Source organism: Parasphingopyxis lamellibrachiae (assembly GCF_003385775.1).
Lineage (GTDB): Bacteria > Pseudomonadota > Alphaproteobacteria > Sphingomonadales > Sphingomonadaceae > Parasphingopyxis > Parasphingopyxis lamellibrachiae.
The window spans coordinates 1,609,553-1,664,639 of the sequence record NZ_QRDP01000004.1 but is presented as its reverse complement, the minus strand read 5'-3'; the positions used below and the strand labels follow the sequence as shown (position 1 = coordinate 1,664,639).

The 55,087-nt window shown below is 61.1% G+C and carries 55 protein-coding genes and 1 tRNA gene (2 of these 56 cut by a window edge); 32 read left to right on the top strand and 24 right to left on the bottom strand.

Annotated features, from left to right (window positions below; genetic code table 11):
• Nucleotides 1-979: the 5' portion of an acyl-CoA dehydrogenase family protein gene (locus DFR46_RS08280; protein WP_116236017.1), read on the bottom strand. It extends 218 nt beyond the left edge of the window; 979 of the gene's 1,197 nt are visible here — the first part of the coding sequence; it begins with the start codon at nt 977-979; its stop codon lies beyond the left edge, outside the window.
• Between the two features lie 190 nt (nt 980-1,169).
• Nucleotides 1,170-1,844: a queuosine precursor transporter gene (locus DFR46_RS08275; protein ID WP_116236016.1), complete on the bottom strand. Its 675-nt coding sequence runs from the start codon at nt 1,842-1,844 to the stop codon at nt 1,170-1,172.
• A gap of 57 nt (nt 1,845-1,901) precedes the next feature.
• Between DFR46_RS08275 and DFR46_RS08270 the strand changes: the two genes are divergently transcribed.
• The 4 genes from DFR46_RS08270 to DFR46_RS08255 all read left to right on the top strand — a co-directional run bounded on the left by DFR46_RS08270 (nt 1,902) and on the right by DFR46_RS08255 (nt 5,753).
• Nucleotides 1,902-2,888 (top strand): adenosine kinase, encoded by a 987-nt coding sequence (locus DFR46_RS08270; RefSeq protein ID WP_116236015.1) that lies wholly within the window; start codon nt 1,902-1,904, stop codon nt 2,886-2,888.
• A 68-nt stretch (nt 2,889-2,956) separates the two neighbouring features.
• Nucleotides 2,957-3,526 (top strand): LOG family protein, encoded by a 570-nt coding sequence (locus tag DFR46_RS08265; protein WP_116236014.1) that lies wholly within the window; start codon nt 2,957-2,959, stop codon nt 3,524-3,526.
• Nucleotide 3,527: 1 nt separating this feature from the next.
• Nucleotides 3,528-4,769 (top strand): NupC/NupG family nucleoside CNT transporter, encoded by a 1,242-nt coding sequence (locus DFR46_RS08260; protein ID WP_116236013.1) that lies wholly within the window; start codon nt 3,528-3,530, stop codon nt 4,767-4,769.
• Between the two features lie 48 nt (nt 4,770-4,817).
• Complete coding sequence (locus DFR46_RS08255; protein WP_116236012.1) at nt 4,818-5,753, top strand: isopenicillin N synthase family dioxygenase; 936 nt, start codon at nt 4,818-4,820, stop codon at nt 5,751-5,753.
• On the opposite strand, the gene DFR46_RS08250 is transcribed toward DFR46_RS08255, so the two are convergent.
• Nucleotides 5,750-6,214, bottom strand: a complete 465-nt coding sequence (locus DFR46_RS08250) for a cytidine deaminase (RefSeq protein ID WP_162843431.1) — start codon at nt 6,212-6,214, stop codon at nt 5,750-5,752. The two genes, DFR46_RS08255 and DFR46_RS08250, sit on opposite strands and share 4 nt — an antisense overlap.
• A gap of 218 nt (nt 6,215-6,432) precedes the next feature.
• Here DFR46_RS08250 and DFR46_RS08245 point away from each other — a divergent pair, with 218 nt between their 5' ends.
• From DFR46_RS08245 to DFR46_RS08235, 3 genes are read left to right on the top strand one after another with little or no spacing between them, the layout of a single operon-like run.
• Complete coding sequence (locus DFR46_RS08245; protein ID WP_116237233.1) at nt 6,433-7,521, top strand: CaiB/BaiF CoA transferase family protein; 1,089 nt, start codon at nt 6,433-6,435, stop codon at nt 7,519-7,521.
• Nucleotides 7,518-8,285, top strand: a complete 768-nt coding sequence (locus tag DFR46_RS08240; protein WP_116236010.1) for an enoyl-CoA hydratase/isomerase family protein — start codon at nt 7,518-7,520, stop codon at nt 8,283-8,285. The genes DFR46_RS08245 and DFR46_RS08240 overlap by 4 nt, the downstream gene beginning before the upstream one ends.
• Nucleotides 8,285-9,817, top strand: coding sequence for an acetyl-CoA acetyltransferase (locus DFR46_RS08235; RefSeq protein WP_116236009.1), 1,533 nt, complete (start codon nt 8,285-8,287; stop codon nt 9,815-9,817). The genes DFR46_RS08240 and DFR46_RS08235 overlap by 1 nt, the downstream gene beginning before the upstream one ends.
• Before the next feature lie 17 nt (nt 9,818-9,834).
• Here the strand turns inward: DFR46_RS08235 and DFR46_RS08230 are convergent, their stop codons facing one another.
• Entirely contained in the window at nt 9,835-10,344 is a 510-nt protein-coding gene (locus DFR46_RS08230) for a flavin reductase family protein (RefSeq protein ID WP_245953755.1), read from the bottom strand.
• A gap of 164 nt (nt 10,345-10,508) precedes the next feature.
• On the opposite strand from DFR46_RS08230, the gene DFR46_RS08225 reads away from it, so the two are divergent.
• Nucleotides 10,509-10,967: a MaoC family dehydratase gene (locus DFR46_RS08225; protein ID WP_116236008.1), complete on the top strand. Its 459-nt coding sequence runs from the start codon at nt 10,509-10,511 to the stop codon at nt 10,965-10,967.
• Between the two features lie 13 nt (nt 10,968-10,980).
• On the opposite strand, the gene DFR46_RS08220 is transcribed toward DFR46_RS08225, so the two are convergent.
• A complete protein-coding gene (locus DFR46_RS08220; protein WP_116236007.1) occupies nt 10,981-11,436 on the bottom strand; it encodes a hypothetical protein in 456 nt (151 codons plus the stop codon).
• A 106-nt stretch (nt 11,437-11,542) separates the two neighbouring features.
• On the opposite strand from DFR46_RS08220, the gene DFR46_RS08215 reads away from it, so the two are divergent.
• The 3 genes from DFR46_RS08215 (at nt 11,543) to DFR46_RS08205 (ending at nt 14,933) form a co-directional block, all read left to right on the top strand.
• Nucleotides 11,543-11,923: a histidine triad nucleotide-binding protein gene (locus DFR46_RS08215; RefSeq protein ID WP_116237231.1), complete on the top strand. Its 381-nt coding sequence runs from the start codon at nt 11,543-11,545 to the stop codon at nt 11,921-11,923.
• Nucleotides 11,924-11,966: 43 nt separating this feature from the next.
• Nucleotides 11,967-13,403, top strand: a complete 1,437-nt coding sequence (locus DFR46_RS08210; RefSeq protein WP_116236006.1) for a sodium-dependent transporter — start codon at nt 11,967-11,969, stop codon at nt 13,401-13,403.
• 96 nt (nt 13,404-13,499) lie between these two features.
• A complete protein-coding gene (locus tag DFR46_RS08205; RefSeq protein WP_116236005.1) occupies nt 13,500-14,933 on the top strand; it encodes a sodium-dependent transporter in 1,434 nt (477 codons plus the stop codon).
• Nucleotides 14,934-14,939: 6 nt separating this feature from the next.
• Here the strand turns inward: DFR46_RS08205 and DFR46_RS08200 are convergent, their stop codons facing one another.
• Nucleotides 14,940-15,938 (bottom strand): adenosine kinase, encoded by a 999-nt coding sequence (locus tag DFR46_RS08200; protein WP_116236004.1) that lies wholly within the window; start codon nt 15,936-15,938, stop codon nt 14,940-14,942.
• 121 nt (nt 15,939-16,059) lie between these two features.
• On the opposite strand from DFR46_RS08200, the gene DFR46_RS08195 reads away from it, so the two are divergent.
• Both DFR46_RS08195 and DFR46_RS08190 read left to right on the top strand, forming a co-directional pair.
• Nucleotides 16,060-16,746, top strand: a complete 687-nt coding sequence (locus tag DFR46_RS08195) for an EI24 domain-containing protein (RefSeq protein WP_116237230.1) — start codon at nt 16,060-16,062, stop codon at nt 16,744-16,746.
• Complete coding sequence (locus DFR46_RS08190) at nt 16,733-17,089, top strand: hypothetical protein (protein ID WP_116236003.1); 357 nt, start codon at nt 16,733-16,735, stop codon at nt 17,087-17,089. The genes DFR46_RS08195 and DFR46_RS08190 overlap by 14 nt, the downstream gene beginning before the upstream one ends.
• A gap of 163 nt (nt 17,090-17,252) precedes the next feature.
• Here the strand turns inward: DFR46_RS08190 and queG are convergent, their stop codons facing one another.
• Nucleotides 17,253-18,311, bottom strand: coding sequence for a tRNA epoxyqueuosine(34) reductase QueG (gene queG, locus DFR46_RS08185; RefSeq protein ID WP_116236002.1), 1,059 nt, complete (start codon nt 18,309-18,311; stop codon nt 17,253-17,255).
• Between the two features lie 57 nt (nt 18,312-18,368).
• On the opposite strand from queG, the gene DFR46_RS08180 reads away from it, so the two are divergent.
• From DFR46_RS08180 to DFR46_RS08165, 4 genes are all read left to right on the top strand, one after another.
• Nucleotides 18,369-19,307: an ABC transporter ATP-binding protein gene (locus tag DFR46_RS08180; protein ID WP_116236001.1), complete on the top strand. Its 939-nt coding sequence runs from the start codon at nt 18,369-18,371 to the stop codon at nt 19,305-19,307.
• The gene (locus tag DFR46_RS08175; protein ID WP_116236000.1) at nt 19,304-20,539 is read left to right on the top strand and encodes an ABC transporter permease; all 1,236 of its coding nucleotides are present in this window, start codon (nt 19,304-19,306) and stop codon (nt 20,537-20,539) included. The genes DFR46_RS08180 and DFR46_RS08175 overlap by 4 nt, the downstream gene beginning before the upstream one ends.
• A 168-nt stretch (nt 20,540-20,707) precedes the next feature.
• Complete coding sequence (locus DFR46_RS08170; protein ID WP_116235999.1) at nt 20,708-22,048, top strand: cytochrome P450; 1,341 nt, start codon at nt 20,708-20,710, stop codon at nt 22,046-22,048.
• Between the two features lie 74 nt (nt 22,049-22,122).
• Complete coding sequence (locus DFR46_RS08165) at nt 22,123-23,385, top strand: cytochrome P450 (RefSeq protein WP_116235998.1); 1,263 nt, start codon at nt 22,123-22,125, stop codon at nt 23,383-23,385.
• Between the two features lie 13 nt (nt 23,386-23,398).
• Here DFR46_RS08165 and DFR46_RS08160 read toward each other — a convergent pair whose 3' ends face one another.
• On the bottom strand, nt 23,399-24,172 hold the full coding sequence (locus DFR46_RS08160; protein ID WP_116235997.1) for an isocitrate lyase/PEP mutase family protein: 774 nt from the start codon (nt 24,170-24,172) through the stop codon (nt 23,399-23,401).
• Nucleotides 24,173-24,499: 327 nt separating this feature from the next.
• Here DFR46_RS08160 and DFR46_RS08155 point away from each other — a divergent pair, with 327 nt between their 5' ends.
• Complete coding sequence (locus tag DFR46_RS08155) at nt 24,500-25,948, top strand: hypothetical protein (protein ID WP_147297643.1); 1,449 nt, start codon at nt 24,500-24,502, stop codon at nt 25,946-25,948.
• Between the two features lie 91 nt (nt 25,949-26,039).
• On the opposite strand, the gene DFR46_RS08150 is transcribed toward DFR46_RS08155, so the two are convergent.
• The gene (locus DFR46_RS08150) at nt 26,040-26,840 is read right to left on the bottom strand and encodes a LytR/AlgR family response regulator transcription factor (RefSeq protein ID WP_116235995.1); all 801 of its coding nucleotides are present in this window, start codon (nt 26,838-26,840) and stop codon (nt 26,040-26,042) included.
• Nucleotides 26,837-27,931 (bottom strand): sensor histidine kinase, encoded by a 1,095-nt coding sequence (locus DFR46_RS08145; protein WP_116235994.1) that lies wholly within the window; start codon nt 27,929-27,931, stop codon nt 26,837-26,839. The genes DFR46_RS08150 and DFR46_RS08145 overlap by 4 nt, the downstream gene beginning before the upstream one ends.
• A 170-nt stretch (nt 27,932-28,101) precedes the next feature.
• Between DFR46_RS08145 and DFR46_RS08140 the strand changes: the two genes are divergently transcribed.
• Entirely contained in the window at nt 28,102-29,160 is a 1,059-nt protein-coding gene (locus tag DFR46_RS08140; protein WP_211306396.1) for a substrate-binding domain-containing protein, read from the top strand.
• A gap of 114 nt (nt 29,161-29,274) precedes the next feature.
• Here the strand turns inward: DFR46_RS08140 and DFR46_RS08135 are convergent, their stop codons facing one another.
• Nucleotides 29,275-29,862, bottom strand: coding sequence for a TetR/AcrR family transcriptional regulator (locus tag DFR46_RS08135; protein ID WP_116235992.1), 588 nt, complete (start codon nt 29,860-29,862; stop codon nt 29,275-29,277).
• A gap of 291 nt (nt 29,863-30,153) precedes the next feature.
• On the opposite strand from DFR46_RS08135, the gene DFR46_RS08130 reads away from it, so the two are divergent.
• The 4 genes from DFR46_RS08130 to phoU all read left to right on the top strand — a co-directional run bounded on the left by DFR46_RS08130 (nt 30,154) and on the right by phoU (nt 32,809).
• Nucleotides 30,154-30,627 (top strand): hypothetical protein, encoded by a 474-nt coding sequence (locus DFR46_RS08130; protein ID WP_116235991.1) that lies wholly within the window; start codon nt 30,154-30,156, stop codon nt 30,625-30,627.
• Nucleotides 30,627-31,193 (top strand): carboxymuconolactone decarboxylase family protein, encoded by a 567-nt coding sequence (locus DFR46_RS08125; RefSeq protein WP_116235990.1) that lies wholly within the window; start codon nt 30,627-30,629, stop codon nt 31,191-31,193. The genes DFR46_RS08130 and DFR46_RS08125 overlap by 1 nt, the downstream gene beginning before the upstream one ends.
• A 76-nt stretch (nt 31,194-31,269) precedes the next feature.
• Complete coding sequence (locus DFR46_RS08120; RefSeq protein WP_116235989.1) at nt 31,270-31,680, top strand: nuclear transport factor 2 family protein; 411 nt, start codon at nt 31,270-31,272, stop codon at nt 31,678-31,680.
• 430 nt (nt 31,681-32,110) lie between these two features.
• On the top strand, nt 32,111-32,809 hold the full coding sequence (gene phoU / locus DFR46_RS08110; RefSeq protein ID WP_116235987.1) for a phosphate signaling complex protein PhoU: 699 nt from the start codon (nt 32,111-32,113) through the stop codon (nt 32,807-32,809).
• Between the two features lie 45 nt (nt 32,810-32,854).
• On the opposite strand, the gene DFR46_RS08105 is transcribed toward phoU, so the two are convergent.
• The 5 genes from DFR46_RS08105 to DFR46_RS08085 form a co-directional block, all read right to left on the bottom strand.
• Nucleotides 32,855-34,234 (bottom strand): OprO/OprP family phosphate-selective porin, encoded by a 1,380-nt coding sequence (locus tag DFR46_RS08105; RefSeq protein ID WP_116235986.1) that lies wholly within the window; start codon nt 34,232-34,234, stop codon nt 32,855-32,857.
• Nucleotides 34,235-35,128: 894 nt separating this feature from the next.
• Entirely contained in the window at nt 35,129-35,908 is a 780-nt protein-coding gene (locus DFR46_RS08100) for an HNH endonuclease (protein WP_116235985.1), read from the bottom strand.
• 204 nt (nt 35,909-36,112) lie between these two features.
• A complete protein-coding gene (locus DFR46_RS14810) occupies nt 36,113-36,490 on the bottom strand; it encodes a JAB domain-containing protein (protein ID WP_162843430.1) in 378 nt (125 codons plus the stop codon).
• A 337-nt stretch (nt 36,491-36,827) separates the two neighbouring features.
• On the bottom strand, nt 36,828-38,630 hold the full coding sequence (gene lepA / locus DFR46_RS08090; RefSeq protein ID WP_116235983.1) for a translation elongation factor 4: 1,803 nt from the start codon (nt 38,628-38,630) through the stop codon (nt 36,828-36,830).
• An 84-nt stretch (nt 38,631-38,714) separates the two neighbouring features.
• Entirely contained in the window at nt 38,715-39,317 is a 603-nt protein-coding gene (locus DFR46_RS08085) for a TetR/AcrR family transcriptional regulator (RefSeq protein WP_116235982.1), read from the bottom strand.
• A gap of 89 nt (nt 39,318-39,406) precedes the next feature.
• On the opposite strand from DFR46_RS08085, the gene DFR46_RS08080 reads away from it, so the two are divergent.
• Nucleotides 39,407-40,261, top strand: coding sequence for an alpha/beta fold hydrolase (locus tag DFR46_RS08080; RefSeq protein WP_162843429.1), 855 nt, complete (start codon nt 39,407-39,409; stop codon nt 40,259-40,261).
• 49 nt (nt 40,262-40,310) lie between these two features.
• On the opposite strand, the gene DFR46_RS08075 is transcribed toward DFR46_RS08080, so the two are convergent.
• Together DFR46_RS08075 and DFR46_RS08070 are read right to left on the bottom strand one after the other, a co-directional pair.
• Entirely contained in the window at nt 40,311-41,012 is a 702-nt protein-coding gene (locus DFR46_RS08075; RefSeq protein ID WP_245953754.1) for a COG3904 family protein, read from the bottom strand.
• Between the two features lie 3 nt (nt 41,013-41,015).
• Nucleotides 41,016-41,555, bottom strand: a complete 540-nt coding sequence (locus DFR46_RS08070; protein WP_245953752.1) for a hypothetical protein — start codon at nt 41,553-41,555, stop codon at nt 41,016-41,018.
• 299 nt (nt 41,556-41,854) lie between these two features.
• On the opposite strand from DFR46_RS08070, the gene DFR46_RS08065 reads away from it, so the two are divergent.
• From DFR46_RS08065 to DFR46_RS08050, 4 genes are all read left to right on the top strand, one after another.
• Complete coding sequence (locus DFR46_RS08065; RefSeq protein WP_116237227.1) at nt 41,855-43,165, top strand: FAD-dependent oxidoreductase; 1,311 nt, start codon at nt 41,855-41,857, stop codon at nt 43,163-43,165.
• Between the two features lie 141 nt (nt 43,166-43,306).
• Complete coding sequence (locus DFR46_RS08060; RefSeq protein ID WP_116235980.1) at nt 43,307-45,049, top strand: N-acyl-D-amino-acid deacylase family protein; 1,743 nt, start codon at nt 43,307-43,309, stop codon at nt 45,047-45,049.
• A gap of 37 nt (nt 45,050-45,086) precedes the next feature.
• Nucleotides 45,087-45,872, top strand: coding sequence for a Stf0 family sulfotransferase (locus tag DFR46_RS08055; RefSeq protein ID WP_116235979.1), 786 nt, complete (start codon nt 45,087-45,089; stop codon nt 45,870-45,872).
• Nucleotides 45,873-45,997: 125 nt separating this feature from the next.
• Nucleotides 45,998-46,074 (top strand) — tRNA-Pro (locus DFR46_RS08050).
• Between the two features lie 54 nt (nt 46,075-46,128).
• Here DFR46_RS08050 and DFR46_RS08045 read toward each other — a convergent pair.
• Nucleotides 46,129-46,953, bottom strand: coding sequence for a L,D-transpeptidase family protein (locus tag DFR46_RS08045; protein WP_162843428.1), 825 nt, complete (start codon nt 46,951-46,953; stop codon nt 46,129-46,131).
• 181 nt (nt 46,954-47,134) lie between these two features.
• On the opposite strand from DFR46_RS08045, the gene DFR46_RS08040 reads away from it, so the two are divergent.
• On the top strand, nt 47,135-49,147 hold the full coding sequence (locus tag DFR46_RS08040; RefSeq protein ID WP_116235977.1) for an amidohydrolase family protein: 2,013 nt from the start codon (nt 47,135-47,137) through the stop codon (nt 49,145-49,147).
• A gap of 63 nt (nt 49,148-49,210) precedes the next feature.
• On the opposite strand, the gene DFR46_RS08035 is transcribed toward DFR46_RS08040, so the two are convergent.
• The 5 genes from DFR46_RS08035 to DFR46_RS08020 form a co-directional block, all read right to left on the bottom strand.
• A complete protein-coding gene (locus DFR46_RS08035; protein ID WP_116235976.1) occupies nt 49,211-49,600 on the bottom strand; it encodes a PilZ domain-containing protein in 390 nt (129 codons plus the stop codon).
• 115 nt (nt 49,601-49,715) lie between these two features.
• A complete protein-coding gene (locus tag DFR46_RS08030) occupies nt 49,716-50,045 on the bottom strand; it encodes a PspC domain-containing protein (RefSeq protein ID WP_116235975.1) in 330 nt (109 codons plus the stop codon).
• Between the two features lie 23 nt (nt 50,046-50,068).
• A complete protein-coding gene (locus DFR46_RS08025) occupies nt 50,069-50,812 on the bottom strand; it encodes a PspA/IM30 family protein (RefSeq protein ID WP_116235974.1) in 744 nt (247 codons plus the stop codon).
• Entirely contained in the window at nt 50,812-50,973 is a 162-nt protein-coding gene (locus tag DFR46_RS14805; protein ID WP_162843427.1) for a hypothetical protein, read from the bottom strand. Before DFR46_RS14805 ends, DFR46_RS08025 begins: the two co-directional genes overlap by 1 nt.
• Nucleotides 50,974-51,184: 211 nt before the next feature.
• The gene (locus tag DFR46_RS08020) at nt 51,185-52,948 is read right to left on the bottom strand and encodes a DUF885 domain-containing protein (RefSeq protein WP_116235973.1); all 1,764 of its coding nucleotides are present in this window, start codon (nt 52,946-52,948) and stop codon (nt 51,185-51,187) included.
• 166 nt (nt 52,949-53,114) lie between these two features.
• Between DFR46_RS08020 and DFR46_RS08015 the strand changes: the two genes are divergently transcribed.
• The 3 genes in view from DFR46_RS08015 to DFR46_RS08005 are tightly spaced (at most 17 nt apart) and all read left to right on the top strand, a layout consistent with a single transcriptional unit that may run on beyond the window.
• Nucleotides 53,115-54,179 carry a phosphotransferase family protein gene (locus tag DFR46_RS08015; RefSeq protein WP_116235972.1) on the top strand — a complete coding sequence of 355 codons (1,065 nt, stop codon included), beginning with the start codon at nt 53,115-53,117 and terminating at the stop codon, nt 54,177-54,179.
• 17 nt (nt 54,180-54,196) lie between these two features.
• Nucleotides 54,197-54,961, top strand: a complete 765-nt coding sequence (locus DFR46_RS08010; protein WP_116235971.1) for an SDR family oxidoreductase — start codon at nt 54,197-54,199, stop codon at nt 54,959-54,961.
• A 15-nt stretch (nt 54,962-54,976) separates the two neighbouring features.
• Nucleotides 54,977-55,087 carry the 5' portion of an SDR family NAD(P)-dependent oxidoreductase gene (locus tag DFR46_RS08005; RefSeq protein ID WP_116235970.1) on the top strand. It continues 693 nt past the right edge of the window, so the window shows 111 of its 804 coding nt (coding positions 1-111); the start codon lies at nt 54,977-54,979; its stop codon lies beyond the right edge, outside the window.

Below are 55,087 nucleotides of genomic sequence, written 5' to 3'. Positions count from 1 at the left end.
GGATCTCGGTGCCCTTGATCTTGAGGATCGAGCTTTCCGGCCCCGGCCCGCGCCCGGCCTGTTCCCCGGCCAGGGTACGCAGTTCGGTTATCTCAAGCGCCGCGAGGTCGATTTCGAGCTGGCTGACTTTACGCGCAAAATCGAAATCCTCGATCAGCGGCTTGCCGTCCAGCACCTCAGACTTGGCGATATCGCGCAGCTGCTCGATGCCGCGCTTGGACCGGGCAACCCCGGCAATTCCGGAGCGCTCATGGGCGAGCAGGAATTTGGCATAGGTCCAGCCCTTATTCTCTTCGCCGATCAGGTTTTCGACCGGGACACGAACGTCGGTGAGCCAGGTTTCGTTGACTTCGTAACCGCCGTCGATGAGCTTGATCGGCCGCACTTCGATGCCCGGCGTTTTCATGTCGACAAGGATGAAGCTGATGCCTTCCTGCGGTTTGGCGGCGTCCGGATCGGTGCGGCACAGGAAGAAACCCCAATCTGCATGCTGGGCAAGCGTCGTCCAGGTTTTCTGGCCATTGATCACATAATGATCGCCGTCGCGCACGGCCGTGGTTTTCAGCGATGCGAGATCGGACCCGGCGCCGGGCTCGGAATAGCCCTGACACCACCAGACATTGCCGCTGCGGATGCCGGGAAGATGCTGTTCTTTCTGCGCTTCATTGCCAAAGGTATAGATTACCGGACCGACCATCGAGGTGCCGAAGGGCAGCGGCATGATCGCGTTGACCCGGGCATTTTCCTCGCCCCAGATGTAGCGCTGGGTCGGCGTCCAGCCGGTACCGCCATATTGTTCCGGCCAGGCGGGAACCGACCAGCCCTTTTTTCCCAATATCTTGTGCCAGGCGACAAGTTCCTCGGCCGACATATCGTCCCGCAGGCTGTCTGCCGAAGCCTGTTTGGGATAATTTTCTTCGATAAAGGCCCGCACTTCTTTGCGGAAAGCTTGTTCTTCGGGGCTGAATTCCAGATTCATCGGGCGATCTCCTCGGCGCTTTTGGAATCTTACTTACACGACCGTCAGCAACAAAAAAGGGGGATTCGGGGCTGGCATGCACGTTGGTTGCCGTTAACGTAAATCTGTTCTGGGGCGTGGCCCGCTTGCAACTATGGATCGGCCCGAGATGTGCTGGCGCGTATGCGATCCCTGCCAAGCCGGCGCGGCGCTATTCGGCCGGCATGTCCTGGGCTGGAGAACGATCCAGCCTTCTGGCCAGTTTCACCAGGCCGAAGATCAGCGGCGGCACGAGGATTGCGGAGAGCACGACCTTGGCCAGCATCTGCCCGGCAATCAGCGAACCGATCGGGAACTGGCCGTAAAAGGCGACCGAGATGAATATCACCGTATCGATGGTCTGGCTGAGGGCCGAGGCAATGGCGCCGCGGACCATCACGCCAAAGCTGCTGTCGCCGGCCGCGCCGCGCAGCGCCGAGAATATTTTGACATTGAGGAACAGCGAAACGCCGTAGGCGATGGGCCCCGCGATCATGATCCGCGGCGTTTGCGACAAGACCCGTTCAAAAGCTGTGATATTGTCTGCCGGCATCTCGATTGAGGCCGGTAGCGAGAGTACAAGGAAAATGAGCAACACCGACAATGCCAGCGGGAAAAATCCGAACAATACCAGCCAGTTGGCCGTTTTTGGGCCGTGGAGCTGCGCCACCGTGCTGGATATGACGACGAGCATCAGGAAGGCGAATATGCCCGCCTCCACTGCGAGCGGCCCGAGCGCGACCTGCTTGAAGGCCAATACGCCGGCGATACAGGTCATGCCGCCATAAAGGATTGAAAAGATGAAGAGCGAGCGCGATAGCGGCGCTGGAGTTGGTATAGTCGACATCGCAAATCCCTATCCTGTTCGCCGTTCCAACAAAAGAGCCAAGAAAAGAGGGGCCGTTTGACCGATACCGAATATGACGTTCTGGCGATTGGCGATGCCGTGGTCGATGTGATTGCGCCGACCGACGACGCGTTTCTCGCAGCGGAAGATGTGCCGAAAGGATCGATGCGTGTTCTGAGCGGGGATGCGGCTGACCGGCTCTATGCGCGGATGGGCCCCGCGCAGGAGACAAGCGGCGGGTCCGCGGCCAACAGCATGGCGGGGATCGCGGCGCTTGGCGGCCGGGCAGCCTTTGTGGGGCAGGTGGGACCGGATCAGCTCGGCACGATCTTCACCCACGATATCCGTGCCCAGGGCGTCACCTTCGCGACCCCACCGCTCGCTGGCGATATCAGCACCGGGCGCTGCCTGATCCTCGTAACGCCCGATGCACAGCGCACGATGAACACCTATCGCGGCGCGTCCGAACATCTGTCGGTCGATGCGGTCGATGCGGACCAGATTGCACGAGCAACCATCCTCTATCTCGAAGCCTATCTCTGGGATCATGAGAAACCGCGCATCGCCATGCAGCAGGCGGCCGACATGGCGCATGAGGCGGGCCGGGCCGTGGCCTTCACCCTTTCCGACATCGCCTGTATCGGCCGGCACCGTAAGGATTTCGTCGAATTTGTGCGAAGCGGGAGGATCGATATCCTGTTCGGCAATGCGGAGGAAGCCCGCGCGCTGGCCGGGATCGATGATCTCGATGCCGCAATGGTGGAGCTTGCCAGGACTGTCGGTCTTTGCGTGATCACCTGCGGTGCTGACGGGGCAACGGCAATCCGGGATGGTGAAACCGTGTCGGTCCCCGCCGTTCCGCCGCGTGCTCTGGTCGATACGACCGGCGCCGGCGATCTGTTTGCGGCCGGCTTTCTCATCGCCCATGCCCGGGGAAGGCCGCTTGAGGCCAGTCTTGCGCTTGGCGCGGCGACGGCGGCCGAGGTTATTGCCGAATATGGCGCGCGGCCGCGCGGTGCGTTGACCCAGCTTGCGGCTGATTGACCGTTTACAAGTGGCGCGCCGGTCTGCATGCCAACGGCCTGGCGAGCCTTTGAGGGGGGCGAACGAGAATGCGTAGACTGGCCGTGTATTGTGGGTCGAATTCCGGTGCGGAGCCGAAATTTGCCGAGGCCGCCGTGGCTCTTGGCCGCGAAATGGCGGCACGGGATATCGGCTTGGTCTATGGCGGCGGGAAGCTCGGCCTGATGGGCGTGATCGCCGATGCCGTTCTCGAGGCCAAGGGCGAAGTCCATGGAGTGATCCCGGAAGCGCTCGTCGATCTGGAGGTTGCGCATCGGGGCCTGACGGAACTGCACATCGTGCCGTCCATGCATGAGCGCAAGGCGAAGATGACGGACCTTTGCGATGGTTTTGTGGCGATGCCGGGCGGCGTCGGCACGCTGGACGAACTGTTCGAGGCCTGGTCCTGGAATGCGCTCGGCTATCATGCCAAGCCCTTCCTGCTGCTCAATGTTGCCGGGTTCTGGGATTCGATGATCAGCTTTATCGACCAGGTTGTCGAAAGCGGGTTCATTTCCCCGGCGCGGCGCGGGCATCTGCTCGTCGCCACCGATATAAACGATGCAATCACACAGCTCGAAACCGCGGAAAACGGGGCCGAGAAGGGGATGGTCTGGTAATATGAACGCGTCTTCCATCCTGATGAGCCTGGCGGGGATCGCGGTGATCCTGCTCATGGCTTTCCTGCTGTCTTCCAACCGCAAGGCGATCCGGCTGCGGGTCGTTGGCGCCGCTTTCGGCCTGCAGGCGGGAATGGCGGTTCTTGTCCTGTATACGCCATGGGGCAGGGCGGGAATCGAAGGCGCATCGCGCGGCGTGAGTAATTTGCTCGGCTATGCGCAGGAGGGAACGAACTTCATTTTCGGGCCGATGGCCTCGCCCGAGATGGGGGGCAACAGTTTCGCCCTTTCCGCGCTGACCGTGATCATCTTTTTCGCCTCGCTGATTTCGATCCTCTATTATCTCGGCATCATGCAGCTGATCGTGAAATGGGTCGGCGGCGCGATCCAGCTTGTTACCGGGATCACGCGTGTGGAATCGCTGGGCGCGGCGGCCAATATTTTCGTCGGCCAGAGCGAATCGCCGCTGGTGATCCGCCCCTATCTGGCCTCGCTGACCGAAGCGCAGCTGTTCACGATGATGGCTGTCGGCATGGCCGGCGTCGCGGGAACGATTCTTGCGGCTTATGCGGCGCTGCTCGGCAGCGAGGCGCTGCCCTTCCTGCTCGCCGCGGCCTTCATGTCCGCTCCCGGCGGCATATTGATGGCGAAGATCATCATGCCCGATGCGCCGGGCGCTTGTGACGAACCCGATGCCCAGCCCGTCGATTCGCAAGAGGAGCCGGCCCCGGCCAATGTCATTATGGCGGCCGCCCAGGGCGCGCAGACGGGCGTAAAGCTCGCGGTTGCCGTGGGCGCGATGCTGCTCGCCTTTGTCGCGCTCGTTGCGCTGGCAAACGGATTGCTCGCGGGTATCGGCGGCTGGTTCGGTTATGAAGCACTGACCTTCCAGCAGCTCCTTGGCTATATTTTCGCGCCGATCATGTTCCTGATCGGCGTGCCTTGGGAAGAGGCGGGCCTTGCCGGCAGCCTGTTCGGCGAAAAGGTCGTGCTCAACGAGTTCGTCGCCTTTATCAGTCTGGGCGGGATGGAAGGGCAGCTCACACCGCGCAGCTACGCGATCGTCACCTTCTCGCTGTGCGGCTTTGCCAATTTCAGTTCGATCGCGATCCAGATGGCGGTTACCGGCGGCCTTGCGCCGAACCAGCGCCCGGTGATCGCAAAGCTCGGCCTGAAGGCGCTCGCCGCGGGGTCTCTCGCCAATCTGATGAGCGCGGCGCTCGCGGGGCTCTTGCTTAGCTGATAAGCCCTGTGTCATTCGGATTTCACAGATTGCTCACAGGATTGCCTCTTGCCCGATACCATTGCCTCGGTTTCTCTCAGCGACGCGGATAGCGATGCGCCCGGATTTGCGCAGGAAATCGGCCGGTCCTTCTCCACATACGGCTTTGCGGTCGTTTCCGATCATGGCGTTCCATCCGATCTGATCGCCGAAGCCGACGCCCGGATGCGCGAGTTTTTCGCGCTGCCCGAAGCGGTGAAGCGCCGCTATTTCATCGCAGGCGGCGGCGGTGCGCGCGGCTATACGCCGTTCGGTATCGAAACGGCGAAGGACGCCACCGATTATGACCTGAAGGAGTTCTGGCATGTCGGCCGCACGCTTCCCGAGGGGCATCGCTTCGCCGATATCATGGCCCCCAATATCTGGCCCGATGAGGTTAAAGGCTTTCACGATGTGTTCGAACGGCTGTTCGCGGCGTTCGACCGGACCGGGCAGCGCATCCTGTCGGCGATCGCGACCTATCTCGGCCTGACGCCGGGTTTTTTCGACGATACGGTCGAGGATGGCAATTCGGTGATGCGGTTGATCCACTACCCGCCGGTTCCCGCCGATGCGCCTGGCGTACGTGCGGCGGCGCATGAGGATATCAATACGATCACGCTTTTATTGGGCGCCGAGGAGGCAGGGCTTCAGTTGCTGGACAGGAATGGGAACTGGCTACCGGTAACCCCGAAGGAAGGCGAGCTGGCCGTTAATATCGGCGATATGCTCCAGCGGCTGACCAACCACGTCCTGCCCTCGACTACCCACCGTGTGGTCAATCCACCGCCCGAACGGCGCGGCCATGCGCGATATTCGATGCCGTTCTTTCTGCATTTCCGGCCGGATTATATGATCGAGACGCTGCCGAGCTGCATCTCTGAGGACAATCCCAACCGCTATCCCGAGCCGATCTCCGCGCATGACTATCTGCTGCAGCGGCTGCGCGAGATCAATCTGGTCTAGTTCTTCGCATCGTCCAGATTGTCGGTGCCGAAACTCGCCGGGAGCAGGGCCGATATCCGGTGCGTCGATATGGCGCCGCCATCGCCGGACGAAGCGACGATCTCGATATCGACGCCCGAAAGATCGCGCGCTTCGGCGATGGCCTGGCGGCACCCCCCGCACGGCAATACGGCCTGCGTTCCGGCCAGTGCGCCATCGTCGCCGATATGGCCGCCGGCGACCGCGATCCGCCGGACATTGCCGAGCCCGAACGTCTGCTGGGCGGAGGTCAGGGCCGAAATTTCCGCGCAGGTACCCAGTCGGTAACAGGCATTTTCCATATTGCTGCCGACCGCGATCCTGCCGTCTTCCGCCTCGATCGCGCAGCCCACCGAAAACCCCGAATAGGGGGCATGAGCCTGCGCTGCGGCTGCGCGTGCCAAAGAAACAAGCTGCGCCGCTGTGTGTGATTTTTGTGCCATGGGTTCGTTCCTAGCCCAGACAGAGCGCATCACCAATATCGATGCGCTCCGGGAGCGAAGGAGAGACTTGACGAAACGCGTCCGGCGCTCAAGGCATGGCTCGGGCACCGCTTTCCACCGGTGCCTTGTCTCAAGGGGAATGAAAATGCGCGATGCCGACAGTCAGCTCTTGCCGTGGCGGTTCTGCGCGCCTCGTAACAGAGCGGCGGTCTGACCCGATGGCGAAGCTGGACGGTATAAAGGTTCTGGATCTGTCGCTGTTCCTGCCGGGGCCGATGGCGACGATGATGATGGCCGATCAGGGCGCCGAGGTGACCAAGATCGAGCCCCTCGCCGGCGATCCGGCGCGCGATATGCCGCCTATGGAGGCGGGCCAGTCCGTCTGGTACCGCAGCCTCAATCGCGGCAAGAAAAGCATCGCGCTCGACCTGAAGAGCGAAGAGGGCAAGGCACGGCTGCGCGCGCTGATTGCCGATGCCGATGTGTTCGTCGAAGGATTTCGCCCCGGTGTGATGCGGCGGCTGGGCTTCGACTATGACGCCGTTTCGGCGATCAATCCGCGCATCGTTTACTGCTCCATCTCGGCCTTCGGGCAGGAAGGCGCGATGGCGCAGCACCCGGCGCACGATCTGGCCGTACAGGCACTTGCCGGGTTTCTGTCGGTGAATGACGGGCCCGATGGCGTTCCCGTGGTTCCAGGCGTCGCAGCGGGCGACATGGCGGCCGGGTTGACCGCTTTGTCAGGCATCCTGATGGCGCTGATCGGGCGCGAGAAGAGCGGCCGGGGGGACTATATCGATGCGACGATGTTCGATGCCCTCCTGCCCTGGGGGGCGCATACCGCCGGCAGCGCGATCGCCGGCGGTGCGTCGCCGCGCTCGGGATCGCAGCGGTCGCTCGGCGGCGCGGCTTTTTACGGCGTCTATACGACGAAAGACGGGCGATATGTTGTGCTCGGCGCGCGTGAGATGAAGTTTGTCCGCAACCTGCTCGAAGCCCTTGACCGGCCCGATCTGATAGAATTGGGCGAAGCGGGAGCAGGCGAACCCCAGGCACCGCTCCGCGCTTTTCTCGCCGAAACCTTCGCCACGAAAACGCGCGATGAATGGGCCGCATGGTTTGCCGACAGGGATGTCGCATTCGCGCCGATTCTCGATTTCCGCGAAGCGCTGGACAGCGATCTTGTGGCGGAACGCGGGATGCTCGTGGAAAGGGATGGTACGCACCAGATCGGCCCGGCTATCCGTTTTCTAGAAGAGCCGGGAGTGCCGGTCCGGCCTGCACCGGAGCTGGACCAGGACGGATGACGCTGCGCCTCGAAAAGTCCGCCAGGACCGCCCATCTGGTCATAGACCGGCCTGACAAGCGCAATGCCTTCTCCCAGGAGATGTGGGAGCTGTTTCCCGAACTGCTCGCCGATGCGATGGGCGACACCGCGGTCCGGGTGCTCAGCATTCACGCCAGCCGCAAGGAGAGTGCGTTCAGCGCCGGAGCCGATATTGGCGAATTTGTGGCCGGGGTCGACGATCCGGAATGGCGTGCAAGAAACCAGGCTGCGATCCGCCGGGTCCAGGTTGAACTGTCGCGTGCGCCAAAGCCGACCATAGCGATCGTGGATCATGACTGTATCGGCGGCGGCTGCGGCATCGCCATCGCCTGCGATATGCGGGTGGCAGGGCCCGGCGCGCGCTTCGGCATCACGCCGGCCAGGCTGGGCATCGTCTATCCGCTGCACGATACCAAGCTGCTGGTCGATCTTGTCGGGCCGTCCCAAGCGAAGCGCATCCTGTTCACCGGCCAGCTTCTGTCCGCACAAGAAGCGCGCGATATCGGACTGGTCACGATCCTTGCCGACGATCCCTATGCCGAAGCAGCGGAGCTGGTCGAAACCATGGCCTCGGCCTCTTCGCACAGCCAGATCACGAGCAAGGCGATCATTCGCCGTATCCTCGACGGGCAGCAGGATGACGATGCCGAGACAACAGCCCAATTCTTCGACGCATTCTCCGGCCCGGATTTCGCCGAGGGAGGGCGCGCATTTCTCGAGAAAAGAAAACCGGAGTTCAAATAATGACAGCCATTCCAGACACCACACCCGTTATCATCGGTGTTGGCCAGTTTGCTGAACGCCCCGACGATGCCGGATACCGGGCGCTGTCGCCAATGGATCTTGGCGGCAAGGCGCTGGCTGCGGCCATCGCCGATAGCGGGGCAAGCGGCGATCTTGCCGGCGCGATCGATACCATCGCTGCCATCCGCCAGTTCGAAATCTCCACGCCGGGCGCGCCCGTACCCTTCGGCAAATCCAACAATCCTGCCCGTTCTTATGGCACCCGCGTGGGCGCGAACCCGGAACGTGCAATCCTCGAAATCGTCGGCGGGCAGGGCAACCAGAAGCTGGTCGGCGAATTTGCATCGGATATTGCCGAGGGCCGGTCGGAGGTGGCCGCGATTGTCGGATCGGAAGCCATTTCGACCGTGTTGACCCTGATGGCGAAGGGCGAAAAGCCGGACTGGAGCGAAGAGGTGGAGGGCAGCTTCGAGGATCGCGGCTTCGGGATGCGCGGCCTGCTCGACAAAACCCTGATCGCGCATGGCCTTGGCGCGCCGATCCCGCTCTATGCATTGTTCGAGAATGCGCGGCGGGCGCAGCGGGGGACCGGGCTCGAGGCCTATCGCCGGGAGATCGGGGCCCTGTTCGCGCCGTTCAGCGAAGTGGCGGCGGCCAATTCCTATGCTGCCGCGCCGGTCGTCCGATCCGCCGAAGAACTCGCCACGGTTACCGAGCGCAACCGTATTGTCGCCGAACCCTATACGCGGATGACGGTCGCGCGCGATCAGGTGAATCAGGCGGCGGCGATCATGATCGCCTCGGCTGGCAAGGCGCGGGCACTTGGCATAGCGGAAGAAAAATGGGTCCATATCCACGCCGTGACGGATGCCAAAGAGCTCTCCGTTCTCGAGCGGCCGGATATGGCGACCAGCCCGGCGTCGGTCGGGTCGGTCGGGGAAGCGCTCGCGATTGCGGGGATTGGCATGGACGATATCACCTGCCTCGATCTGTACAGTTGTTTCGCGATCCCCGTCTTCAACATTCTCGATGCGTTCGGGGTCGCTCCGGACGATTCCCGTGGCCTGACGCTGACCGGCGGCCTCCCCTTTTTCGGCGGCGCGGGCAACAATTATTCCGCCCATGCGATCGCCGAAGCCGTGCAGCGGCTGCGCGCTGATCCGGACGGCCATGCCCTGATCGGCGCCAATGGCGGTTTCATGAGCAAATATGCCACCGGCATCTATGCCGGCCGGCCTGCCGACTGGACGGAAATGAAAAGGTATCGGACGCTGGACGACCAGCCGGAAAAATGCCCGGTTGTCGACAGCCATTCGGGCAGCGCGCTTGTCGAAACCTATACGATCGTCCCCGGCAAGAAGGGCACGGTTGCCGCTATTGTCGCACGTACGGACGATGGCGCACGGATCGTGGCCAATGCCGCGCCTGACGATACGGACACGCTTGCCGTGCTGCAGCAGGGCGAACCGTTCGGGCGGAAAGTCACCGTGCGTGAAGGGGGTGGTCGCAATTTCTTCGTCTTTGCCGACTGATCCTTCCCGGCTGGTCCCTAGTCGAAGTGCAGTGCGCGATAGCCGCCGCGAAAATAGAGCAAGGGATCGCGATCGGAGTCGAAGCGGACGCGGATTACGCGGCCGAGCAGGATCAGATGGTCGCCGCCATCATATTCGGCGAATTTGGCGCATTCGAAATTGGCCAGGGAATCGCAGAGCATCGGCACGCCTGTCGACCAGGCTTCCCAGTCGGTATCGCGGAACCGGTCGATATCCGGCGTTGCGAAGCGCTGGGCCGTTTCCTGCTGCCCGATATGCAGGACGTTGACCGCAAAAGCCTCCGCGCGTTCGAACCAGGGCAGCGTCGCCGATTTCTTGTTCAGGCAGACCAGCAGCAATTCGGGATCGAGCGAAACCGAGGTGAAGCTGTTGGCGGTCAGTCCGACCGGCGCGTCGTCGCGGTCCAGCGTCGTGACGACGGTAACCCCGGTGCCGAAACAGCCCAGCGCGTCGCGCAGGGTGCGGCTGTCAGAGCCCGAACGGTGATCTGGCGTCGGTGTCGGCATGGGGCCGCTATAGGCCCGCCGCACGCCGGTGCAAGGGAACGCAATTGCGGGCGCGCTGTAGGCAGGATTCGTGAATCGGTCGACAACAGGCCGTCCGCGCCGATTTTCGCGGGCGTTTCTTCTTGCTAAGAGCGCTGAAAGCAACATCCAACGGAGCAGCGACAATGGCAGGCAAATGGTTCGACGAACTCGAAATCGGGCAGACGTTCGATCATCCGATCCGCCGGACGATCACGGAAACCGACAATGTGTTATTCACGACGATGACCCACAATCCGGCCCAGCTCCATCTCGATGAGGAATATTGCAAAGCCGAAACCGAGTTCGGCACCCGGATCGTCAACAGCTGCTACACGCTCAGCCTTATGGTCGGCGTATCGGTTGGCGATACGACGCTTGGCACGGCGGTGGCGAATCTGGGCTGGGATGAAGTGCGTTTTCCCAAGCCGCTTTTCCATGGCGATACGGTGCGGGTCGAGACCGAAGTTGTCGGCCTGCGCGAGTCCAAGTCCCGTCCTGATCAGGGGATCGTGACGTTCGAGCATCGGGCCTATAACCAGCATGGCGATCTTGTCGCCACCTGCAAACGCTCAGGCCTGCAGAAGAAGAAACCGGCGGGCTAAGCCTGCCTCCAGCTCAGTAGAGTGGCGTCAACGTGCCAGCATCGACATTGAGGCGGAACCGGATCGCCCCTTCGATCAGGCTCCCATCTTCTTGGCTGTGTCTGCTCGTAGGAACGGACAGGGTCAGCCCTTCGGCCGGATCGTAGCTGGATGTCGTAGCATCGACGTCGATCCCGCCATGGCCGGCGGTAACCCAGCACAACCGGTCGAGATCGCTGAGTTCCGAGCCGGTCCACATCATCACGACGAACCCGCCCGATGCCGCGGCCGGTTCGATCGTATCGATCTGCAACAGCGTGACGGCGCCGTCGTAGAATGTGCGGATTCCCTCGCCATTCTCGCCTATCGCCAAGTTCTCGAGCTGGGCGGGCCAGGCATTTTCGCAATCGTCGAAGCCGGTCGGTTGCGCCTCTGCGGCTATGGGCAGGCTCAGCGCTGCCAGAAGTGCGGCGGTTCGTATCATGGTCATTATGGTCCCTTTCCCCCGAAGTTGGACAACGGCGCTATCACGACCGCTCTGGATATGCTGTGATCGCAATCATAGGATGGCGCAAGCCAACGACAAAGGATCATCCATGCCGATCGACGCAACCCAGCCTTACGACCCCGACAATATCTTCGCGAAGATCCTGCGCGGCGAAATTCCCAACGATACAGTGTTCGAGGATGAGCATGTCCTCGCCTTCAGGGATATCAATCCGCAGGCGCCGGTGCATGTGCTGGTCATCCCCAAAGGCGAATATGTGAGCTGGGACGATTTCGCGGCCAAGGCACCCGATGTCGAGATAGCCCATTTCGTCCGCAAGGTGGGCGAGATTGCACGCGATCTGGATCTGGTGGAGCCGGGCTATCGGCTTCTCGCCAATATCGGTGGGCACGGCCATCAGGAAGTGCCCCATCTCCATGTCCATCTGTTTGGCGGGAAACCGCTCGGGCCTATGCTTGCGCGCGGCTAGCCGTTAGGGTCCGCGCAACAAAAGAATAGAGGGGAGAGAGATTATGGTGGCAGCGGCAGGGGGTGCAGCGTCGCAACCGGGCTGGTCTTCGCGGACGGCCTTTGTCCTGGCGGCGGTCGGGGCCGCTGTCGGCCTTGGAAATGTCTGGCGTTTCCCGACACTTGCCGGTGAAAATGGGGGCGGCGCGTTCGTCCTTTTTTATATCGGCTGCGTTGTCCTGATTGGCTTGCCGCTGATCCTCTCCGAAATTCTTATCGGCCGGGCCGGGCGCAGCGATGCGGTCGACAGCGTCCGCAACGTCGCCCGGGAATCCGGCGTCAGCGAGAAATGGGCGATATTCGGCGTATTCGAAGTCGTTGCCGCTTTCATGATTCTCGGTTTCTATAGCGTCGTTGCGGGCTGGGTGCTCTATTATGCCGGTGTATTCGGCGCGGACTTCTTTGGCGCGCTCTTTTCCGGTGCGCCCTTTGCCGGGGCACTGATCGGCGAAGCGCCGGAAGCGATCCAGGGCCGGATGGGAGATCTGTTCGGCAATATTCCGCTGCTGATCGCTATGCATACGGTGTTTATGGGTATTACCTTCTGGGTGATTGCGCGGGGGGTACATGACGGGATTGAAAAGGCCGCGCTTTACCTGATGCCGGCCTTTTTCGTTCTTCTGCTGGTCATAACCATTTACGGTGCTTTTGTCGGGGAGTTTTCCCAGGCGGTGGCGTTCCTCTTCACGCCCGACTTTTCGAAGCTCACGGCGCCGGTGATGAATACGGCGCTCGGTCAGGCGCTGTTTTCGATGAGCCTCGGTTCGGCGGCACTGATGACCTATGGCGCTTATGTGTCGAAGGAAACCAGGCTCGCGCCGACGGCGGGCATGATTGCGCTCGCCGATACCGGCGTGGCAATCATTGCGGGCCTGATGATCTTCCCGATCGTCTTCGCCGTCGGCCTCGATCCGGCAGCCGGACCGACGCTGGTTTTCCAGTCGCTTCCTGTTGCCTTCCAGCAGATGCCAGCGGGCTCGCTGGTTGGGCTCCTGTTCTTCATCCTGATCTTCTTCGCGGCGTTGACCAGCTCGATCTCGCTGCTTGAAGGGCCGACATCATGGGGCATCAATGCGCGCGGATGGTCGCGGCTCAAATCGGCAACGGTGTTCAGCATCGGCACCTATCTGCTCGGCATCATCTGCCTGTTGTCCCTCAACGTCTGGGGCGATGTGCGGCTGCTGGGCTTCTGGTCGATCTTTGCCGAGAGCAATATCTTCGACGTTGTCGACGGCTTTACCGGCAAGGTGCTGTTGCCGGTCTCGGCGCTGCTGACGGCGATCTTCGTCGGCTGGCGTGCCGACAAAAAGCTTGTCGAGAATGAAACCGGGCTTGAAGGCGGCATGTTCGCGCTTTGGCGTTTTCTGGTGTGCTGGCTGGCGCCGGTCGGGGTTGCGCTGATCCTGGTCTTCGGCCTGTTTCCGGGCCTGCTCGGCGGCTAGAAATGAGGAGCCAAGGGTGCCGGAGATGGAGAGTCCGGTGCCTATTTTGTCGGTAGCGCGCCGGAAAGCATGCGCGCATCATGAGTGGGGGATGTGATGGCTGGAACTGGTGTTGAGACGGAGCAGGCCGGCTGGTCGTCCCGCTGGGCCTTTATTCTGGCGGCTGTCGGTGCGGCCGTCGGGCTCGGCAATATCTGGCGTTTTCCGACGCTTGCCGGGGAAAATGGCGGCGGGGCGTTCGTCCTTTTCTATATCCTTTGCGTGATTTTCCTCGGCTTGCCGCTGGTCTTGTCGGAGATCGTTATCGGCCGCCATGGCCGCAAGGATGCGGCGGGAAGCGTTGCCAAGGTTGCCCAGGATTCCGGCGTGAGCACCAACTGGGCAATCCTTGGCGGGATCGGCATCATCGCCGCCTTTTGCATCCTTTCGACCTATAGCATCATTGCCGGCTGGGTGATTTATTATGCCGGGGTCATGGGCGCGGATTTCTTCGGAGCACTCTTCTCCGGCGACCCCTTTGCAAGCGCACTGGCCGGCGAAGCGCCCGAGGCAATTGGGGGCCGGATGGACTCGCTATTCGCCAATGTCCCGCTGCTGATCGTCATGCATACGCTGTTTATGGGTGTTACTATCTGGATCGTGGCGCGCGGCGTATTGTCGGGAATCGAAAAGGCGGCCACTTATCTGATGCCCGCCTTTTTCGTGCTGCTCATCACGATCACCGCCTATGGCGCGTTCACCGGCGAATTTGCGCGTGCGGTTTCCTTCCTGTTCACGCCTGATTTTTCGCGTCTGACGCCGCCCATCATGAACCAGGCGCTGGGCCAGGCTTTATTCTCGATGAGCCTCAGTTCGGCGGCGCTGATCACCTATGGTGCCTATGTGTCGCGCGAAACCAGGCTGCCGCCGGTGGCCGGGATGATCGGCCTGGCCGATACCGGCGTCGCTATCGTTGCGGGCCTGATGATCTTCCCGATCGTGTTTGCCGCGGGCCTCGACCCTGCTGCGGGAGCGACGCTGATCTTCCGGTCGCTGCCGCTCGCCTTTAATGCGATGCCCGCAGGCGCGTTGATCGGCTTTCTCTTTTTCGTGCTGATCTTTTTTGCCGCGCTGACCAGTTCGATCTCGCTGCTGGAAGCGGTTACGGCCTGGGCGATGCGCCGCTTCGCCTGGTCGCGCCATCGGGCGGCGCTCGTTGCCGGCGGTGCGATTTACGCGGTGGGTGCGCTCTGCGCCCTGTCGCTGAACGTCCTCAGCGATGTCCGGCTGCTCTCCTTCTGGCCGAGCTTCGCCGAAGCCGATATCATGAACGCGCTGGACGGCGTTGTCGGCACGATCCTGCTACCCGTCGCCGCTTTGCTGACCGCGATCTTTATCGGCTGGAAAGCGGACCGGAACCTCGTCGTCGCCGAGACCGGGCTGGAAGGCGGATTGTTCGCGCTGTGGCGCTTCCTGATCGCCTGGCTCTGTCCGCTCGCCGTGACGCTAATCCTGCTGTTCGGACTGTTCCCCGGATTGTTGGGAAGCTGACGCCTGCTAACCGAGCCGTTTTGCAATCAGCGCCTTGATATCGGCTTCGGGCCGCGGACCGTAATGCTGGATCACCTCGGCGGCGCATACGGCGCCCATGGTGAGGCTGTCTTCGATCGAGCGGCCTTCGGCCTGCCCGGCAAGGAAGCCGGCGGCGAACTGGTCGCCTGCGCCCGTCGCGTCGACCATCTTGTCGATCGGTTCGGCGGATACTGAAAAGCGCTCGCCATCCTTGACCGCAATCGCACCCTTCTCGCTGCGCGTGACTACGAGGATCGGCGTCTTGGCCGCCGTAGCTTCCACTGCCGCGTCGAAATCCTGCGTTTCGTTCAGCGATTTGATCTCGTCTTCATTGGCGAACAGGATGTCGATCCGGCCCTTGTCGAGCAGCTCCTGAAAACCATCGCGATGGCGGTCGACGCAGAAACCATCAGAGAGTGTGAAGGCGACGCGCCGTCCGGCGCCGTGGGCGATGTCGATAGCCTTATCCATCGCTGCGCGCGGCTCTTCGGGATCCCAGAGATAGCCTTCGAGATAGAGGATCGCGCCGCTTTCGATCAGATCGGCGTCGAGCGCGGCCGGGGGCAGGTGCTGCGAGGCGCCGAGAAAGGTATTCATCGTCCGCTCGCCATCTGGCGTCACCAGAATGAGGCAGCGCGCGGTTTTCGGTTCACCTGCGCGGGCGGGAGTGTCGAATGCGACGCCAAGTGCAGTGATATCATGCCTGAATACCTTGCCGAGCTGATCGTCGGCAACCTGGCCGATAAAGCCGGTCTTGCCGCCCAGCGCGGCGATTCCGGCAACGGTGTTCGCCGCAGACCCGCCGCTGGCTTCCACGCCCGGGCCCATCTTGGCGTAAAGCGCTTCGGCCTCTTCGGTGGTGAAAAGCAGCTGCATTGCGCCCTTGCTCAGCCCTTCGCTGGCGATGAACGCGTCATCGGCCTTGGCGATCACGTCGACAATGGCGTTGCCGATGGCGACAATATCGAGGGTGGGTTCGGACATGAGGGCAGGCTCCAGCGATGTTTGGAAGGGAGGAATTTGGGTGCGCAGGACCTAGCGGGGAGCCGCTCGGCGCGCAACCGCATGATTGACGCGCCGCATGGCTCCCCGCATCAGGGGCGCCATGTTTCGCGCGCTCCTCCTTTCCATCGGCCAGCTTGCCGACCCGGCCTTCCTGAAAGTGCTGGCCAAGTCGGTTGCCCTGACGGTGATCCTGTTCCTGATCTTCGGCATCGCCACATATTGGGCGCTGCTCGGCCTGTTCGCCTGGCTCGGCTGGACGGAAAGCGGCGGGCTGGCTGCGGCGGCGAGCGCGGCGATCATAGCCTTTGCCAGCTTCTGGCTGCTGTTCCGGGCGGTCGCGATGGGCGTGATCAGCCTGTTTACAGACGAGATCGTCGATGCGGTCGAACGCAAACATTATCCCGACAAGGCCATGGCCGCGCAGCCGGCGAGTTATGGCGCGCAGATCCGCGTCGGGTTGGCCTCGATCGGCCGGGCGATCGGCTGGAACCTGCTCGCCGCGCCGCTCTACATCCTGCTGCTGGTGACGGGCATCGGCACGATCATGCTGTTTCTGGCCGTCAACGCGCTGCTGCTCGCGCACGATCTGGGCGAGCTGGTGGCGATCCGCCATGTTCCCCGAAACCGGTGGCGCGACTGGAAGAGAGAGACGCGCGGCAGACGGATGCAGATCGGGCTTGTCGCGGCTGGCCTGTTCGTGATTCCTGTGGTCAATCTGTTCGCGCCGCTGCTGAGTGCAGCCATGGCGGCCCATATGCTGCACGGGGGAACCAATGACGATGCGTAAGACGATAGCGATTTCGGGGCTGGCAGCGCTGGCCGGCTGTGCCACCGCGCCCGCGCCGGTGCCCACCGCGGTCAGCCGCCCGATGACCAACACCGTAGGCCTGGAACGGGTGATCGGGCAGGACGCCGCCGGGCTGACCCGCCTGTTCGGGAACCCGATTCAGGATTTCCGCGAAGCCGGCGCGCGCAAATTGCAATTCGCGGGCGCAAGCTGCGTGCTCGACACCTATCTCTATCCGCCGAGCAGCGGGCGCGAGCCGGTCGTCACCTATGTCGATGCGCGCAACGCGGCGGGTGAGGATGTGGACCGGGCGGCGTGCGTCGAGGCGCTGGCGCGGCGGTAGTTCGTCAGAATTTTCCTCTCCGCCCGCACCCCCTCCCGACCTCCCGTTCAGGATACATTCGTGGGAGGCCGGGAGGGGGTGCGGGCCGGGGCCGCTCGACCGCCAGGCCGGGTCTGACAACCAAAGCACAGGGCTTCGACAGGCTCAGCCCGAACGGTAAGGGTTAGAACGAGCGCAACCGCCCCACCGCCCAATCCGCCGCTTCCCGCACAACCTCGTCCGGATCGCCGAGCAACGCGCGCACCGGCTCCTTGAGCGCCCCGTCGCCGCTGTTGCCTGCGGCGATCAGGCAGTTGCGCACCATCCGGTTCCGCCCGATCCGCTTGATCGGCGATCCTGAGAAAACCTTGCGAAATCCCGGATCGTCGAGGGCCAGCAGGTCGGCGAGGGCGGGCGCGGCGAGTTCGGCACGCGGCGCGAAGGCCTTGTTGGCGCGGGCCTGATCGGCAAACTTGTTCCACGGGCAGACGGCGAGGCAATCGTCGCAGCCATAGATGCGGTTGCCCATAGCCTCGCGGAATTCGTGCGGGATCGGGCCGGCATGTTCGATGGTGAGATAGGAAATGCACCGCCGGGCATCCAGGCGATAGGGCGAGGGGAAGGCATCGGTTGGGCAGGCGGTCTGGCAGGCGGTGCAGGAGCCGCAGCGATCGGTCGCGGGCGTGTCGGCATTGAGGTTTAATGTCGTGTAGATCGCGCCGAGGAACAGCCAGTTGCCATGCTCGCGGCTCAGCAGGTTGGTATGCTTGCCCTGCCAGCCGATTCCGGCGGCCTCCGACAGGGGTTTTTCCATCACTGGCGCGGTATCGACGAACACTTTCACGTCCGCTTCCGTTCCGTCCTTCGCCGCCTCGGCAATCAGCCAGCGGGCGACGCGCTTCAGCGCCTTTTTGACGGGATCGTGATAATCCTTGCCCTGCGCATAGACGGAAATGCGGCCGATATCGGCCTCGCCCGCCAGTCGCAGCGGATCTTCTTTCGGCGCATAGCTCATGCCGAGCATCACCAGCGATTGCACGTCCGGCCAGAGCGCTTTGGGGCGCTCTCGGTGATGGGCGCGGCTCTCCATCCAGAGCATCTCGCCATGCGCGCCCGCCGCCAGCCATTCGCGCAGCCGTTCGGCCGTTTTCGGCGCGGCATCGGCGGGCGCTATTCCGCAGGCGGCAAAACCTTCGGCCAGCGCCTGCTCTTTCAGGCGGGTGGAAAGAGTGTCGATGGTCATTGCACTCCTTCTAACTTGTTGGTGGCCTCTTAACCATCGCCCCGCTAAGGCCCGGATATGACTGTCGAACCCGCCCTTTCAGCAACGGCCCTTGTCAAGAATTTCGGATCGAAGCGCGCCGTTAACGGTGTCGATATTTCGGTGCCGCGCGGCAGCATTTACGGTATTCTCGGCCCCAATGGCGCGGGCAAGACAACCACCTTGCGGATGCTGCTTGGCATTATCGATCCCGATAGCGGCGATCGCGAACTGCTTGGCACGACGAGACCCCGAACCGCCAGCAACCGGATTGGCTATCTGCCCGAAGAACGCGGCCTCTATCCCGGCATGAAGGCGCGCGAAGCCATCGCCTTTATGGGCGCGCTGCGCGGCCTTCCCTGGGCCGAAGGCCGGTCGCGGGCCGATCTGCTTTTGGCGGATGCCGGGCTCGGCCATGCAGCGAACGACAAGATCAAGAAACTGTCCAAGGGCATGGCGCAATTTGTGCAGCTGTTGGGTTCCATCGTCCACCGGCCCGAACTGATCGTGCTCGACGAGCCCTTTTCCGGCCTCGATCCGGTCAATCAGGAACGGCTCGAGGCGCTGATCCTCGCCGAACGCGATCGCGGTGCGACGATCCTCTTCTCCACCCATGTCATGGGCCATGCCGAGCGGTTGTGCGACCGGCTGGCGATCATCGCCAGCGGCAGGCTGCGTTACGAAGGCAGTGTCGGCGAAGCGCGGGCGACCATGCCGATGCAGGCGCATTACACGCCGCGCGACAATGGCGAGGCCCTGGCCGCGCTGCTGCCCGCCGATGCGGTGCGCGAAAATGGCGGCTATGTTTTCAATGTGCCCGACAGCGGCATGGAGGCCCTGCTTGCGATGCTGCTCGAAAGCGGACACGGGATTGCCGGTCTCTCGCTGGAACGACCGAGCCTTCACGACGTGTTCGTTAAGCTGGTCGGTGAGGAAACTGTCGAGCGGATGGAAAGCGAAGCGGAGGAGGCAGCATGAGCAACCATCTGCACCAGGCCGCCGTGATTGCGCGCCGCGATTTCATTGCGACCGTTGCTACGCCCGCCTTTCTGATGTTCCTTCTCGCGCCCCTGTTCATGCTGATTTTCGCCATGGTCGGCGGAACGGGCGCACGGATGATTGCCGATAGCGGGGACGATGCGCAGCGGCTCGTTGTCATCGCCGATGCGGATTACGGAACCTATATCGAGGCGGCCGATGAGCGCATCCGGGCGACTTTCCCGCTTGGCATCGCCCCGGCTGAACTGGAACGCCGCGAGCCGCAGGGCGGCGATCCGGAGCAACAGGCCCGCGCCCTGTTCACCGAGAGTAGCATCGATGTGTCTGCCGTGCTCTTCGGCTTTCCCGATACGCCGCGGATTATCTACGGAAGCGGTGCGCGCGGCGCGGATTATCTTGCCCTGCTTGCCGATACAGCAGCGCGGGACCGTCAGGGCGGCACGCCGCCGGGCGAAACGGTGGTGGAGATCGAGCGGGAATCCTATGCGCGAACCAGTGCGACGATAGGCGGGCAACAATCGCTCGGCTTTGCCGCGCTGTTCCTGCTGTTCCTGCTGACCCTGCTCCTGGCCGGGCAGACGGTGAGCGTTCTGGCCGAGGAAAAAGGCAACAAGGTGATCGAAATCCTTGCCGCCGCTGTACCGCTGGAAGCGGTGTTTCTCGGCAAGCTTGTCGGCCTGTTCGGCGTGGCACTGCTCTTCGTGGCCTTCTGGGGTACGCTGGCGGTGCTCGCTGTCATGGCGCTTCCCGGCAGCGGCGCGGCGCTGACCATGCTCGATCCGGCAATCGGGTTCGTCCCCTTCCTTGCGCTTGCGATCGCCTATTTCGCGATGGGCTATCTGCTGCTTGGCTCCGTGTTCCTGGCGGTTGGCGGGCAGGCCAGTTCGATGCGCGAGATCCAGATGCTGTCGCTGCCGATCACCTTTTTCCAGATGGCGATGTTCGGCCTGGCCTCGGCAGCGGCGGCACGGCCGGGTAGCTCGCTGGCATTGTTCGCCGAACTGTTTCCGTTCAGCTCTCCCTTCGCGATGGTCGCCAAGGGCGCGTCCGATCCCCGCCTCTGGCCGCATCTTGCCGCCATTGCCTGGCAATTGCTCTGGGTTTCGATCACCATTTCGCTCGGCGCCCGCTGGTTCCGTAAGGGCGTTCTGAAATCGGGGCCTTCGGTATTCGCCCGGATAGGTGCGCTGTTTCGCGGCAAGCTTGCCTGACGCACATTTGGGCCCGGGCAAGCGGCAGCCGGACGATCAGGCTATTGACAATCGTGTCAATTGTGTCAGTCTCATTTTGCTACCGATAAATTTAGCCTTATAGAATAGGGCAGAGATCGCGCCGCAACACGGAGCCATTCCGGGGTGAGCGCCACTGAGGAGACAAAAATGGCGACGCATCCCGCGCACAACATTCCTGAAAAGACCCCTGAGCAACTCTATCGCGAAGAATGGGCGCGCGAATTTCGCGACGGTATCGATCGCTCGACGCTCGAAAAACCGCTGGCGACCGCCGATACGCCGCTCGAAGATATTGATGTCAGCCGGCCTGAACTCTATGCGCTGGATCGCTGGCAGCCGGTTTTCGAAAAGCTGCGCCGCGAAGATCCCGTCCATTATTGCAAGGACAGCGTGTACGGCGCTTTCTGGTCGGTGACGACCTACAAGCCGCTCGTCGAAGTCGAATCGCTGCCCGACATCTACAGCTCGGACTGGCGCAATGGCGGCTTCACCATTCTCGACTCCAGCGATGATGAAACCATGGCTCTGCCGATGTTCATCGGGATGGACCGGCCCGAGCATACGGCCCAGCGCCGCACGGTTTCCCCGGCCTTTACGCCGAGCGAAATCAGCCGGTTGGACGAAAATGTCCGCGCGCGGACGGCCGAGCTGCTGGACAGCCTGCCGATCGGCGAGGAATTCGACTGGGTCGACAAGGTGTCGATCGAACTGACGACGGGCATGCTCGCCATCCTGTTCGGCTTTCCCTGGGAAGACCGGCGCAAGCTGACCTACTGGTCAGACTGGATGGGCGATGTGGTTGCCGCGATGGACCCCGAGCTCGGCCCCAAGCGTGCCGAGGCGATGTGGGAGGCTGCGGCCTATTTCCAGGCCCTGTGGAAGCAGCGCAAGGAAAGCGATCCCGGCCCCGATCTCCTCTCGATGATGGCGCATTCGGAAGCGCTGGGCGATATGGACGAGCGCAATTTCCTCGGCAATATCACGTTGCTGATCGTTGGCGGCAACGATACGACGCGCAACTCGATGTCCGGCGCCGTCTATTTTATGAACCAGTTCCCCGAACAGGCCCGCAAGCTTGAGGAGAATCCGGACCTGATCAAGAACGCGGTGTCCGAGACCATTCGCAAGCAGACGCCGCTCTCGCATATGCGGCGCACGGCGATGCAGGACACCGAACTTGACGGGAAGAAGATCAAGAAGGGCGACCGGATGATCCTCTGGTACATCTCGGCCAACCGCGACGAGAGCGTGTTCGAGAATGCCAATGACTGGATCGTCGATCGCGAAAATGCTCGGCGTCAGGTGGCCTTTGGCTATGGCATCCATCGCTGCGTCGGTGCGCGTCTTGCCGAGCTCCAGCTGCAGGTGCTGTTCGAAGAAATGGCGAAGCGGCGGCTGCGCCCGACAATCACCGGCGAAATCGAGCGCGTGAATTCGAATTTCGTCCACGGGTTCAAGAAAATGCCGGTTACGCTCTCGAAATATTGAGCGCCGCTTTTTCGGGGGGAACGCCTTTCCCGAAAAGCGGAAACGCGGAAGAACAGATGTGAGGGAGAGTGATTATGGCCACAGCTGCAACCCCGGTTGAGGAGACGGTTGAGACCGTCGTCGTCGAAGCGCCGCATCCCTGGGATGTGAGTGTTTCGGACATTTATGTCGAGGATCGCTGGCAACCGATTTTCAAGGAAATGCGCGAAAAAGCGCCGATCAACAAGGTTGTGGGCTCCGCCTATGGCGATTACTGGAACGTCACCACTTACAAGGAAATCCAGCATATCGAGGCTCTGCCGGACCTGTACAGTTCGGCCCAGGGTATCACGATCGTTACCGATCCGGAAAACATGCCCGAAGACCTGAATATCAAGCTGCCTATGTTCATCGCGATGGACCGGCCCGAACATACCGAGCAGCGCCGGGTTATCGCGCCGGCCTTCACACCGAGCGAAATGGAACGGATGACCGGGGAAGTCCGCGCCCGCACGGCGGAACTCTTCGATACGCTGCCGGTCGGCGAACCTTTCGATTGGGTCGATCGGGTGTCGATCGAGCTGACCACCCAGATGCTGGCGATCCTGTTCGACTTTCCCTGGGAAGACCGCCGAAAACTGACCGAATGGTCGGACTGGATGGGCGATGTCGAAAGCTCGCTCACCGAGGAAAGTCGCCGTGAGCAGCTTGCGCATATCTATGAAGCCGGTGCCTATTTTCAGCGGCTCTGGGACGAGCGGCTCGAAAAAGGCGAGGCGCCGGACCTGATCTCACGCATGATCCACAGCGAGATGCGCGACATGGATCAGTTCACCTTCATGGGCAATCTGATGCTGCTGATTGTCGGCGGCAACGATACGACGCGCAACTCGATGTCCGCTTGCGCCTATGGCCTGTCGCAATTCCCCGAGGAGCGCGAGAAGCTTGAACAGAATCCGGATTTGATTCCCGCGGCCGTGCAGGAAATCATTCGCTGGCAGACTCCGCTTGCGCATATGCGGCGCACGGCGACCGAGGATCACGAAATGTTCGGGCATCAGGTGAAGGAAGGGGATTCCATCATCCTGTGGTATATCTCGGCCAACCGCGACGAGAAATTCTTCGACCGGCCCGACGATATCTGGCTCGAACGCCCCAAGCCCGGCCGGCATCTTTCCTTCGGCTATGGCATCCATCGCTGCGTCGGCGCGCGGCTGGCCGAGCTCCAGCTGCGGCTGTTGCTCGAAGAGATGGCCAAGCGCCGGCTGCGCGTGAACGTGATCGGCGAGCCCGAGCGCGTCTCGGCCTGTTTCGTCCATGGCTACAAGAAGATGCAGGTCGAACTCAGCACCTATTGAAGTGCCGAAAATCTCAGCCTGAATAGAGGGGCTTCGCCGCTTCCGTCAGCGCGCTCATCGCGTCGCGCCAGGGGCCCGGGCCGTGGCTGATCCGGGCGACGCCCAGCTCGCCGAGCCGCTTATGGTCCGGCATGGCGTCGAACATCATCGCATTGACGGGCAGCGGACAGGCTTCGCACAGCGCGGCGATCTCGCTCTCATCGGTCAGCCCGGGCGCGAAAAAGCCGCTGGCCCCGGCATCGGCATAGGCCTTGGCGCGGGTAACCGCTTCATCGAAGCGCTGGTCTTCGGCGACGGTTGAGCGGCCGGCACCCAGCCACATATCGGTGCGCGCATTGATGAAGAAATCCACGCCCGCACTCTCCGCCACGGTGTGGATTGCGGCAATGCGTTCGGCTTGAAGTTCGACGGGATGAAGGCCTTTGCCGCCGATCACCTGATCCTCGAAATTGATGCCGATAGCACCGGTTTCGATGATCGCGTTGGCATGGACCGCGACAAGCACGGGCTCCACCGCATAACCGCCCTCGAAATCCACCGTCAGCGGCAGGTCCACCGCCTCGACGATCCGCTCTGCGTTGGTCAGAGCCTGCTGCATCGGCAGCGACTCCGCATCGCTATAGCCGCGCGCCCCGGCGACCGACGCGCTCCCTGTCGCCAGCGCCTTCGCGCCCGCCTTGGCCACCGCCAGCGCGCTGCCCGCATCCCAGATATTGAACAGGATCAGGGGATCGCCCGGAACATGCAGGGCGTGGAAGGTGCGGGCGCGGTCTTGCTGGTCGGTCATGGATGAGTCTCCCTGTGCTCTGTTCTAGCGGCTCAGGCCGGGCGCGTCCCCCCGTTTCTTGCGGTGAAGGCAAGGCGCGGCGCCGAAGCCTCCGATCGGGGGCAGTACGCGCAGTCGGACTGTCCATGATGGGTAGGAAACTGATGGTGGCGCACAGTCTGCCGGAGTGTCCGTTCCCGGGCCGGAGCTGAACATGACAGTTGGATCTCATTTTTGGGCGCGCCGGGATTTACCCAATACGCGACGTTCTCCGCCGACCGGTCTGAATCAGTTCTGGTGTTATGAGTTCTGGACTGCTCTAGCGGTGCTTTCCGGGGGGGGAGCGGTATGAAAATCACGACGATCAACCAAGCGTGCAGGGGGCAAAGAGGATTTCTGCTGGTAATCTCGGCCCTACTGGGTGTGGGGACAATGCCCTCCCAGGCGCAGACGGCCACCCAAACAGAGTTGAGCCAGGACGAAAATCCACAGGCTCTACCCGAGCCGCCCCGCATGCCAGGCTATGATTTGAACGTATCGCCCGAGTTGGTGACCACCGTGCGCTACGAAGGCGGCACGTTCGAAGAATCGTCCTCCGGCTGGACTCAAACAACCGATACCGGCGAGACATTCGCCTATGATGTAATCAGGACCGCGCCCAATCACGCCTTCCTGCACGATCCGGAGCGCCTGGTTAGCGCAACTTTCGCTTTTCAGATGGAAGCGGTTTTCATTTCCAGTCAACCCGATCCGAGCGAATCCGCGCAACAGGAACGATTTCTGCTCACCTCGATTGAAACCGCCGAACGCGACTATGAAAGGCCTACGCGACCAGATGGGTGGTATATTGAAACCATCGATTTCGAAGGCGGGCAATTGCGAAATGTTTCAACCGGCCGGTGGGTAAGACGCAATAATGATGGACGGTGCGACATCTTCCGCGTGTGGCAAGTGTCCGATGAAGCCCATCAAATTTTCGATGAGATCAATGATGTCCTGATTACGATTTATCCGAGCCGCATGCTCATGACCATCGTGCGACGGCAATCTGAACCCAATCCTTATGAAGAAATCAGACTGACCGGAGTCTCAGCGGACAGAATTCCCATGCAAGCTGGTGATTGCGCGCCTTCGCTCACACCCGCTTCCCTTCCGACAGTCGTGGACGATGAGGGTGAGTTTCCGTTAGATTCTGTCGATTTTCGTGCTGGATCCTTTTATGTGCGGGCCAATGGCCTTTGGGGGCTTGAATGGGCGGGTGAAGGACAAAACGGGCTCCAGTTCGTTGAGTATGACATCGTAGATAGCGGGGCCGACACGCTAATCCTGCACAATGACGAATATGATCTGACGGCCGTCATCGCGCTGGCGGATCGATCCATCCGGATCGCCGACGGGGCCGGGATAATAAACAACCAATATTGGATCATGGCCGATCCGGATCAGACGGAGGCAATCGATCAAACGCCGCTGATCGCGATTGATATGGAAACCATAGATTATGATGGCGGTCAGTTCGTCAGAACCGGGTGTCCGCTCAACTGGATCAGAGTCTTCCCCGACCGGGACCATCAGGTCGCCTATTTTGAGTGGGCGAGAAGCCCGACTACGCTGACACTGGTATCCATGGCCGGCGGTTTCGGACCGCCGCATCGGATCGAGATCGATACCGACTCCATGACAGCGGTAACAAGCGAGACCAACGCGCGCGGTGACGGGACCGGGGACACTTTGCAGCTCACCGAAATCGGCTATGAATTGTCGGATGTAGAGTCAATTTTTCCCGAGTGCTACTAGCAACCAACGCGTCGGCAAGGAGGGATGGGCGGACATCTGTCGCTCCGCCATCACGCACTGTCCGCTACCGGGTCGGAAGCAGCCTCCAACCCTAATGCACGAACCGCGCCACGACATCGCGGTAGGAGCGCGAGACCTTCACCTGCGCGCCTGAATCCAGCACCAGGAAACATTCGCCGTTCGTATGCGGCTTCACCTGACGGACGAGATCGAGATTGACGATCGTCGAGCGGTGGACGCGCTGGAAGGTGCGCGGGTCGAGGCGCTTTTCCAGGTCCTTCATCGTTTCGCGCAGGATCAGCGTGTTGTCGCCGGTATAGATGCACATATAGTCGCCGGCCGCATCGATCCGTTCGATGCTGTCGACATCGACGCGGAAGATCTGCCCGCGATCCTTCACATTGATCAGCTTCTCATAGCGGCTGGCCGAGGGGGCCTCGCCTTCGGCGGCAAGATCCTCGGCCGCATCGGGCGCGACTTCGGACAGCACTTCGCGCAGCCGGGTGATTTCCTCGCTGCTGTTCTTTTCCGCCAGCCTCTCGCGGACCCGGGCCAGCGTATCGGCCAGCCGGTCGTCCTCCACCGGTTTCATCAGATAGTCGACCGCCTGCGCCTCGAAGGCACGGATCGCATGATCGGAATAGGCGGTGACGAACACGAACAGCGGCGGCTCGATATCCATCAGCCCCTGGACGACGGAAAAACCGTCGAACCCCGGCATCTGGATGTCGAGAAACACGAGGTCTGGCTTATGCGTCTTGACCGAGCGGATGGCTTCGCGGCCGTTGGTGCAGGTGTCGACAATCTCGACATCGTCATGCGGTTCGAGGCGCAGCTGGAGCCCCTGAATGGCGAGCGGCTCGTCGTCGACGATAATTGCGCGGATGGTCATGCGGCTTCCTTTGCCTGGTCGAACTGGAGCGGTATTTCGATGAGGACGCGAAAACCGCCATCTTCGTTCGTTTCAATGTCAAATCGTTGTTCTTCGCCAAAAGCCTGAACCAGCCGGTCCCGGATATTGGCAAGCCCAACGCCCGTCGAACTCTGGCGCGCTATGGCTTTCTCTTGCAAGCCCGGTCCCGTGTCGGACACGGCGATCTGCACGCGATTTCCGACCTGTTGCGCCGAAATGCGGATTTCGGCGCCTTCCTCCTGCGGCGTTACCGCATATTTGATAGCATTTTCGACGAGCGGTTGCAGCAGCAATGAGGGCAGGCGGGCCCGGGTAACCCTGGGATCGATATCGAAGGTCGGGCGCAGCCGCTCCTCGAACCGCATCCTTTCTATCTCGAGATAGAGTTTCAGCGTTTCCACCTCCTGCGCCAGCGGCACCCGCGCGGTCGGCTCATTGGCCAGCGTATAGCGCAGGAAGGAGGAGAGGCGCGAGAGCATCGCATTGGCGCGCTCCGTCTGTTTCAGCAGCACCAGGGTCGATATCGAGTTCAGCGTATTGAACAGGAAGTGCGGATTGAGCTGGTAGCGAAGCATGGCGAGCTGCGCGTTAGAGCTTTGCGTTTCGAGTCGCAGAAGCTGGTCATTCTGTTCTTCGATCAGGATGTAGAAGTTGATCCCGTAATAGAGGCCCGACCAGGCGACGAGCAGGGTGAAGTCGAGCAGGATGGCTCCGAAAAACTGCAATCCCGAAGGCATTTCGCCGCCGCGGTAAAAAGCGGTGAAAGCCCACACCTCGATGAAGGAGAAAATGGCCGAGGCGATCAGCACGACCGTGACCGATCCACCCCAGGTAACGCGCGGCTGACGGGTTATAAGCTGGCGGAAGATGACCGCCATGATCAGGGTCAGGCAATAACCGGTCGCCGTAGCGATCGCCGTCGGTAAAATGAACAGCGGCCCCATATTGTTGGCGATCCCGCCCAGCGCGCGCAGGATGAAATAGCCGGACCAGCCAACCGACTGGAGCACCCAGAATGCCCGGTTCTTGTCGACGAAGAACGGTTTGGAGGTAAGGTCTTCAAGCGCCATCGGGATGTTCTAGTCGATTTCCAGGGGAGCGGGAAGCAAATGCGCATGTCGGTTTGCCGCTTTTGGATGCGCAAATCATCGCCGTCTTTGTAACTCCAGTGTCACATAGATGTCGCATTAGGCGGTTCAAGGGTGGCCCGGCTGGGTGTGCCCCTTTTTGCACATCAAACATGGAGGACAATGTGCGCGCTCCCCTTATTTCAGGACTGATGACGGCTATGGCGCTGACCCTGGCTGGTTGTGGCGGCGGAGGCAATGATAGCGGCGCAAGCGCTATCACGGTTGTCGGCAGCTCGACCGTTTACCCCTTTACCCGTGCAGTGGCCGAGAATTTTGCCCGCAACAATCCGCAATTCGGCTCTCCGGTTGTAGAATCGACGGGCACGGGCGGCGGAATGGAGCTGTTCTGCGCCGGTGTCGGTGACGAGCATCCCGATGTCGCCAATGCCTCGCGCCGGATGAAGGACAGCGAATTCGCGACATGCCAGGAAAATGGCGTCGACCAGATCATCGAGCTGCAGGTTGGTATCGACGGACTTGCCGTTGTGGAATCGCCGGAAGGCCCGGGAATGGAACTGACCCGCGCGCAGATCTACGAAGCGCTGGCGGCTGAACCTTATGGCGAAGAGCAGACGGCCGAGACCTGGTCGGATATCGATCCCTCGCTGCCCGACACCCCCATCCGCGTCTATGGTCCGCCGACGACGAGCGGCACGCGCGATGCCTTTATCGAGCTGATCATGGAAGCCGGTTGCGAAGCCAACCCCGCCATGGCCGCGCTCGAGGAGGAAGATGAAGACCGCAAGGACCGGGTCTGCACCGCGATCCGCGAAGACCAGGCCTTTATCGAGGCGGGCGAGAACGACAATCTGATCATCCAGCGCGTCGCCCAGAACCCCGGCTATCTCGGGCTTCTCGGCTATAGCTTCCTCGAACAGAATGAGGGCCAGGTCGTCGGCGTGTCGATCGATGGCGTCGCCCCGACCTATGACAGCATCGCGAGCTTCGAATATCCGGGCGCGCGGCCGCTGTTCGTCTATATCAAGGGCAACCATCTGCAGGCGATCCGCGGCCTCCGCGAATTTGTGGCTGAATATGTGTCCGCATGGGGCCCCGACGGCTATCTGGTCGAAGAAGGCATGATCGCCAATCCGGACGATGTGCGCGCAACCAACGCGGCCAGCGCCGAAGCGATGACGGCGCTGACTGCGGCCGACTTCGAAAGCTAGGAAAAACAATCATTTTCCATGAAGGGCCGGGCGGGAAACTGCCCGGCCCTTTTTGTGCGCCATTACAGACAGGCCCAGGTGCCTTGTTGATCGGCCGCTTCATTCTTGTCGGCCCTATTGCTCGGTCCGATCCGCTCCTTCGGGAAGTGCTTCGTCGATAACGATTTGCGCGAGGGTTTTGGCGTTGGCGGCCACATCGTTCCCCTGATTGAGATGGGCGAGAACGATCACGCCCTCTTTGATGATCAGCAATTGCTGCGCGAGCTTTGCCGGTTCGGTCGCTCCGGCTTTTTGCGCGATCTCAGTGAAGTGGACCGCCAACAGCCTTTTATGCTCCGCAGCCGTTGCGTGAATCGGGTGGCCTTTTTCCTGGTACTCCGCCGACGCCTTCACGAACATGCAGCTTCGAAAGCTCGGCTCTTCGATCCATTCGGCCAGCGCATCGAATATCGCGAGAAGCTGGTCCCTGGGCTCGGCCGCCAGCGCCTCCATTCGTCGCCGCAGCCAGTTACGAAACTGTTCGTCGCGCAGCCGCAGTGTCGCGAGGATCAGTTCCTCCTTCGTACGGAAGTGTTTGTAGATGGCGGTTTTCGAAACGCCGGTTTCCCTGGCTAGCCGGTCCATGCCGATTGCATGAAACCCGCCCTGATAGAAAACCTTCAGGGCGTTCTGGACCAGATCGTCTCTCTTGGATGCACTCATACCACCGGTTCCAACGTAAAAAGTGAACTGATCGGTACATATAGAATCATTCGCGCGATTCAAGGAGAAGGTGTCTCGACGAACAAGAATTGATAGAAAAATACACATAAAAACAAATATATATGATGCCGTTTCTATCTGGAGATAAACTCGATCGGGGGCTCCAGGCGAGAGAGATTCCAGAAAAATCAAAAATATGGTTGACCGATCAGTTAATGTCTCTATCTATCACCTTAACAGATCGGTTAACCCGAGTCGTCGGGCCCGATCGCCGCCAGGCAGGAGGACATCATGCGTACCGGTTACAAATATCATCGCAGGACGAGCGACCTTCGCTATTTCCTCTCATCGCTTGTGATCTTCATGATAACTTTTCTTGCGACGATCATGACGCTGTCGCTGGCCTCGGCCGCGCTTGCATCGGCACCGACCGCGCCGGACGGACCCGGCCATTTCAAGATCCATCTCGACGCGGAACCGGGCAATAGCCCCGATTTCGGCGACCATCGCTCGCCCGCGCTGCTCGGCCGGAACCGCACGGATCGTCTTTCCCCGGGGAGCGGCATCAGTCTTTACGGCCGCGCTCCTGAATCTTCGAACTTCACCTGCTCGACACCGCTCCATGCCCGTTTGGGAAATATGGCGACCTTGTCGCCATGCGGATGTCGACCTTTTTCGATCGCATGCCCTCTTGCGATCGACGCCCCGGCGGCCGGGGCCCGCACCCTCCCCGGCCGCCACCTTAACCCTGAAGGAGACGAATAATGACCGAATTCACGACCCATAGCGGCGAAACCGCGCCCGAAGCTGCCAAGCCGCTGCTCGAAGCTGCCGGGAAAGCCTATGGCTTCGTGCCCAACCTGCTCGGCACGATGGCTGAAGCTCCGGCAATTCTCGAAGGCTATATGACGCTTGCCGGGATCTTCGATAAATCCGACCTCAGCGAAACCGAGCGTCAGATTATCCTGATGACCAACAATCGGCTCAACGGCTGCACATATTGCATGGCCGCTCACACGACCATTTCACAGGGTGCCGGCGTTCCGACCGATGTGATCGACGCCCTGCGCACGAACTCGCCGATTGCCGACGCCAAGCTGGAAGCCCTGCGCACCTTCGCTGCGGTCATCAACGAGACGCGCGGCTGGCCGCAAGATGCCGATATCGGGGCATTTCTCGATGCTGGCTATACGAAGCAGGCTGTTCTCGAAGTCATTCTCGGAACCGCGCTCAAGGTGATGTCCAACTATACCAACCATATCGCGGAAACCGATGTCGACGCTGCGTTCGCGCCGAACAGCTGGGCCCCCGATCTGGCGCGCGCCGCCTAATCCAATTGCCTCGGCGGCCGGGAAACGCCCCCCCTCTCCCCCTTCCCGGCCGCCACCCTTTTTCTTTCGGAGACACATGATGCCGCAACCCATTCTCCCGCCCTTTACTGAAGCGAGCGCCCGGGCGAAGGTCCAGGCTGCTGAAGACGCATGGAACAGCTGCGACCCGGACCGGGTTGCGCTTGCCTATTCGGAAGATTCCGAGTGGCGTAATCGCGATCGTTTCCTCAGGGGGCGCGGCGAAATCCGCTCTTTCCTCCGGGAAAAATGGGCACGCGAAAGCGATTACCGGCTGAAGAAAAAACTCTGGTCCTTTACCGACAACCGGATTGCCGTCCGCTTCGAATATGAATCGCGCGATACCGACGGGCAATGGTGGCGCAGCCATGGCAACGAGATGTGGGAGTTCGATGCCGACGGGCTGATGCGCCGCCGCTATGCGAGCATTAACGATCACCCGATCGATCAATCCGAGCGCCGCCTGTAGCGGCGCAGCATGACCATGTTATCGGCAGCCTGTTCCCGGAAACCGGCATGACCTGCTACCTGGCGATCGGCCTCACGATCATCATGGCGATATTGGCCTGGGCGGCGCTCATATCGATCGGCGCGAGCGGGAGCTGAGGCTGGAAAACGCTGACCCGCTCGGAGAGACGGGCCGCCTCTGTCGATGCGGCGCGCGATATGGCCGATGCTGCACAGGGTCGATGTTGCGCAGGAAGGCAATCCCGGCCCTCTCCTCATAGCGAATGGCGCGGTCGCGCTCGGTGCGTTCTTCATACCGATGGCCGGCCCGTTTTGCGTTCCGAAGGAAAGCCCGTCACGCCGACGCCCCGAAAAACGCCGCGATTGCACTTGCCTCGCATTTGTTGTAACATAAATGTCATATTTGTAATTGCGTGTTTGGAGTGGCCGTCATGACGGGTGAAGTGAAACATACGGTATCGGCGTTCGACGACGAGCTGAACGAGCTGCGCGCCAATATCCTCGAGCTGGGCTGGCGCACATCGCTGGCCATGGCCGATGCGATCCGCGCGCTGGAACAGCGCGATACGGATCTGGCGGGACAGGTGGTGATCGCCGATCGCGACATTGATACGCTGGCCGCCCGGATCGAGGCCGCCGCGGTCAACGTTATTGCTCTGCGCGCGCCGATGGCCGACGATTTGCGGGTGCTGGTGTCGGCGATCAAGATCGCCGCGCTGCTGGAGCGGACCGCTGATTATGCCCGCAATATCGCGCGCCGCGTATCGAGCGTCACCGCCAAATACCCCAAAAAGCTGCGCAAGCTGATCGGCGCGATGAACGATGCCGCTAAGGAGATGCTGGTCGATGTCGTCCGCGCTTATGCCGAGGGCGATGTAGAGCTGGCGGATGAAGTGTGCGCGCGGGACGATATCGTCGATGACCTGCATGACGAGCTGACCCAGGCCCTGATCGAGTTCATGATCGAGAAGCCGGGCCAGATCAGCCAGGCCGCGCATCTGCTCTTCATCAGCAAGCATCTGGAACGGATAGGCGACCAGGCGACGAACATCGCCGAGATGGTCACCTATACGGTAACAGGCGCCCAGCCCAAGGTCCGCGACCCCGAGGCCGATCGCCTGGCCGCCTAGGCCGGTGCGGTGGGTCTGCGCCCGCCCGGCCCGGCGAAACCGCCCCTAGAAATCCACCTCGGCCCGCACGCCGAAGCTGTCGACCGAATAATTTCTGTCGGCCCCGGCGGGGATCGCAGCATCGTCATATTCGATATGGCCATAGCTGAGCGACAGCCGCGCATGATCGATGGGCGTCCAGATCACCGACGCGCCGATCAGATTCTGCTGCCCGCCGACCACGCCCGCATCGTTGAGGTCGAGATAGTCGTAACGGACATTGATCTGCACCGCGCCGATCCCGCCTTCATCAACCGTTCGCGCAGGGCGTGTGCGGTTGAACTTGCCGCCTGAATAGCCGCGCGTGTCGCCGGGCGTCAGGAACAGGCCGGCCTCGGCATAGCCGCCGAAAAAGGTCGGGTCGGTCATGCCGAACAGCTCGGCCTCCAGCCAGTGGACCTCGGCCACCGCATGGAAGGGGCCGCGGATCACCGCCGCTTCCAGCCCGTAGCTCGTCTCTTCGGTGACGGGCAGGGTGGGGGTGGCGATCATCCGGGTGTCGGTGGAATGGACCAGCGGCCGCTGGCGATAGCGATTGCCGGGCTGGCTCTGCAGGTCCCGCCAGTGCAGCGATCCGCCGAAATGGAGCTGCGCCCCGCCGACTTCGGGGCTGTACACGGCGCGCGTATCGAAGGAATAGCTGTCCTGCTCGTCACTGGTCAGGTCGTCGATATTGGAGGTGAACACGCCGCCGTCCCAGCGGAAATCGCCATTGGCGTAATTCACCGACAGGCCGACCCGCCGCTCGAACCCGAAAGCATCGGTAAAGGCCGCCCGCTCGATAAAACTGGTGAAGCGGCTCGATGTCAGCTCCTCGAGCGACTGGAACGGATTATGCTGGCCGACCGTGATCTTGAAATCGCCCGCATCATAGCTGATCAGCGCATCGGTGAGCGTCACGTCGTTGCCGGCGAAATCCACCTCTACCTTATATTCGAAACCGCCTGGTATTGCGCCGCGCACGCCGATCCGCCCGCGCCTGAGCTCGTTCGACCAGCCCAGCCCCGGATCCATCAGCCGGTCCCGCCCGCTGACATAGCCCATGTCATACTGGATGCGCCCGAACGGCCGGAAGTCCCAGCCGCTTTCCGTGCGCACCCGCGGCGCCGCGCCCATCGATATGCTCGGGGCCGCCGCGACAGCCTCGCTCGCCTCGCTGGCCACCGCCTGCGCTGCGACAGCCGCCGCGCTGGCCTCCGCCGCCTGGCTTGCGACAGCGGTCTGCGAACCGACCAGCTGCTCGACCATGGCCTCCAGCGTCTGCACGCGGCTGCGCAATTCCTCCAGCTCGGCCTGAACCTCTGGCGGCACGTCGTTGGCAAGTGCCGGTGTGCTGACGATCATCGCCGCGGCACAGGCCGACAGCGCAAGGGCGGTATGTTTCATTTCGATGAAGCTCCGATGACAATTTCGCCCCGGCTCTATGACGGAAGTGTTACGGTGTGATGGCCTCCATGTTGCGGTTATATGACATGAGCTGGTTCAGACCTTCTCCGATCAAGTTGACACTGGTTGACACAGGCCGGGGGTAACGGCGGAGCAAAAAATCCCGGAAAACCGCCAAAGCCGAAAAATCGAGTGTGACCTTCCGGCGGGATAAATCGGATTCGGATTTTGCGCGCGGGGAGCAGCGGAAAAGGCAAGAGGGCGGTGCATGGCGGAGAGTATAGCGCAGACCGGGGCGTGTAGGACAGGGAATAGGATCGGGCATGGACGGACTTTTACGCGCGCCAGCTCACCCGGATCGAGCTGGTGATCGAATTTGGCGGCGCGGCGCGCGCTGGTGGACATCGCCAACGGCACGCGCGACCCCGAACGCCCCTGGCTGCCCGGCGATGGCGAAGAGACGCGCCCCCCTGACCACCCTCCTCGCCGCCGCCCGCCAACGCGCCTGGCGCGCGGCTGAGGAGGGCAAGGACCTGCTCGACCAGAGCGGCCATGAGCAGGAGCTAAGGGTGATGAGGGACAGGGAGGAGAGAAAGTAGATAGGCAGATTTAAAGCACCACGGTTTCGAATTTTTCGTAGAGTGTTTCTAGATTGCCGTGCTTCACACGAAACTGATTCCGCTCAGAGCCAGTTTATCAAAGCGCCTAACCGCCATTGTCGCTGTCCAATTTCCTTATAGAGTAGCGAGGAAGTAAATCTATCCGTGTAAGCGTAGTGATCATTCCAAAACTCTGCATGTATCCTCAAAGCGTCATCGTAGGTGTCTGCGCTGAAACGTTGTCTTTGTAGGATTTCACGGCAACCAAGCTCGCGAACACGAATTTCATACATCTCTATGCTGCCTGCTTCTCGAAAAAGTCGTTGTGCCAGTCAATAAACTCTTGCTGCGGCACAAAACGGTCTGCCTCCGCTATTAGAACACCATGATAGGGCTCGAAACACTCTCGTGTTTCGGCATTTGGGTGCGCTAGCAGTCGATCTGATACTTTAACTCGGAGATCGTGACTTATCGTCAGCAAACCCTTGTCAAATGCTTTGTCAAAGGTTGCTGAGAGCGCCAGTCCGTTTGCCGGATTGAGGCGATTGGTTTCATCCGCTTTCCAAGATTTGATGTGGCTGGCCACCAACAATTTCGGTTCAGCGATACCCGTAATACAACATTTTTCTTGGTAGTTAGCCATAACTATACGGCGAAAATAACTTTGCCCACGTCGCTGTTCTACAAGAGATTCGGCCATTGTTGCGCCGGTGGGTGGCTGAAGATTGAAAGTGCTTTTCGTTTCCGCAACGCTTGATGCCAGTTGACCCTTGGCAAACACGGAATCAAGTTTTTCAGCTTGTTTGGAGAGTTCATCCCAATCGGAAGAATATTCCTGCCAGATTGACGCATCAAGCTTGGAGTAGTTTTGTAATCCTACTCTGCCACTGGCGATAACATTTGGGTTTAGCGCTGCAAGATTGAGCATTTTCATCCCAACGGAGCCGCTGGACCGGTCCAGCGCTTTTGCCAATTTTATAATGTCTGGATTGCTATCGTGAATTTTTCCATAGGGCGTTTGCAGGTATAGGCTTAGTGCCAGCAATGTTTCTTCTTTATTCCAGTTGCGCGCCATACGACGACCTTACTCTATGAGAGATGAATCTCAATGAAGGTTGCACGAGAAACTAAGCTTTCAATTCGAATTGGCTGCTGGTGCCATCGCCGTTGAGCTTCTGGCCAGCACTACTCCTCCCCATCTTTAACGCCGCAATAAACGCTTCTTGCGGAATACTAACAATCCCATACTCCCGCATCTTCGCCTTACAGAAAAGCGAGTTTACATTCTCCCGTCTTCGCGGAAGCTATAATAGTTCCCACCGGCAAAAATCAGATGATCCGCCAACCGCATGTCAAGCAACCGGAGAGCGTCAGCGATTTTGTGTGTCGCATGAATATCTGCCTCGCTTGGTTCCGCGCGACCGCTTGGGTGATTATGTGCAAGCACTACCGTGCCTGCATCCCATTCGACGAGGGCTCGCAACATGGCTGGTAGTTTGATCGGAACGCGATAGGCACCACCATCCATTGTCCAAATGCTGTATTCATTCCAATTCCGACATATTCCAATGAAGATGAACCGTTCGCCGACGGCGTGATCCATGAGCGGTCTACAGATTTCCGCCACTTTTCCGATCGAAAAACCGTCAATACGCACGGACCGCCTCTTTACTTGCCGAACGATCCTATAGGTACATAGGGCGACAGCGGTGAAAACGGAGAAGAAAAGCAGCCACAATGGTGGAATGGATATAAGCTCTACAAGCAGCCAACCGACCCATACCATACCGAAAACGCCAAGGCTCAGTTCCGCGATCTGGTGTCTCCAGCGGCGAGGGGGAGGGCCATAATAGGATTCTCGCAGCCGGGTTTGCTCATCCGACGAGAGTTTGGTCCGCTCGAAATATACTCGAAAATCACGCCGGATGACGGCAGCGCGCATCAGATCTTGGGCAAGCAAATCACCCTTATGTCTTTCAGGCAGAGTTAACCAGCTACTCTTCACCCATCTTCAACGCCGCAATAAACGCCTCCTGCGGGATGGACACATTCCCGTACTCCCGCATCTTGGCCTTACCCTTTTTTTGCTTCTCGAGCAGCTTCTTTTTTCTGGAAATATCGCCGCCGTAACATTTCGCGGTCACATCCTTGCGCATGGCGCCGATGGTTTCGCGCGCAATGACCTTTCCGCCGATGGCTGCCTGGACGGGGATTTTGAACAGGTGGCGCGGGATCAAATCTTTCAGCCGCTCGCACATGTGGCGGCCTCTGGTTTCGGCGGCGGCGCGGTGGACGATCATGCTGAGCGCGTCGACGGGCTCGGCATTGACGAGGATGTTCATTTTCACGAGGTCGCCCTCGCGGTGGCCGATGGCTTCATAGTCGAAGCTGGCATAGCCGCGTGAAATGCTTTTGAGCCGGTCGTAGAAATCGAAGACCACTTCGTTGAGCGGGAGTTCGTACACCAGCTGCGCGCGGCCGCCCACATAAGTCAGCTGCTTCTGGATGCCGCGCCTGTCCTGGCAGAGCTTCAGGATCGGGCCTAAATAGTCATCCGGCACATAGACGGTCGCCTTGATCCACGGCTCCTCGATCTTCGCGATCTTCACCACGTCCGGCATGTCGGCCGGGTTGTGCAGCTCCATCTCCGTCCCGTCGGTCATGCTGAGCTTGTAGACGACCGAGGGCGCGGTGGTGATGAGGTCGAGGTCGTACTCGCGCGTCAGGCGTTCCTGGATGATTTCGAGGTGGAGCAGGCCAAGGAAGCCGGCGCGGAAGCCCTGGCCGAGCGCGGCGCTCGACTCCATCTCGAATGTGAAGCTGGCATCGTTGAGGCGCAGTTTGTGGATGCTCTCGCGGAGCTTGTCGAAGTCTGCCGCATCGACGGGGAAGAGACCGCAAAAGACCACGGACTGGACTTCCTTGTATCCGGGCAGGGCTTCGGGCGCGGGGTTTTTGACGGTGGTGATCGTGTCGCCGACGGCGGTGTCCGCCACCTCCTTGATTTGCGCGGTGATGAAGCCGATCTCGCCGGGGCCGAGCTCCTCAAGCTGCTCGATCTTGGGGCGCATGCAGCCGACGCGGTCGACCAGATGCTGCGTGCCGTTCTGCATGAATTTGATGTTGAGGCCCTTTTTGAGGACACCATCGATCACGCGGACAAGGATGACGACGCCGAGATAGGGATCGTACCAGCTGTCGACGAGCATGGCCTTGAGGGGCGCGTCGCGGTCGCCTGTGGGGGGCGGAATTTTCTGGACGATCTGTTCGAGGATTTCCTCGATGCCTTCGCCGGTTTTCGCGCTGGCGAGCACGGCTTCGTCGGCCGGGATGCCGATGACCTCCTCGATCTCCGCGCGGACCTGTTCGGGTTCGGCGGCGGGGAGGTCGATCTTGTTGATGACCGGCACGATCTCATGGTCATGCTCGATGGATTGGTACACGTTCGCGAGCGTCTGGGCTTCGACGCCCTGGGCGGCATCCACGACGAGCAGTGCGCCTTCGCAGGCGGCGAGGCTGCGCGAGACCTCATAGGCGAAGTCGACATGGCCGGGCGTGTCCATCAGGGAGAGTTCGTAGGTCTCGCCGTCGCGCGCCGTATAGTTGAGGCGGACGGTCTGGGCCTTGATGGTGATCCCGCGTTCTTTCTCGATGTCCATGTTATCAAGGACTTGCTCGGACATTTCGCGTTCCGTCAGCCCCCCTGTCTGTTGGATCAGGCGGTCGGCAAGGGTCGACTTCCCGTGATCGATATGGGCGATGATCGAGAAGTTACGGATATGGCTAAGCTCTGTCATTTCCCGCGCCCTTTAGCACGGGCAGCGCACACAGCAATCACTTGCACGCGAATGCGCAGGGGCCGGTGGCGGATCTCCGTGCGCTTACGGCCCGGCAATGGCGTTATGGTCGTCCGTTTCATTGTCCAGAAGAGCGGCCAGTTCCTGCGCCGTTACCAGCAGCGCCCGCCCGCTCCGTTCGATGCGGGACTGGATCAAGGCGCCCTGCAACGCCGATGTGCACAGGGTAGCCAGGTTACGGGCGCGGGATGGATCGAAACCATCCTCCACCAGCCGCCGTGCGAGGCGATCAATACGCTGCGTATATGCGTTCCGGCCCGCAGCCGTAACCGCGCGGTCCGCGGGGGCCAGTTCCAGCAGGGTGGTGGTGATCGGGCAGCCATCGCGAAATCCGGATTTTTTCATCCATTGCACAAGCAGCTTCGCATGCCCGGTAATCGCCTCGCCAGTGCTGCCTGTCTTGGTGCAAAGCGCGTCGAGCGTCGCGGCGGTCCGCTCGCCCGCCAGCAGAACGGCGGCTTCGGCTATCGATGCTTTGCCTTTCGGAAAATAGTGATACACCGAACCCTTGGGCGCGCCGCTCGCTTCGACAATGGCATTCAGGCCCGTAGCGGCATAACCATTCTTCCTGAACAGGTTCATCGCCGTTTCGACAATCGCGATTTTGTGTTTTTGTGGTGGTGCCATGGTCGGCCATCTTCTTCCCGTACAATTATATTGACTGGTCTATATTGATCTCTCACGAGTCGCTGTCAATGACACGGAAAGGGAGAAACATGGAAAGCACCACGCGGGACCAGTCAGACGACAAGACGAAAAAAGACGAGAACGGGGAAATATCCTCTCGCCAGGCCGAGGGAATGGCCAATGCGCTCTATGCGAAGCTGCGCAGCGACCGCGCCGCCGGGCTGCCCTTGCGGGACGAGGATGCAGCGAGACTGGCGGGATGCGCCGCCTTTCGCTTCGGCGTCGGAGATGCGCTTGCCGGCTGGGAAATCGGCGAAGGCCCGCTTGTCTATCTGGTGCATGGCTGGGGCGGCCGAGGGGCGCAGATGAGCGGTCTCGCGCATCTTCTGGCGGGACATGATTTTCGGGTTGTTTTCTTCGATGCCGGATCGCACGGAGAATCCGGCGATGGCGAGATGGGTTTCGACCGTTTCATGGAGGATGCCGCGGCCCTGCAGCATCATATAGGGCAAACGCCCTATGCATGGGTCGGGCATTCGGCAGGGGCCCTGGCGATCATGCGCGGGCGCCGGACCCATGGCATCCGGGCAGACCGTTATGCATGTCTGGCAGCGCCTTTCCTGCCCTATGTGCCGATCGAGCGCATGCGGGCAATGGGTGCACCCGAACCCGTGCTAGACCGGATCAAACCCATGATCGCGGATCAGTTTTCGTGCAGCTGGACGGATCTGGAAAATGGCATGGCATGGGAACGCGACGCCGATGCCCCGTTGATGATTGCCTATGACAGCGACGACAAGGTTGTGCGTCCCGGCGACGGGGACAGGATCGCGCGGATCTGGCCCGAGGCGCATCTGGTCCGTACCGAGGGCCATGGCCATAACAGGATTCTCGGCTCGGAGGCTGTTATCCACGATCTGCTTGACCATCTATCTCCACACTAGGAAGGCCTGCCGGGATCGCTATCTCATGCGGGATTGGCCGTGACGCCGGCTATTCGCGGATATTGGCCACATTATAGTCATAGGCCTCGTCCTGCGTCAGGCAGCGGCGGGTCTCGCCCTCGCCCACCGCTTGGGTGGCATACATGACCTCGCGAAGCAGTCTGCGGGAGACGCCCATCCGGATCAAAAAGTCGTTATCCTCGGTCGCAAGCTGCGCACTCGATTGCTCGATATCGGCGATGAAATCGATGGCGCTGTCGGTCCCGCCTTCGACCTCCTGCCGGACAATATCCCGGTTACCGGTATGGGTGAACATATGGACCATGAACTGGCCGTTGGGCTCCACCACTCGGAGCTGTCCGCCCATGAAGACGAAGTTGCATGCGGAAAAGCAGGCCCAACCCGCCGGAATGCGGGTGACGATGCCCGGATAGTTGGTCCGTAGCATCCGGCCGGCCTCGTTCCCGGCATAGGCATCGCCGCCGGGTGAGCGCAGCCAGATTTCCGAAATCGTATCATCGGCGTCGAGCGCGTCGCGCAGCCGGTCGGCAAGACCCGCCGTGATCATGCCTTCAGCCAGCAAGACCCGGTGATCACCGCGATCGAGCGGCGTAAGTTCCATGATCTGATTGGCGGCCCAATTCGGCTCGGCAGGGCATGTGGGATTGGAAGAATCAGTCTGCTGGCCGGGCGCGGCGCTTGCGCACAACATGGATGCGCCGATCGCGAAAAGGGTTTGAATTCGGTTCATCGGTCAGGCTGCCAATACATAGCGGGTTTGCGGTGGTACGCGGCACATCGTTTTGGGTACGGTCGTTTCTTCACCATCGACGATGACAACATCCGTGACCTGCAGGCAATCGGCGCCACCGGCGCGCTGTGTTCGGCCCGTCACGGTTGACGATCCGCGCACGCCCCGGCGTGAGTCGCTGGACCAGTTGGCGGTGGAGCCCACTTCGCCGCTACGTGTCGCTTCTACTGTGGCGTCGGCAGCCTTTTGCTGTTCGTCTTCATCCAGTCGGCAGGCTATCTCCGTTGCAAGTACATCGGAAAACTGCGCTGAGGGGACGAAGGTCGGAATCCCCAGCGAGCGCGCTGCGCTTCCCAGCAAGCCGCCCAATACCGAGCGACCGGCGGATTCCCCCATCGTGTCGCAATTATTCTCGCCGTCGCTTGAACTGGATGACCGCCCACCCAGTATGCCGCCAAACTGGAAGGCCGATACAGGTTGGGCAAGAAGTGCGATCATGAGCGCACCGACCAGAAGGTTCGTTTTGCGCTGAATCTTAACCATTTTTCTTCCTCCGGGGAGATAGCCCCAACTAACGGCCACAGGGCCGGAAATCAATATTTCGTCTGGCATCTTATTGCCCGTCGCACCTTAACAGGCGGTGATCGCGATCACCGTTTATGGCAATTGCCCGAATTGAGGCCATCGCGTCCAGGCAAGGAAGGCAGGTTGGCCGACGAGGCTGAATAATGAGCCGATCCGCGAATGCCGTATGCAACCAACAGGGCGGGTGCTCCTTTAGCTTGCCTCGACCGCCCAGCGCGCTAGCATCCCGGCAGACCATGGGCGGAAGGGATGCGCTGATGCGCCATATCGCGATTATCGGTTCCGGGCCGGCGGGCTATTATTCTGCGGAGGCCGCGCAGAAGCTTTTCGGAGACGATGTGTGTGTCGACATGATCGACCGGCTTCCGGTGCCTTACGGTCTGATCCGTTTCGGCGTCGCGCCCGATCACCAGTCTATCAAGAATGTCGCCAGACGGTATGAGAAGGTCGCGCTGAACGAGAATGTGCGGTTCGTCGGCAATCTCACGGTCGGTGAGCAGGTTAGTATCGAAGAGCTCCAGGCGCATTATGACGCGGTGATTCTGGCGACGGGCGCGCCCAATGACCGGGCGCTTGAAATACCGGGTGCGGATCTGCCCGGCGTGTTCGGCAGCGCGGGCTTTGTCGGCTGGTATAATGGGCATCCGGATTTTGCCGAGATCGATCCGCCGCTGGATGGAACCCATGTCGTCGTGATCGGTAATGGCAATGTTGCCCTGGATGTCGCGCGCGTATTGTCGAAAACACCCGACGAATTCGCAGGCTCCGATATCGTGCTGCATGCGTATGAACAGCTCGAAACAGCGAAGACACAGCACATCTCCCTGCTTGGACGTCGCGGTCCGCACCAGATTGCGATGACCCCGAAGGAGTTGGGCGAGCTTGGACGGCTGGAACGGGCGGTGCCGAGAGTAGACCGGGCTGACCTGCCAGAGGAAGGCGCCGATGCGCTACTCGAGCCGGGCATGCGAAAATCGGTAACATTCCTGCGCGAATTTGCAGCGATCCCTGAATCCTTCCGGGCGGACAAGAGCATAGAGATCGATTTCGATTTCTTCGCATCGCCGGTCCGGATCGAAGGGGACGGCAAGGTTGAGCACATCGTCGTCGAGCGGACCGAGCTCGATGCCGATCTTCGCAGCCATGGAACGGGTGAAACTTACACCATCCCTGCCTCCATGGTCGTGACCTGTATCGGCTATCGCACGCCGCCCATCGAAGGCGTGCCTTTTGAGCATGGCCGTGGGCGTTTCGCCAATGATGAGGGACGCATTATGCCGGGCCTGTATTGCGTCGGCTGGGCGCGGCGCGGGCCGACCGGTACGATCGGCACCAACCGACCGGACGGCTATTCCGTTGTCGATCTGATTGCCGCGGATATCGGCGATGGCGGCGGTAAGGCGGGGCGCGCGGGTCTTGATGCCCTGCTCGCCGAGCGCGATGTCGATGTCGTGACATTCAGAGACTGGAAAAAGATCGAGGAAGCAGAAGCCGAGCGTGCCCGGGAGGGCAGCCCGCGCGAGAAATTCGTGGCTATCCAGCAGATGATCGCGGCGCGCGACGACTGATCCAATGCCAGGCCGTGTACAGCCTTCGATGCATTAAGATCCGGGCGGGCAGAGCCCGATTAACTTTCCCGGCATCAAAAAGATGATCGCCAGATCAAAATAGGCTATGGCCCTTTACGGAGACGTAAAGGAGAGGATTCGATGCACGATCTGGTTATTCGCGGCGGCACCATTGTCGATGGATTCGGAGGCGCGCCTTTTACGGCGGATATTGCTGTCGACGGCGATACCATAACGCAGATCGGGGAAGTCGGTGAAGCGGGTCGTGAAGAGATCGATGCAACTGGCAAGATTGTCGCGCCCGGTTTTGTCGACGTGCATACCCATTATGACGGGCAGGCGACCTGGGATCAGGAGATGGCCCCGTCAAGCTGGCACGGCGTTACCACTGTCGTCATGGGCAATTGCGGTGTCGGTTTTGCGCCGGCCAAACCCGATCGGCATGACTGGCTGATCGGCCTGATGGAGGGAGTTGAGGATATTCCCGGAACCGCGCTCGCTGAAGGGATGAGCTGGAACTGGGAAACATTCCCCGAATATCTCGATGCGCTCGAAGAAATGCCGCGGACCGTCGATGTCGCGACGCATGTGCCGCACGGCGCAGTGCGGGCCTATGTGCTCGGCGACCGCGAACAGCCCGGCGTCGTGCCGACTGAAGACGAGATCGCCGAGATGGGCCGCATCGTCGAGGAGGGCGTGCGCGCCGGCGCACTCGGTTTTTCGACGAGCCGCACCGTGCTCCACAAATCGGTCGATGGCGAGCTCGTACCGGGCACGACCGCGACGGCGGAAGAGCTGGTTGAGATCGGCCGGGCGATGGGCCGCGTTGGCTATGGCGTCTTTGAAATGGCCAGCGATCTCAAGCGAGAGTGGAACGAGTTCGAATGGATGGGTGCGCTGTCCCGCGAAACAGGGCTTCCGGTAACCTTTGCTGCACTCCAGTCGATCGCCAAGGAGCTGCCGCTCGACGAGCAGATCTCGACGATGCGCGCCGAAAACGACAATGGCGCCAATATCGTCGCCCAGATCGCGTTGCGCGGCAATGGCATCATCATGGCCTGGCAGGGGACGGTCCATCCGTTCAAATTCAAGCCGAGCTGGCAGCCGCTGGAAGACATGCCCTGGGAAGAGGCATTGGAAAAACTCAAGGATCCGGCATTCAAGGCCAAGCTGCTCGCGGAAGAAAGCGTCTATCCCGAAAGCGATCTTCTCGAGTTGCTGATGATCGTCGCCAATGGCTGGGGCATGTTTTTCGAAATGGACGAGGATTTCGACTACGAACCGCCGCAGGATGCGACGATCCTTGCCCGGGCCGGAGCGGCCGGAACAGAGCCCGCCGAATATGCGTACGACCTTTTGATGAAGGACGATGGCAAGGGGTTCATCTATTTTCCGATTCTCAACTATGCCGAGGGTAATCTCGACTTTCTTGAGCCGCTCCAGCATGCCGAGGATACGGTCAATTCGCTGTCCGACGGCGGCGCCCATTGCGGCACGATCTGCGATGCAGCCTCGCCGACCTTCATGCTCCAGCACTGGGTGCGCGACCGGAAGCGCGGCAACCGGATCACACTCGAAAATGCGATCAGGCGCCAGTCCCACGATACGGCGCGGCTCTACGGGCTGGGCGATCGCGGTGTTCTCGCCTCAGGCTATCTCGCCGATATCAACGTGATCGATATGGACAAGATAGCGCTTGGCAAGCCCTGGCTTGCCTTCGACCTGCCCGCAGGCGGCAAACGGCTGCTGCAAAAGGCTTCCGGCTATGTCGCGACTATCAAGTCGGGACAAGTGACCTTCAGGAACGGCGAAATGACGGGCGCTTTCCCCGGCGGGCTGATCCGCGGACCGCAAACGGTTGAGATGGCCGAAGCGGCGGAGTAAACCGCCCCCCATCGTGAGAAAATCTTCGCAAGGCTCCATGACGCGAGCCGATCTTCTGGCGCTTGTGGCGCGCTATATCGGCCCGGAGCGGATGGCGGCGACAGCCGCCGCGCTTGGCGACCTTCCCGCGCGGCGGTTCGAGGCTCCACCCAAAATTGTCACGATCCTCTTCGCATCGCGCTCGGGCAGCAGCTATGCCGGGCGCCTGCTCGCGAACACGCCCTATTTCAATCAGGTGGGCGAAAATTTCGCGCCCGATCAGCTCGCGGCTATTGCCGAACGGCGATCACTTCCCGACTGCCACAGCGCAGCACAATGGATGATCGGTCATCGCGGTACGCCGCAGGCCTTTGGCTATAAAGCAGGTTTTTCGGTTCTTGCTGCGGCGGCCCATCTGGGGTTTCTCGATCAGATGCTCGCGCGAACCCGGTTCCTCCTGCTCCGACGGCGCGACCGGGTGGCACAGGCCGTTTCCCTGACCAAGGCCGAACTCAGCGGGCGGTTCCATTCGAACCAGCAGGACGCTCGGCCGGTTTCGATATCCGACTATGATGCCGACACTATCGCCAGAAACCTCAATCGTATCGAACGCAACGAGCGCGACTTCGCGGACTTTCTGGCGCAGATCGGGAAGACAGCGCCGATCGTCTACTATGAGGATATCTGCGCCGATCCGGCTGCTTTTGCCGGTTCTGTCTGCAGCCTTCTGGACCTGCCCGTTCCGGAAACCCTTATCGCTGATGTCGATCTTGAAATTCTGCGAGATGCGGTGAGCGAAGAATGGGGCGCGCGGTTCCGGGAGGAGCGCCCGGAGCGCGCGTGATTCCCGATCTCCCGTTTTTTGGTCCGAGCGTTGCGAAACAGCAGTTGAAAGCAGCGCATCACGCCCGTATAGAGCCGCGTCTGTCTCCCGGTGGGTCCGCATCGCTGCGGACCGGACGCACCGGTCGGGGAGTAGCTCAGCCAGGTAGAGCACTGTCTTCGGGAGGCAGGGGCCGGAGGTTCGAATCCTCTCTCCCCGACCATTTTCTGCCTCAGCCTAAAGTCCTGCCGGATTCGGGCGACGAATTGCGGCCATTTCAGGCCGGGTCCCGTCCATAGATATCGTTCAGATAGTCCAGCTGGCTGGAAGGCCCCGGCACGGCAGTGAAATAGGTGATGTGGACCGGAACCGGCGCGGCCAGCGATACGGTGCGCGTTTGTCCGCTGGCCGCCATTGCCTCGAGTTCGGAACGGCTCACCCCGACAAGCCTTGCCGCAAAACCCATCGCATCCCGAACCCGGATGCAGCCATGGCTGAAGGTGCGAACCTCGCGGTCGAACAGGTGCCGCGCGGGCGTATCGTGCAAATAGATGGAATGAGAATTGGGCATGACCAGCTTCATTCGGCCAAGGGCATTGCCGGGGCCGGGACGCTGGCGATAGCTGCCGCCCGACGCGACATAGCCGCGTCGCCGCGCTTCGGCGGGATTGTTGCGGACAAGCGCACCGACGCTTTCCCGCACGATGCTCTGCGGAACATACCACCAGGGGTTGAGGTTCACGCCGCTAATCTCTGCACTGAAGGATACGGTTGGCGTCCGGGGGCGGCCGACGATGACATCCCAGCGCGCGACCGGTACGCCATTTTCCCACAATACTACCTCTTGTGCCGGCACGTTGACCATCAGGTGGCGCTGTCCCAGCTCGGATGGCAGGGCGCGCCAGCGATCAAGATTGGCGGACAGGATGGCGCGGCGTGCCGGGTCGGTCTCGGCGCCGTAAGCTGCCTCAACAGCAGCGCGATATGGGTGGATCGGGCCATAGGAGCGCGCGGTTACCACAACGTCGTCTGGGCCCAGCCACTGCGCGCTTACGGGCATCGCGATCGTGCCGAACAGAGCCGCCAGAGCGATAATTTTCACAAAGATTCGCATTGTAATTCGGCATGGTAGCCCGAAATGCAGGGCAAAACTACATGGTTAAGCGGGGCTTAATTATGCGGCGCTGCCGATAGGCTCTCGGTCCCGCTGGGTGTCCAGTTGACGTTCGCCCGTTCGGCTGAGAAGGATGGCGCAGCAACGCCAAACACCAAGGATCCCCCCGATGTTCAAATATCTCTTGCTCGCCACCGTAGCTCTTGCTGCGCCCGCCGCCGCCGAAATGCGGGAATACCGGGTGCTGTCGGGCGGTAACGATGTCGGGCATCTGAACGCGGATGTGGAGGCCGGCCGGGTCGTCATCGATTATGATTACAAGAATAACGGGCGAGGGCCGACGATCGCCGAAACGATAACGCTCGACGACAATGGCATGCCGACGGGATGGACGGTCGAAGGGGCGTCGACCTTCGGCAATCCGGTCGACGAGACATTCAGCTGGTCGAACGGCGACGCGGCTTGGCGCGATGCGACGGGCGAGGGGGCAGCTGCGGCCTCCGATGCCCAATTCTATATCCCGCAGGGCGGCAGCCCCTGGTCGCTGGCGTTGCTCGCCCGCGCATTGCTTGCGGATAATGATCACAGTTTCGATGTTCTGCCCGGCGGCACGGCGAGCCTGACCCCGCATGCGACGTCCACTTTCGAAGGGCCGGACGGGCCGGTGGAGGCGACAACGTACGAGATTGCCGGGCTGGACCTCAATCCCAGCTATGTGATGCTGGACGGCGATGGCGTGCTGTTTGCCGTAGCGAGCCCGCGCTTTGCGATCATTCGCGCCGGTTATGAGGCCGCGGATGCGGCGCTGCGCGACTATGCCCAAACCCTGTCGACCGAACGCTTTGTCCGGATCCAGGCGGAGTCGGCGCGCAATTTCGAGGGACCCGTGCGCGTCCGGAATGTGCAGGTGTTCAATCCGGAAACCATGACGCGCGAAGGCCCGTACGATGTCGTCTGGTATGGCGAACGGATCAGCAGCGTACAGCCCGGCGGATCGCCGGTGACGGAAGGCGAAACCGTGATCGACGGCGCCGGGGGAACGCTGGTTCCGGGCATGTACGAGATGCACGGCCATATCTCGCAGAATGTCGCGCTCCTCAATATCGCCGCCGGGGTCACTTCGGTGCGCGACATGGGCAATGAAACGGACGTGCTCGAAGGACTGATGGACAGAATTGCCGATGGCACGATCGCCGGCCCGCGCATCACCCGCAGCGGCTTTATCGAGGGGCTGAGCGAATTCAGTTCGCAGACCGGCGAACTGGTCTCGACCGAGGAAGAGGCGCTAGCTCAGGTGCGCTGGTATGCGGCGCGCGGTTTCCATCAGGTGAAGCTCTACAATTCGATGACGCCGGACTGGGCGCCCACGCTGGTTGCCGAAGCCCACCGGCTGGGCTTGCGCGTCGCCGGCCATGTCCCGGCTTTTTCCAACGCCAATGCGATGATCGAGGCCGGGTTCGATGAGCTGACCCATATCAACCAGGTGATGCTGGGCTGGGTACTCGAGCCGCATGAAGACACCCGGACGCTGCTGCGCCTCACTGCGCTTGACCGGCTCCCTGCGCTCGATCTCGATAGCGCGCCTGTCCAGCATACGATCAACCTGATGGCCGAGAACAATATCGCCATCGACCCGACGATCACCATCCATGAAAGCCTGCTGCTTAGCCGCAACGGTGAAATCTCGCCGAGCTTTGCGGACATTTTCGATCATATGCCGATCGGCCAGCAGCGCAGTCTGCAGCAAGCCTGGTCCGATGTTTCGGCGGAGGGCGCCGACGAACGCTTTCGCGGAGCTTTCGACCAGATCATACGGACCGTCACGATGATGCGCGAACGCGGTATCCTGATCGTGCCGGGCACCGATATGGGCGGCTCTTTCGCCTATCACCGGGAGCTCGAGTTGTTCGAGCGCGCCGGTTACACGGCCCCCGAAGTGCTGAGCCTCGCGACGCTCGGCATGGCCGAATATTTAGGGCAGGATGAGGACCTGGGATCGATCGAGGGCGGCAACTATGCCGATTTCTTCCTCGTCCCCGGAGATCCGACGACGGACCTCGGCGCGATCAAGTCAATCGCGATGGTGGTGGCCAACGGTACCATCTATTTCCCGAGTGATATCTATCCGCATTTCGGGATCCGGCCCTTTGCAGACGCGCCTTCGGTAACCGAGGCGGAGTAGAGGAAAGTTCGGGGCAGGGGCCCGCCTTGCGGCTCGGCGCGCTGGCATTCGTCCGCTCCCCGGCTAGCTAGTATGCCGGGCCATGGCGCATGGCGTTTTCTGGCCTGATGCTTTGCCCCGGTCCGCGGGTTCGGAACTCCAGTCGGATTGTGAAAGAACCTCGAATTCGTCTGGCGTCAGCGGCGTCACGAATTCGCATCCGGCATGATATTCATCCAACCAGACGATTTTCGCTCCGATGAGCGGAAGTCCCGCGAAATCGAGATAGATCAGGCCCTGGATCTTGGTGTGACTGGACGCATCGAGCTGGCACCCTCTTGGTGAGAGGTTGCTGACGTGCACGCGGCACGGCCGTTTCTCGAAAGAATGCGCCCGGGCATCCACCGCGAGATCGCGGCGTTCGCCAGAGCGCCTTTCGCCTCCAGCAAAGGCGAGCATGTCGTTCTTGTACATTTTTAATTTTCCCCCCGGAAAACAGGGGTACGCTTTGGCATGATGATGTTAAAATCACGCTAACATGGTCGGAGTTGTCGCGCGGTTCGGGCAATCCCTTTCTGGAGGGAAGCGTCTAGCGCAGCGCGTCGATCTCGCGGGCCAGGGCGCTGTCGCGATGGCCGATCAGCCGATCCGTTTCGGACAGGTAACGGCTGCCTTCCGAGCCGAGATAGCGGGATCGCGGGGCATGGGAAGGCTGGCGATTCTTGCGCGCCCTGCTCAGGCCCCATCCGGCGATCAGGTAAACGGGAATGACCATGGCGGTCACGAAGAGCGTGAGGGCGATGGCCGATACGCGGACCCAGATGGCATTGACGCCCAGCGAGTTGGCTATGGCGGCGCACACGCCGAGCAGTTTGCGATCCTGGCGGACGACCATGTTTCCTGTGTTACTGTATCCCATCTCACTTCTCCTGTCTTGATGGCCTAGCCGGCCGATGATTTCTTCATTGCGGCGAGTTCCGCATCTACTTTTGCGTTCAGCTTGCGATTTTGCGCGACATATTCGTCATCGTCGGATCCGATGGCCGCTGCATCGGCATGGCCTTCCGCTTCGTCCACTTTCCGTTCGAGGGCGTCGAAGCGAGTAAAGGCGTCCTGCACAGCACCGCCGTTCAGCAGTTCGCGCAGGCGGATGCTGCTTTCGGCCGATTCCAGCCGGGCGCGTATGTTGCTCCGGCGGGTGCAGGCTTCGCTGAGCTTGGCCTGGAGCCGGGAAATATCGGTGTGATTGGCATTGAGCGCCTTTTCGAGCGTGGCGACTTCCCGGTCGAGCTCGGCAATGCGCGCATCGGCCTTGTTCTTTTCGAGCAGGGCCTGCCGCGCCAGATCGTCGCGGTCGCGGCTGATCGCCAGTTCGGCTTTCTCGTGCCAGTTTTCGGCCATCGTCCTGAGGGCGGTTTGCGCGGCCTGCAATTCCTTCAGGTCGGCGATCGTCCGCGCGGTCGAGGCGCGCACATGGACGAGGGTCTCTTCCATTTCGATGATGATCATCCGGATCATCTGTTCGGGCTCGGGGCTGTGATCGAGCATATCGGCAAGATTGGCGGCGAGGATATCGCGCATCCGCGAGAAGAGCCGGGCCCCCTGACTGCGGATCTGCACCTGGCCATAGTCACCCGCCCGAGCCGGTGCCGAGGCGATCGGATCAAGGTCGAGCCGGGTGGCCATTAGGCAGCACTCTGCTGGGTTGCGGTCTGGGCGAACTGGGTCTGCGTAGCAGTACTACCTGCCTGGACCGGGCCGACCGTGCCGAGGATGCACATTGTTGAAACGGCAGCGGCTGCGACCGTAGCGAAGAAACGTTGCTGTATGCTGTTCTGGTTGTTCATTTTAGGTCTCCTGAACCTTGGCCTGTGTCTGTGTTCCGACTGTGCCGGTAACGCCAACAACTAAGCAGGAGTCGTGCCAGAATCAGAAAATGGAAGATTTACAGGAGTTTGGAGTATCAGGCATGCATTGCGGCACAGGATATGTGCGTACTGTTGGCGTAATTTGCCAATACTTGGTGCGGCTATATTCGAGTGCTGAGCTCCGGGGCTCTTATTGCGTTCCGCTCTGACGGGCCATCCAGCGGCGCATCTCTTCTTCAAGCGTGCTGAGGGGAACAGAGCCCATCGCAAGTATGGCGTCGTGAAAGGTCCGCCGGTCGAAATTTTCGCCCAGTGCTGCTTCGGCTTCACTGCGCAACCGCCGGATCGTGAGTTCGCCCAGCTTGTACGCAAGGGCCTGACCGGGCCAGCTGATATAGCGGTCGATTTCGTTCTCGATCTCGAGATCGGAGAGCGCCGTGTTGGCGGCAAGATAGTCGATCGCCTGCTGGCGCGGCCAGCCATAGTGATGCAGGCCCGTATCGATAACGAGCCGCGCTGCGCGCCACATCTCATAGGAGAGCCGCCCGAAATTCTCATATGGCGTGCGATAGATGCCCATCTCGATGCCGAGATATTCCGTGTACAGGCCCCAGCCTTCGCCATAGCCGGAGAAATAGGTGTAGCGGCGGAACTCGGGTCCGGCGTCGCGTTCTTCGGCCAGAGCGGCCTGCATCGAATGGCCTGGCGCGCATTCGTGCAGGGTTAGTGCGGGCGCATTGTAGAGCGGCCGGCTCGGCAGGTCATAGGTGTTCATCAAACAGCTTCTGAGACCGCCGCGCCCGGACGTATAATAGGGGGCAATTTCATCCGGCACCGGCAGAATCGTGAACCGGCGGCGGGGCAGCAGGCCGATGACATCGCCGATCGTTGCGTCCGCGCGTTTGGCAACATAGGCGGAAAACATCATCAGCTCTTCGGGCGTTTGCGCATAGAATTGGGGATCGGTGCGCAGGAAGACGAGAAATTCGTCGAACGTTCCTTCGAAACCGCTCTCCGCAATCGTCGCATCCATCTCGGCGCGGATACGGGCGACCTCGCCCAGCCCGATCTGATGGATTTCCTCGGCCGTCAGATCGAGCGTCGTATATTCGCGGATCTGTGCGGCATAATAGGCCTCGCCATCGGGCAGAGCGTTGGCGGCCGTCGTTGTCCTGGCGGCAGGCTGATACTCATCGCGGTAAAAGGCCAGCAGTTCTGTATAGGCCGGCACCACTGTTTCGGCGATAGCTGCGCGCGCCTGAGCCTGCAAAGCGGCTTGCCGGTCCGCCGGAATGCTGGCGGGCATATCCCGGAAAACGGCGTAGAAGGGATTGGCCTCGGCATCGCTTTCGGCATAGCCGACCATAGACTGGTCCCGGCCTGCAAGCGTTACCTGCGGCACGGTAAAGCCGCGCGCCATGCCATCGCGCATATTGGCGATATTCTCGGCGAAAAAACGCGGAATATCGCGCATCCGGCCGATATAGCGTTCGAAATCCCCGGCCGTTGTCAGCCGGCCCGGGCGCGGGCTCAATCCTGTCCAGAAAGAGGTGTCGCTCGTGAGTGGCATTTCCCATTCGCGGTAGCGCGCATCGGAGGCAGCGCTTTCCAGATTGGTCCGGAACACCGATGCATTGATCCTTTCGGCCTCTGAAAGTGCGCTGACGGGGATTGCGTCGAGCTGGCTCAGCATATCCTCCCAATGTGCAAGGCGACGCAGCTGGGTCGCCGGATCGACGGCAGGCAGACGGTCGCCGCTGGCGAGCTGGCCATCGGCATCATGGACTTGCGCGAACTCCTCCATGTTCCATGCCCAGTCCGCTTCGTAAAGCGCGCGCAACTGCTCGTCGGCGCTTGCCGGTACTACGTTTTGCGTGGCCGAAGCTGCCGCGGCGGGAAGCGCCAGGGGCGCGCAGCCAAGTAAGAGGGGGAGCAGAAAGCGGCGCGTGTGCATAGCGATATCCTCATGCAGGGAAGGGTCTTCGGTTTTCGTATGAAGGGTCACCGGCGGCGCTCCGTCAAGCCTTGTGCGGAAATAGGCGATTCCGGCACTCGACTTGGTCGCAGCTCCGGGTTACGCTTACGTCAAGTTTCGGGACATTTTGAAACAGGATTCAGTGATGGGCGAAAAAGCGATCAGCGCGGAAGGTGTTGCCGAGAAGGACCGGTTGAACGAGGACAATCTCGACGCATGGATGCGTGAGCATGTCGAAGGTTTTGCCGGGCTGGCTTCCTATGTGAAATTTGCCGGTGGCCAGTCCAACCCGACATACCGGGTTGAAGACCAGGCTGGGCGCTCGCTGGTGTTGCGCCGCAAGCCTTTCGGCCCGATCCTGCCCTCCGCCCATGCCGTGGAGCGCGAATATCGGGCGATAGCGGGGCTGCATCCCACGGGCTTCCCCGTCGCCAGGCCCTATGCGCTGTGCGAAGACGATGATGTTGTCGGCTCGGCCTTTTACATCATGGAAATGGTGGAGGGGCGTACCTTCTGGGATGGAATGCTTCCCGAGCAGGAGCCCGCCGAGCGGACATCGATCTACCGCTCGATGATCGGTACGCTCGCCCGGCTGCACAATCTGGATTACAGGGAGATCGGCCTCGAAAATCACGGCAAGACCGGAAACTATTTCGAACGCCAGATAAACACCTGGACTAAACAGTATCGCCGCTCCGAAACCGAAACGATCGACGAGGTCGAGCGGCTGATAGAATGGTTGCCGAAAACCGTGCCCGAACAGACGCGTACGTCAGTAATCCATGGCGATTACAGGATCGACAATATGATCTATGCGCCTGACCGGCCCGAGGTGCTTGCCGTTCTCGACTGGGAGCTGTCGACCCTTGGCGACCCGCTGGCCGATTTTACCTATCTCGCCCAGAACTGGGTCATGGAGGGAACCGGCACGGCGTCTTTGGGCGGGCAGGACCTTGCCGGGACGGGCATTCCGACGCTGGAAGAGGCGACGGCGCTGTATTGCGAGCTGACGAACCGCGATTCCGTGCCCGATCTCAACTGGTATTTCGCCTATAACCTGTTCCGGCTGACCGGGATTCTGCAGGGCATCAAGAAGCGCTGGCTCGATGGCACGGCGTCTTCGGCGGAAGCGGAAGAACGCTCTAAGCGTGTACCCGAGCTGGCCCAGGCCGCCTGGGGTTTCGCCCGCGCTGCCGGAGCGCCGGCCTGAAAGCGAAAGGATTGCCCATGTCTCAGTTCAATCTCGACGGTAAAGTAGCAATCATCACCGGTTCTTCGCGCGGGATCGGCAAATCGACGGCCGAACAGTTGGCGGCCAATGGCGGAAAGGTTGTCATTTCTAGCCGCAAGCAGGAGCCTTGCGATGCGGTCGCCGCCGCGATCAATGCGGACCATGGAGAAGGCACGGCCATTTCCGTTCCGGCGAACATCTCTTCGAAAGACGATCTCCAGAATCTTGTCGATGAGACGCGCAAAGCCTTTGGCCGGATCGACATCCTTGTCTGCAATGCGGCCAGCAATCCGCATTACGGTCCGATGTCGACGATCGAGGATGAGCAGTTTCGCAAGATCCTCGACAATAATATCCTGTCCAATCACTGGCTGATCCAGATGGTGGCGCCGGAAATGCGGGATCGCAAAGAGGGCTCGATCATTATCGTCTCGTCGATCGGCGGGCTCAGGGGGGCGGTCGATATCGGCACCTATTGCATCTCTAAGGCGGCCGATATGCAGATGGCGCGCAACCTTGCCCATGAATTCGGGCCGGACAATGTCCGGGTGAACTGCATCGCGCCGGGGCTCATCCGCACGGACATGGCCCGTGCCCTCTGGGAAAATCCCGAACGGGCGGAATTGGTAAATGCAACGACGCCGCTGGGGCGGATCGGCGAACCGCCCGAAATTGCGGGCGCTGCCGTTTATCTCGCCTCTTCCGCGTCCACCTTCATGACCGGTCAGGTGCTGGTTATCGATGGTGGCCGCACGATCTAGATCAAGGGAATTCACATGAACCGCTTCGAAGAAAAATCAATTATCGTCACGGGCGCGGGATCCGGCATCGGCCGGGCGACCGCCAGGCGCTTTGCAGCGGAAGGCGGCAAGGTGATCGCGGCGGAC

Excerpts from the sequence above, each read along its gene's own strand:
- DFR46_RS08275 (WP_116236016.1), bottom strand. The coding sequence starts at position 1,844 with ATGTCGACTATACCAACTCCAGCGCCGCTATCGCGCTCGCTCTTCATC.
- DFR46_RS08265 (WP_116236014.1), top strand. The coding sequence starts at position 2,957 with ATGCGTAGACTGGCCGTGTATTGTGGGTCGAATTCCGGTGCGGAGCCG.
- DFR46_RS08260 (WP_116236013.1), top strand. The coding sequence starts at position 3,528 with ATGAACGCGTCTTCCATCCTGATGAGCCTGGCGGGGATCGCGGTGATC.
- DFR46_RS08250 (WP_162843431.1), bottom strand. The coding sequence starts at position 6,214 with ATGGCACAAAAATCACACACAGCGGCGCAGCTTGTTTCTTTGGCACGC.
- DFR46_RS08245 (WP_116237233.1), top strand. The coding sequence starts at position 6,433 with ATGGCGAAGCTGGACGGTATAAAGGTTCTGGATCTGTCGCTGTTCCTG.
- DFR46_RS08240 (WP_116236010.1), top strand. The coding sequence starts at position 7,518 with ATGACGCTGCGCCTCGAAAAGTCCGCCAGGACCGCCCATCTGGTCATA.
- DFR46_RS08235 (WP_116236009.1), top strand. The coding sequence starts at position 8,285 with ATGACAGCCATTCCAGACACCACACCCGTTATCATCGGTGTTGGCCAG.
- DFR46_RS08230 (WP_245953755.1), bottom strand. The coding sequence starts at position 10,344 with ATGCCGACACCGACGCCAGATCACCGTTCGGGCTCTGACAGCCGCACC.
- DFR46_RS08225 (WP_116236008.1), top strand. The coding sequence starts at position 10,509 with ATGGCAGGCAAATGGTTCGACGAACTCGAAATCGGGCAGACGTTCGAT.
- DFR46_RS08220 (WP_116236007.1), bottom strand. The coding sequence starts at position 11,436 with ATGACCATGATACGAACCGCCGCACTTCTGGCAGCGCTGAGCCTGCCC.
- DFR46_RS08215 (WP_116237231.1), top strand. The coding sequence starts at position 11,543 with ATGCCGATCGACGCAACCCAGCCTTACGACCCCGACAATATCTTCGCG.
- DFR46_RS08210 (WP_116236006.1), top strand. The coding sequence starts at position 11,967 with ATGGTGGCAGCGGCAGGGGGTGCAGCGTCGCAACCGGGCTGGTCTTCG.
- DFR46_RS08205 (WP_116236005.1), top strand. The coding sequence starts at position 13,500 with ATGGCTGGAACTGGTGTTGAGACGGAGCAGGCCGGCTGGTCGTCCCGC.
- DFR46_RS08200 (WP_116236004.1), bottom strand. The coding sequence starts at position 15,938 with ATGTCCGAACCCACCCTCGATATTGTCGCCATCGGCAACGCCATTGTC.
- DFR46_RS08195 (WP_116237230.1), top strand. The coding sequence starts at position 16,060 with ATGTTTCGCGCGCTCCTCCTTTCCATCGGCCAGCTTGCCGACCCGGCC.
- DFR46_RS08190 (WP_116236003.1), top strand. The coding sequence starts at position 16,733 with ATGACGATGCGTAAGACGATAGCGATTTCGGGGCTGGCAGCGCTGGCC.
- queG (WP_116236002.1), bottom strand. The coding sequence starts at position 18,311 with ATGACCATCGACACTCTTTCCACCCGCCTGAAAGAGCAGGCGCTGGCC.
- DFR46_RS08180 (WP_116236001.1), top strand. The coding sequence starts at position 18,369 with ATGACTGTCGAACCCGCCCTTTCAGCAACGGCCCTTGTCAAGAATTTC.
- DFR46_RS08175 (WP_116236000.1), top strand. The coding sequence starts at position 19,304 with ATGAGCAACCATCTGCACCAGGCCGCCGTGATTGCGCGCCGCGATTTC.
- DFR46_RS08170 (WP_116235999.1), top strand. The coding sequence starts at position 20,708 with ATGGCGACGCATCCCGCGCACAACATTCCTGAAAAGACCCCTGAGCAA.
- DFR46_RS08165 (WP_116235998.1), top strand. The coding sequence starts at position 22,123 with ATGGCCACAGCTGCAACCCCGGTTGAGGAGACGGTTGAGACCGTCGTC.
- DFR46_RS08160 (WP_116235997.1), bottom strand. The coding sequence starts at position 24,172 with ATGACCGACCAGCAAGACCGCGCCCGCACCTTCCACGCCCTGCATGTT.
- DFR46_RS08155 (WP_147297643.1), top strand. The coding sequence starts at position 24,500 with ATGAAAATCACGACGATCAACCAAGCGTGCAGGGGGCAAAGAGGATTT.
- DFR46_RS08150 (WP_116235995.1), bottom strand. The coding sequence starts at position 26,840 with ATGACCATCCGCGCAATTATCGTCGACGACGAGCCGCTCGCCATTCAG.
- DFR46_RS08145 (WP_116235994.1), bottom strand. The coding sequence starts at position 27,931 with ATGGCGCTTGAAGACCTTACCTCCAAACCGTTCTTCGTCGACAAGAAC.
- DFR46_RS08140 (WP_211306396.1), top strand. The coding sequence starts at position 28,102 with ATGGAGGACAATGTGCGCGCTCCCCTTATTTCAGGACTGATGACGGCT.
- DFR46_RS08135 (WP_116235992.1), bottom strand. The coding sequence starts at position 29,862 with ATGAGTGCATCCAAGAGAGACGATCTGGTCCAGAACGCCCTGAAGGTT.
- DFR46_RS08130 (WP_116235991.1), top strand. The coding sequence starts at position 30,154 with ATGCGTACCGGTTACAAATATCATCGCAGGACGAGCGACCTTCGCTAT.
- DFR46_RS08125 (WP_116235990.1), top strand. The coding sequence starts at position 30,627 with ATGACCGAATTCACGACCCATAGCGGCGAAACCGCGCCCGAAGCTGCC.
- DFR46_RS08120 (WP_116235989.1), top strand. The coding sequence starts at position 31,270 with ATGATGCCGCAACCCATTCTCCCGCCCTTTACTGAAGCGAGCGCCCGG.
- phoU (WP_116235987.1), top strand. The coding sequence starts at position 32,111 with ATGACGGGTGAAGTGAAACATACGGTATCGGCGTTCGACGACGAGCTG.
- DFR46_RS08105 (WP_116235986.1), bottom strand. The coding sequence starts at position 34,234 with ATGAAACATACCGCCCTTGCGCTGTCGGCCTGTGCCGCGGCGATGATC.
- DFR46_RS08100 (WP_116235985.1), bottom strand. The coding sequence starts at position 35,908 with ATGGCGCGCAACTGGAATAAAGAAGAAACATTGCTGGCACTAAGCCTA.
- lepA (WP_116235983.1), bottom strand. The coding sequence starts at position 38,630 with ATGACAGAGCTTAGCCATATCCGTAACTTCTCGATCATCGCCCATATC.
- DFR46_RS08085 (WP_116235982.1), bottom strand. The coding sequence starts at position 39,317 with ATGGCACCACCACAAAAACACAAAATCGCGATTGTCGAAACGGCGATG.
- DFR46_RS08080 (WP_162843429.1), top strand. The coding sequence starts at position 39,407 with ATGGAAAGCACCACGCGGGACCAGTCAGACGACAAGACGAAAAAAGAC.
- DFR46_RS08075 (WP_245953754.1), bottom strand. The coding sequence starts at position 41,012 with ATGAACCGAATTCAAACCCTTTTCGCGATCGGCGCATCCATGTTGTGC.
- DFR46_RS08070 (WP_245953752.1), bottom strand. The coding sequence starts at position 41,555 with ATGGTTAAGATTCAGCGCAAAACGAACCTTCTGGTCGGTGCGCTCATG.
- DFR46_RS08065 (WP_116237227.1), top strand. The coding sequence starts at position 41,855 with ATGCGCCATATCGCGATTATCGGTTCCGGGCCGGCGGGCTATTATTCT.
- DFR46_RS08060 (WP_116235980.1), top strand. The coding sequence starts at position 43,307 with ATGCACGATCTGGTTATTCGCGGCGGCACCATTGTCGATGGATTCGGA.
- DFR46_RS08055 (WP_116235979.1), top strand. The coding sequence starts at position 45,087 with ATGACGCGAGCCGATCTTCTGGCGCTTGTGGCGCGCTATATCGGCCCG.
- DFR46_RS08040 (WP_116235977.1), top strand. The coding sequence starts at position 47,135 with ATGTTCAAATATCTCTTGCTCGCCACCGTAGCTCTTGCTGCGCCCGCC.
- DFR46_RS08035 (WP_116235976.1), bottom strand. The coding sequence starts at position 49,600 with ATGTACAAGAACGACATGCTCGCCTTTGCTGGAGGCGAAAGGCGCTCT.
- DFR46_RS08030 (WP_116235975.1), bottom strand. The coding sequence starts at position 50,045 with ATGGGATACAGTAACACAGGAAACATGGTCGTCCGCCAGGATCGCAAA.
- DFR46_RS08025 (WP_116235974.1), bottom strand. The coding sequence starts at position 50,812 with ATGGCCACCCGGCTCGACCTTGATCCGATCGCCTCGGCACCGGCTCGG.
- DFR46_RS14805 (WP_162843427.1), bottom strand. The coding sequence starts at position 50,973 with ATGAACAACCAGAACAGCATACAGCAACGTTTCTTCGCTACGGTCGCA.
- DFR46_RS08020 (WP_116235973.1), bottom strand. The coding sequence starts at position 52,948 with ATGCACACGCGCCGCTTTCTGCTCCCCCTCTTACTTGGCTGCGCGCCC.
- DFR46_RS08015 (WP_116235972.1), top strand. The coding sequence starts at position 53,115 with ATGGGCGAAAAAGCGATCAGCGCGGAAGGTGTTGCCGAGAAGGACCGG.
- DFR46_RS08010 (WP_116235971.1), top strand. The coding sequence starts at position 54,197 with ATGTCTCAGTTCAATCTCGACGGTAAAGTAGCAATCATCACCGGTTCT.